This is a genomic window from Mesorhizobium sp. M3A.F.Ca.ET.175.01.1.1, from assembly GCF_004791945.1.
Lineage (GTDB): Bacteria > Pseudomonadota > Alphaproteobacteria > Rhizobiales > Rhizobiaceae > Mesorhizobium.
Genome location: NZ_SRTP01000007.1, coordinates 173,015 through 230,685 on the forward strand (window position 1 = coordinate 173,015; position 57,671 = coordinate 230,685).

Here is a 57,671-nt window from a genome sequence, read left to right on the forward strand (position 1 = left end):
AAGCTGATGGCCGGTGGAGGCAATTCCGGCAAGTCCTCGATCTATTCGCCGCATTTTTCACTCGAAGAGCAACGGGTCGCCGTACAGGAGGCTGCCGATTTCGGCACCTATGTGATGGCGCACTGCTATGGCGTTGACGTTATCCGCCGCGCGCTCGAGGCTGGCGTGCGTACTATCGAGCACGCCAACCTTATTGACGAGGATACCGCCCGCCTGGTTGCCGAAAAAGACGCGTATGTGGTGCCGACGCTTGCGACCTTTGAGGCCAGCATCTTCTACGCCGACCAACTTGGCACGCCCGCGCACATCGTCGAGCAGGTCAAGATGATGCGGCGCCGCGGCGTCGAAGCGGTTAAGATCTGCCGCGACGCCGGCGTCAAACTAGGATTTGGTACCGACCTGGAAGGCGTCATGCATCATTACCAACTGCATGAGTTCAAGATCCGCTCCGCGGTCGAAACGCCCGCCCAGACCTTGCATTCGGCCACAATCGTCAACGCCGAGATCGTGCGGCACGAGGGCAAGCTCGGAGAACTCATCCCGGGCGCCTTCGCCGATATCCTGATCGTCGACGGCAACCCCCTCGAAGACATTGGCGTCTTCCAGGAGGACGGCAGCGGCATCCGGGTCACGATCAAGGACGGCTACCTCCACAAGCGTGATCTCTGAGCGCGAAATGCCCTCATGAAGGTCGATAGGCAAGAGCCGCATCGCGAACCGCCCAAGGCACATGACGACCACTCGTCCCTCTTCGGCGCCCCTGTTTATTCCCGATGAAGCGAAGCTGTGCCTTCAAAGCGGCCCCGTGATGATTGTCGATCTGGAGGCCATCGGAGCGAATTATCGACTTCTGGCATCCAAAACTCGAGGAACGACGGCTGCCGTTGTGAAGGGCGACGGCTATGGCCACGGCATGCTGAGAAGCGCTCTTACGCTGCAAGAAGCAGGTGCCCGCCTGTTTTTCACCGCCCGTCTGGATGACGCGTTTTTTTTGCGTGATCGCCTCGAACCCGATTGCATCATTTCCGTCCTGGACGGTGCAAACAGTTCGACAATGGCCGAAGCAGTCGCGTCGGAAATCGTGCCGGTGATAAACAGTCATGAACAACTTTCAGCCGCTGTTTCAGTGGCTCACAAGACGATGCGGCCGCCCCGCGTCTTCGTCCATATCGATACAGGCATGAATCGGCTGGGATTTGCGCATGGCCGCATACCCGAAATCGTCAACTCGCTCAATTTGTTGGATGTCCGTGCCTACCTGACGCACTTCGCGGCCGCAGATGAAATGGACATCGCTTTTTGTGAACGACAGGTCGCGGCCATGAGGGCAGCAGTTGGCCCGTTGCCTGCTGCTCCGCTCTCGATCGCCAATTCGTGCGGTATCTTCCTGGACCCCTCGTTTCATGGCGATATCACACGGCCCGGAAAGTCGATGTTCGGCATCAATCCGCTGGCCCGTGGCGACAATCCAATGTCGGAGCCCGCGACAGTCCTGGCCCCCGTCGTCCAGGTCCGACAGCTCCGGCCAGGCGATCCCGTCGGCTATTCATCAACCTGGCATGCGCCGACGGATCGGCGCATTGCCGTGATCGCGTTCGGTTATTCGAATGGCTATAGTCGGGTTGCGTCCAATCGAGGTTCCGTTGCGTTCGACGGCAGGTCGGCTCCTATTGTGGGCCGGGTGTCCATGGACCTGATCGCCGTCGACATCACCGAACTATCTGAGACCACGATAGCCCCGGGGGATGTGGCAGAAATTGTCGGGCCGAGCATATCGTACCGTGAGCTGGCAGCGGCCATGGCGACCAACGAACACGAAGCGCTGATCTCGCTTGGCCGATCGTGCCCGAGGATTTATCTTGGGCACAAGGCGCCGCCAAACAAGGTTGCGGGCACCAGGCGACATCGGCTTTGTTCCTAGCGAACCTGCAGCGCCAAACCTCTGCGAAGTTGCTCGGCATCCTGCGATCGATGCATCGACATTGAGCGCTGGACCGCCCAAGCGATTTCCTTGTAGCTCTCGTTCATTCGAGAGGCGGTATGGCGCATGACCAGTTGCGACATTGTCGCGCAACCGGCTTTCACACTTGTTCGATCAACACGGTCTGACCTGTGGCGGCCGATTGCGCCACCGCCTTTGCCAACTTCACACTCCAAACACCGTCCTCGCCCGTCGAGGAGGGCCGGCCCTTCCCTTGCACAGCGGCCATGAAATCGGAAACACCGCGGTCATAAGTAACCTTGAGTTCAAGAGGTATGTCTTGCTCACCATCGGATGTTCGCAAAACGACGCTGCCGCCGGGGGCCTGTGACATGACGTCGATGCCAAGAATGCTGCCGGCCGAGCCATGGATTTCGACGCCGCGCGGGCCGTGACCGACGACAAAGCTGTCATGGCATTGCACCAAGATGTCGCCTGGGAATTCCCATACCGACATGACGCTATCCTCGATCCCGTTCGCCCCTTCGCCAGATGCACTCGCCAGCGCGGTGATCCTGGTGGGATTGCTGTCCAGATAGAATCGAAGGAGATCTCCATTGTGCACGGTGATGTCGTAAATAACCCCCGCGCCCGCGCTTTTGTCGAAAAGCCTCCAAGTCTTTAGGCTCTGGGGTAACGCTCCTGCGTGGAAGATACGAATGGAGTTGATTTTTCCTATAGCTCCCTCGCGCAGAAGCCGCTTTATCGCTCGGTGGCTCTCCATGTTGCGCAGATGATGGTTCGTAGCGAGTACGACGCCTTTGCGTTCAGCTGCCTCAACGATCGATTGCGCGTCTTTCGGCTCCAAAGCGAGCGGTTTTTCACAAAGCACGTGCTTGCCGGCTTCGATGGCGGCCAGCGCCTGCGACAGGTGCTGATCGTTTTTGGTGCTGATGTAGACCGCGTCGATTTCTCGATCGCTTAACATCGGCACAATCGAGTCATAGGCGTCAGGAATACCCATCTGGGCCGAGAATGCTTGGGCGCGACTCAACTCGCTGCTGACGATAGCTTTAACCCTGCCCAGCGGATGCTTGCGTATGGAATTGACCATCCACTCGCGTGCGATGGTGCTGGCGCCGATCACGCCCCAAGAGACCACTTTCTCGTTCATTGCGATGTACTCCTTCACTCCCGCAGAGCTGCGGGACCCTCGTTTGCCCGATAATTTGTCCGACCGGATTATTATTTGTCAACGTGCCGCCGAATGGTAAAGGTCGGGCAAATGCAATAATTTCCCGATTTTTCTGTGATTTGATGCGGACTTAGCTCCATTCTGTACGTGTATTGAATGCCTGTCTGACCTCCGGCTTAGGTGGCCTCTCCGATTTCGGATTGACATATATGTAATAAAAGCTAACGATAAGTCAGACATCTGAAGCCGGTGGCCTGAGACGGCAACTCTGAACACAGGGCGGCAGTGTCGGCGTCGGGAAAGGCGGCGCGCGTGTTGTCAAGAAGAGGCGAAAGAGACGCCCAAAAACCGCAACCAACATCCTTGTATCGCAACCGTAGTTTCACCAAGGGGAATGAGAAATGCTTAATCGGAATCTGGTTCTTGCGACGGCCTTGTTGCTGTCCGGTTCGACATCGATGGCGCTGGCGGGCGGTCCGAACGTGGAGGTTATGCACTACTGGACCAGTGGCAGCGAGGCAGCCGGACTGAATGTGCTCAAGAAACTTCTGGAGGAGCGTGGCGTCACCTGGAGCGACTCGCCGGTGGCCGGTGGCACCGGGATGAACATGGTGCAGGTGCTGCGCGCCCGCATCGCATCCGATACCGCGCCGGCCGCAGCGCAGATGCACGCTCAGCAGGTCCAGGCCTGGGCATCCGAGGGTGTGCTAACCGACCTGACGGACCTCGCCAAGAAGGACGACTGGGCCAAGGTGATTGCTCCGGAACTTGTTCCGCTGATTTCTCATGACGGTTCCTATGTCGCGGTTCCGGTGAACGTGCACCGTTCGAACTGGCTCTGGTACAACAAGAAAGTCTTCGATTCAGCCGGCCTGCAGCCGCCGACAACCTGGGACGAATTCAACGAAGTTTCCGAAAAGCTTCTCGCCAAAGGCGTGACGCCGCTGGCCCTGGGAGGTCAGCCCTGGCAGGAGTTGGATCTCTTCGAGAATGCTGTTCTTGGCATCGGCGGCGCCGACTTCTATCGCAAGGCTGTCATCGATGAGGACGAAGCCGCGCTTCGCAGCGACACGATGGTCAAGGTTTTCGACCAGCTGCGTAAGATGAACAAATATATCGATTCCAATTATCCAGGCCGCGACTGGAACCTTGCGACCCAGATGGTGATCAAGGGTGAAGCTGGAATGCAGATCATGGGAGACTGGGCGAAAGGCGAGCTGTCGCTTGCCAACCTGCAGCCCAACGTCGACTACGGCTGTGTGCCCGCCCCGGGGACCAAGGGAAGTTACGTCTGGCTGACCGACAATTTCGGCTTCTTCAAGACCAAGGACAGGGACAAACAGGCCGGCCAGCTCGCCATGGCGTCGGCGATACTGGACAAAGATTTCCAGGAGGCCTTCAACATCAAGAAGGGCTCGATCCCTTCGCGGATCGACGTTTCCATGGACAAGTTCGATTTCTGCGGCAAGGCCGCCTTTGCGGATCGGGCCGAAGCCCAAAAGAGCCAGAAATCGCTGCCGTCGCTCGCACACAATGCCGCGGCCGGCGCAACGAAAACGGGCGTCTTCACCGACGTGGTCTCAACTTTCTTCGAGACGCCCAGCGTGACCTCGCAACAGGCCATCGACCAACTCGTAACCGGCCTTAAATCCGCGCAGTAGCGGACCAGATCGAGGTCAGGCGACGATCGCGGCCGCCTCAACCAAGCTGCGATCGTCGGCCTTCGCGAGACGAAAGGATTCCTGGTGTCAACGACTTTCCCGGTCCAGCAAACCGCGAAGCGCGGGCAATGGCGTGAGGGCTCCGGCGCCAAGCTCTGGCTTGCCCGCAACGCATCCCAACTGGCGTTGGCTCCATCGGTCGCTATCATCCTTCTGGCGGTCTACGGCTTCATGGTGTGGACAGGGGTGGTGTCGTTCACAGCATCCAAGATGCTGCCATCCTATGAATTTGTCGGCTTCGACCAATACTGGCGCCTCTGGAGCAATCCGATATGGCGGATCGCGGTCGACAATATTTTCATTTTCGCGATCCTGTTTATCGCGATCGCGTCGATCATCGGAATGGCGCTGGCGATCCTGGTCGATCAGAAGATCCGCGCCGAGGGCCTCTTCCGAACGATATATCTCTACCCGATGGCGCTGTCGTTCATCGTGACAGGAACCGCCTGGAAGTGGATCCTCAATCCGGGCCTCGGCATTGAGCGAATGGTGCGGCTATGGGGCTGGGACAGCTTCCGGTTCGACTGGTTGGTGGACCCTCGGTTTGCAATCTACACGCTCGTCATTGCAGGGGTCTGGCAGTCATCCGGATTCGTTATGGCGCTGTTCCTGGCGGCGCTCCGAGGAATTGACGAAGATATCACCAAGGCCGCGAGGCTTGATGGGGCCGGCAGCTTTCAAATCTACCGGCGCATCATCATCCCGCAACTCGGGCCAGCCTTCTTGACTGTGTTCGTCATCCTGACGCAGCAGGCAGTGAAAAGCTTCGACTTGGTGGTGGCGCTGACCGCCGGCGGCCCTGGAAACAGCACACATCTTCCTGCGACGTTCATGTACATGCAGACATTTGGTCGAGACCAGATGGCAGTGGGCGCCGCCAGCGCAATGATGATTTTCATGACAGTTACCGCGGTCGTGGCACCATACCTTTATTCCGACGTGAGGAAACAACGCGATGACGCATGACAGCATCGTTCTCGAAAGGGGAGGGCGCTATCATCTCAGGCGCGTATTCATCTATTGCTGCCTGATGTTCATCGCGGCTGTCTATCTGCTGCCGCTCGTTGTCGTGGTATTTACGTCTCTCAAGAACATCGACGAGATACGCAACGGCTCCTTGCTTTCGCTGCCGAAGGCGCCGACCCTGGAGGCCTGGCAGGAAGCCTGGTCCGCCGCCTGCATTGGCCTTCAATGTTCAGGTTTGAAGGGCTTCTTTCTCAATTCAATGATCCTGATCGTCCCCGCTGTCGGGTTGTCAACCGCTATCGGAGCCATAAACGGTTTTGCGCTCACGCATTGGAGGTTTCGCGGGTCCAACGTTATATTCGCCTTGCTCCTTTTTGGCGTATTCATCCCATTTCAGATCATCCTCATTCCAATGGCTCGTTCGCTCGGCGCGGTTGGCCTGGCGAACACTATGCCCGGTCTCATATTGGTTCACGTGGTATATGGGATCCCTTTCACAACGCTTTTCTTCAGGAATTATTTCGTCTCTTTGCCTTCGGAATTGGTCAAGGCCGCAAAGGTAGATGGCGCGGGTTTTTATCAAACCTTCTTTAGGGTCATCCTGCCCATTTCAATCCCTTGTATCGTCGTTGCGGTGATCTGGCAGTTCACCAATATCTGGAATGACTTCCTTTTTGGCACGACATTTACATCCGGCGACAACGTGCCGGTCACCGTAGCTCTGAACAATATTGTCAATACGACCACCGGTGTGAAGCGCTACAACGTCGACATGGCGGCAGTCGTGCTGACCGCGCTGCCGACGATTGCCATCTACGTTCTCGCTGGGAAGTACTTCCTTCGCGGCCTAATGGCCGGTTCCGTGAAGGGATAGGGAGACCCGGCAAGTTTTTGGGTTCCTGGCTCCTGGCGCGTCAGTAACGGCGCCCAGGCGGCTCAATAGTTCTGCGCGCCAGACGGATGACCGACACATGGACGCTCCTACCACTTTGCAATTGCCATTTGGCTTCGCACTCGAGGCGCATTGGGAATATCACGCCTGGCTGATGTTCACGATCTGGATCGTTCTGGTGCCCGGCATTGTTCTCCTCACCCGGTACGGCAAGCCGCCGCCCTCTCGCGAAGGCATACCGAAGGGAAGCCCTAGACTTGGTCGCAAGCTCTATTGGTTTACCGTTCATCGCCTGGGACTTTCCTTGCTTGCCTTCAGCAGCCTTTGCGGAGGGTCGATCGCCTTGCTGGTGAACGGAGGCTTGAGTGCCACGATCCACGCAGTATTTGGCATTGCAACCGTAGTCCTCGGCATTCTCCAGCTTGTGAGCGCGCGCCTTCGCGGGACCCATGGCGGCCCCGATGCATTCACCCAGAGCGCCACGAACGCCACCGTCGGTCGGGGCGACCATTATGACATGAGCCCGCAACGCCGATGGTTCGAGGCCTACCATAAGATTGTCGGGTACTTCACCGTGGCCCTGGCGCTGGGCGCGGTCGTGACCGGCCTGTCTCAGTACTGGACCTCGAGCCTAGCTATCGGCCTCGGCCTCGCCCTTAGCATATGGGTGGTGACTATGATCGTCCTGGAGGCCAGGGGATTCCACCACGACACATATCTCTCGAACTTCGGCACCGGAGCTCGTCACCCGTTCAACAAGCTTCGGATCGATCAGATGAATGGTGACTAAGACCAGGGACCGCTGTGGGAGCATCGGCCGTTGGCTCTCGCCACAGTCAGAAAGGCGGCGGGCTGCGGAGGGAGGATCGCAGCCCGACAACCCGGCCTCGGGAGGAAGAGGCCGGTCTAGCGTCCTGCCTTCTTGCGCCAGACGTCATATTTTTCTTGGTTTTCCGGTTTGGTGCAGGGGTAGAGCCCGATGATCGACGCGCCACCACGGACCTCCTCCAGGACGAAATCCTCGAAGCTTTCCATCCCGGTGCATTCCTCTGCAATCTCGTCGGCGAGGTGAGCCGGGACCACCATCACGCCGTCCTTGTCCCCGACGAGGATATCGCCAGGGAAGATCGGCGCATCCCCGCACGAAATGGGCACGTTGATGTCCAGTGCTTCATGATGTGTCAGGTTGGTTGGCGCGGACGGCCTGGCGTAGTAGGCGGGCATGTCCAGCGCGCCTATGCCTTCAGCATCGCGGAAGCCGCCATCCGAGACCACGCCCGCCGCGCCGCGCAACGCCAGCCTCGTGATCAAAATAGAACCCGCGGTCGCAGCCCTGGCGTCCTTGCGCGCGTCCATCACGAGGACATGGCCGGGTGGGCAAGTCTCCATCGCCACGCGCTGCGGATGTTCCGGATTCCGAAAAACGGTGATCGGATTGCGATCTTCGCGCGCGGGAATGTAGCGCAGTGTGAATGCCGGGCCGACCATGTTGTCCTGTTTGGGCGCAACTGGAACGACGCCCTGAATGAACTGGTTGCGGAGCCCTCGCTTGTAGAGCGCCGTGGCGATCGACGCTGTGGATATCTTCTTCAGCTTCGCTCGCGTTTCGTCAGATAAGTTATGTTCGCTCATGCTTTCCTCGGGTTCACTGGGTTAGACCGTTTTGGCGATCGGCGGCGACGCTGCCGGCATCGCGCTCGGCGGCGGGGCCATAGCCGCCCCCACCGGGCGTTTCGACGACAAGCCTGTCGCCCGCGGGTACCAACTGCTTGCCTTTGCCCTTGAGGGATCTGCCAGACTTCAGCGCGACTTTCCCCGGAGCACCGTCTTCGCCGCCGAAGCGGCCGCGTGCGGGGTTCTCGATGCGGTCGAGGGCTGCGTAGATGTAGAACGGATGGTCTTCGCGATGACCGATCTCGATGCTTTGACCGAGACCGCCACGAAATTTGCCAGCTCCGCCCGAACCGGCACGCAATTCCTTGCGCCAGAAAATGAGTGGGGTCAGGGTCTCGAGGATCTCGACAGGAACACCAGAAACCCCCGACGGGAAGGCCGTCGCATTTAGCCCATCAAGCCGCGAGCGGGCTCCGGTGCCGCCGGTCTGAACCGACAGCGCCGAGAAGCGTCGCGTCCCTGCGATGCCTTGGGTGAGGCACGCGTCATGCGCGTCTTCAAGGATAAGATTCCACAGAGCTGACGCACCCTCGGCCAAAACGTGCGCGGGAACCAATTGCGCAAGACAGCCATAGACCACGTCGGGAAGCATCTGGCCGATGACGTGTCGCGACGATACCGGCGCAGGGCGCTGGGCGTTGACGATCGTCGCTTCGGGAGCCGTGACGGTCACGACGGAAAGCGAGCCCGAATTGTTCGGCACCTCAGGGAAGAGCGCGCAGGCGACGGCATAGGTCGAATAGGCCTGGGCATAGCTGATCGGCACGTTAATGCCGCGCGCTGAAAGTCCCGATGTGCCAGTAAAATCCACTGTGATGTGGTCTTCGGCAATCCGGGTCGTTGCCTTCAAGGTGACCGGCCGGTCATAACCGTCGATCACCATCTCGGCCTCGGCAGTGCCTTTCGGAATTGCGGCGATCGCCTTCAGGGCTGCGTCGCGTGAGCGCCTGACAATCTGGTCGCAGAGCGCAGTCAAATCGGTAAGATGAAACTCCTCCAGCATGTCCGCCAGCCGGCTTACTCCGATCTGATTGCAGGCAGCGAGGGACATCAGATCGCCTTCGAGTTCAGCCGGGTAACGCGAATTCGAGCGCGCGAGGGTTATCAGGGTCTGATCGATCTCGCCCGCGGTGATCATCGCAAGCGGGGGGACGTAAAAACCCTCCTCGAAGACATCGCGGCCGTCCGGGCCGAAGCCGATGCCTCCGACGTCCATGAAATGACAAGTCGATGCAAAAAGCCCAACCAGATGGCCTCTATGGAAGGCGGGCGTCACCGCGACGAAGTCATGCAGATGGCCCGTCCCCATCCAAGGGTCGTTTGTGACATAGACGTCACCCTCGCGCATCGTGCCTGTGGGATAGCGGCTCAGGAAGTGCAGCACCGAGGCGGCCATCGTATTGACATGCCCGGGCGTGCCTGTAACCGCCTGCGCGATCATGCGGCCGTCGGGGTGGAAGTAGCCGGCAGAAAGATCGCCCGATTCGCGGACGATCGGGCTGAACGCCGTGCGTCGCAACGCCTGGGCCTGTTCCTCGACGACGGCAATAAGGCGGTTCCACATGATCTGGAACTCGATCTCGCCGATCTGCTGGATTTCAGGGCTGACGGTCATTTGTCGCTCCCTTGCGATCGGACTGTCGGGCCGCTTGTGCGGCAAGATTGGTCAGGACCAGATGGCCGAATGTATTGCATTCGACACAAAAGTCCCTCGGAACGACTGTGTTGGTCTCCCGTTCGGTAATGACGAGCGGCCCAGTAAGGACGATGCCCGGGCCAAGCTCGGAGCGCTCATAGACAGGAGCGTGGACGGTGCTGCCATCGATTTCCGTGAAGGGGGTCTCGCCCGACGGTTCGATCTTCCGACAGCAGCCACTTGAGAGGTCATCTGCGGCGAGCACAGGTTGTTCGGCAGATGCGGTTACCGCCCATGTGAGAACCTCAATCTCGTGATTGGGCAGGAAGCGACCGAAGACCTCTTTGTATCGCCGATCGAATGCCTCCTTGAAAGCCGCGCCGTCGATCCTACCATCTGCCGCGAATGGCAGATCGATCTCGAGCTCGTGGCCCTGCCCGACATAGCGCAGGAACGCTGAGACATGCGCCTTGACGGGTTGGCCCCCAGCTGCCGGAGCAACTACGGCGCTGGCTTCCTGCTTCATCTGCGCGATGAGGTCGGCAGTGGCGGCATTATTGACGCGGTCCAGTCGGCTATGGCGGCTCCGCACGACCTCATAGGCCAAAGGCGCCTCCAGAAATCCGATGGCAGATCCGACGCCGGCGCCCTTGGGCACGATCACATTGACCAAGGACAATTTTCTTGCCAGTTGCGCTGCGTGCATCGGAGCGGCGCCGCCGAAGGCGATCATTGCACAGCGCCGCAGGTCCTTGCCGTGCTCGGCGGCATGGACGCGGCTGGCGTTTGACATGTTCTCCTCGACGATCGCGGTGACCGCGGCGGCGGCCTGGACGGGCGTCAACCGCAACTTATCCCCTACCTCGCTGGACAGCGCTTGCTCTGCCAGGTCGCGCCGCAAGACCATACGACCGTCCGCGAATTTTCGGGTATCGATCCGTCCCAAGACGAAATCACCGTCGGTGACAGTCGGCCGACGGCCGCCGATTCCGTAACAAGCCGGCCCCGGCTCCGAAGATGCACTCTCAGGACCAACCGTGAGACGCCCCATGCTGTCGACCTGGGCGATCGAGCCGCCCCCTGCGCCGATCTCGACCATTTCGATCACGGGTATCCGGACCGGCAGGCCCGAACCCTTGAGGAACCGCTCGGTCCGATCCACCTCGAAGCTGCGCGATTTCAGCGGCTGACCATGGTCGATCAGACAGATCTTGGCAGTCGTCCCCCCCATGTCGAATGAGACGATGGCGTCAAGATCGCATTCCTTTGCGATCTTGGCTGCAAGGATTGCTCCACCGGCGGGGCCGGATTCGACCAAGCGGATCGGGTAATCGGCGGCCTGGTCGACGGTCGTGAGCCCGCCGCCCGAGGTCATAAGCAGGATCGGCGCGTTAAGCCCCTTTTGCGCCAACTCAGCTTTGAGCCGGCCAAGATAACCGGCCATAATTGGACGGATATAGGCATTGGCAACTGTGGTCGAGGTGCGCTCGTACTCACGAATCTCGGGGCACGTCTCGGACGAGATACAAAAATAGACGCCGGGCAGCATAGCCGACAGAATTTCCCGCACGCGCAGCTCATGCGAGGGATTCGCATAGGCATGGATCAACGAGACGGCGATCGATTGAACGCCTTGCTCCTTCAACGAACGCGCAAGTGCGGCGACATGTGTGTCATCGAGCTCGAGCAGGACGCTTCCATCGGAGGCGACCCGCTCTGGAATGGTGAAGCGCAAGCCGCGGCCGACCAACGGCTGTGGCTTCTTGATGAAGATGTCGTACTGGTCATGCCGGCTTTCCGAGCCAATTTCGATGGTGTCGCGGAAGCCTTGCGTGGTGATCAGTGCTGTCTTGGCACCACGGCGTTCGATGATTGCGTTCGTTGCCAATGTGGTGCCGTGGAGGAAGACGTCAAGGTCATCGAATCCAAGCCCCTGCGTTTCCAGCAGGCCCTGCACGCCATCGATAACGGCGCGTTCGGGCGCCTGATGGGTCGTCAGGATTTTGGTCGAGGCGCGGACGCCGCCGATTTCGATGACGATATCGGTGAAAGTGCCGCCGATGTCGGCAGACGCTCTGTTGACGCGGGAAACCATCACCACTCCATTATCGGCAGGAAGTTTTCATATTTGTAATTTTTTCGATTAGTTGTCAATCAATGTTGCGTGCAGACTGACGGCCGGCCTCTTTGGCCGTGTTCGATCGGGCCAGCGCATAGCGATTTGGCTGCCGATGCAGCAAGTGCGAGCCCGTGAAATGTGCGGCCAACCATTTACAGTCAGCTAATTTTTAGAATATGTGACCAGCGAAAGGTGGTTGACAAATATGTAATTTTGCTGCCCGCTTTGCGCAGAGTTTAGAGGCGCTTCGACACCTTCGGGCAAGGCGGACGCACACTGGAATGCAGGGATCTGGGATGACTTCTGGTTTTACTCCGCCGAAAGCGGTCAGACAATTTGGAAACTGGATTGATGGCGCGTGGTCGTTCAGCCAAGGCGCGCAGAGTGTGTCGGTCAACCCGGCCAATGGCACGCCGGTTTCGCTGTTGCATGAGGCGGGGGAAGGCTTGGTCGATCAGGCCTGTGTGCGCGCTCACGCTGCCTTCGAGTCCGGATGGCGCCTGTCAAGTGGGGAGCAACGCTCCAACGTGTTGCTGCGAACCGCCGCTCTAATTCGCGAAAACGTCGATGAACTGGCCTGGTTCGAGATGGCCGAAAGCGGCAAGCCGCACAAGCAGGCGAGGCTTGAGATCGAGCGGTCGGCCATGCTGTGGGAATTTGCCGCCACGCAGGCCCGCTCTCTGACAGGCGACAGTTTTGGCGGCCTGGGTAAGGACTATTTGGCCTTGACACTGCGCGCGCCAGTCGGCGTGGCCGGCATCGTGACGCCCTGGAATTTTCCGTTCTTGATCATCAGCCAGAAGCTGCCGTTCGCCCTTGCAGCCGGATGTGCGGCTGTCGTGAAACCATCGGAGCTGACTTCCGCCACGACACTGCTCTTGGGTCCTATCCTCAAGCAGGCGGGCCTGCCCGATGGGGTGTGCAACATCGTGACCGGCAGCGGCAAGCTGACCGGGGAGGCTTTGCTTAAGCACCCGCTGGCTCGGATGATCTCCTTCACCGGATCGACGGCGGTGGGCAAACACGCCATGGAAATCGGCGCTCGGATGCTGAAGAAGGTTTCACTCGAGCTAGGCGGCAAGAACGCCCACATCGTGATGAACGATGCCGATCTGGGGGCCGCGCTCGACGCCACCTTGCATGGAGCCTTTCTCAACGCCGGCCAGTCGTGCAATCAAGGCAGTCGTATCCTGCTCCAGAACGGCATCGCCAAGGATTTCACGCGCAAGTTCATCGAGGCCGCGCGGTCCATTCCCGTCGGCGACACGCTGCGAGACGACGTGCTGATGGGTCCGATCATCAGCGAAGCACAATATCGCAAGATTCTAGGCTACATCGAGATCGGCAAAGCCGAAGGCGCGACGCTTGCCCTCGGCGGGACGTATCGGGAAGAAGCCGGGGGGCGTTACATCGACCCGACCGTTTTCACCGAGGTCGCATCCAGCATGCGGATTGCCCAGGAGGAAATATTCGGTCCAGTCTGCACCATCCAAACTTTCGAGATGCTGGACGAGGCCTTCGCCATCGCCAATGGCACCGACTACGGTTTGTCGGCCGGCATATGGACTGGCGATACAGCCGCGGCGCTGAGGGCTGCACGGGAGCTGGAGGCCGGAACCGTTTGGGTCAATACCTATCTCGACGGACCCGCTGAACTACCGTTTGGCGGCCTCGGCGCGAGCGGGATCGGGCGCGAGGTTGGTCGCGTCGGATGCGAAGAGTTCATGGACATCAAAACTGTCCAATTGCGCAGCGGCGGATATCAGCCGCGTTGGATCGGCAAGGCCATCTGAGGGGAGAGTGAGGATGGACAAGGAATATGACTTTATCGTTGTTGGCGGCGGCTCGGCCGGCTGCGTCGTGGCTTCGCGCCTGAGCGAGGATGCCGGCTCACGCGTGCTTCTTGTCGAGTTCGGCGAGAAGAACGACGGTCCTCTGGTTCGCTGGCCAGCGGGCTACGCCAAACTGCAAGGTCCGAGATTTCGCTACGAGTGGGAAACGGTTCCGCAGCCGGCTCTCAACAACAGGCGCATGCTTTTCCCGCAGGGCAAGGTTCTGGGGGGCGGCTCCTCGGTCAACTCTATGGTCTACATCCGAGGTAACCGGCGCGACTACGATCAGTGGCGCGACTTGGGCAACGAGGGATGGGGCTATGATGATCTGTTGCCCTATTTCCGTAAATCCGAGGACAATGAGCGATATCTTGACGATTACCATGGTCAGGGCGGGCCGCTTGGCGTATCCGACCAGCGTTCGCCGATCGACCTGACGCGCGTCTATATCCGCGCGGCGCAACAGGCTGGCTACCCCTACAACACCGATTTCAACGGCGCTCAACAATATGGGGTCGGTTATTATCAGGTCACTCAGCGCGCTGCCCGTCGCTCGAGCGCTGCGCAGGCTTTTATCTACCCCAATGCCAATCGCAAGAACCTGACCGTGCAAACCGAGGCCCGCGTGCTTCGGGTGTTCGTGGAGAACGGCCGCGCGAGAGGCATCGAGATCGCAATGAAGGGACAGACAAGCCGGATCGAGGCCAGGTCCGAGGTCATCCTGTGCGCGGGCGCAATCAATTCTCCGAAAATCCTGCTTCTTTCAGGCGTCGGACCAGCCGCCGAACTCAAGCGCGCGGGGGTGAGGGCGGTTCATGACCTGCCAGGCGTCGGCAAGAATTTGCAGGATCATCTTGACGTCTATTGCTGTGCCAGCCTCAAGGAGCCGGTATCCTATAACGGCCACGACAAGGGCTCTATGGCGGCTTGGCACACCCTGCAATTCCTAGCCTTCGGTACTGGCCCGCTCACGTCAAATGTCTGCGAGGGCGGCGGCTTCGTGTCGACTGAAGGGAACGCCGATTGGCCAGACATCCAGATGCACTTCCTGCCCGCCTACGTGATCGATCATGGCCGCGTGCAGGTCAAGGGCCACGGAATGACCCTCAACACCGCCTATCTTCGACCCGAAAGCCGCGGAGAGGTGATGCTGGCATCCGCTGATCCGGCGGTCGAGCCGATCATTGATCCGAAATACATGACGCATGAGCGCGATTGGGCGCATACCGTCAGCGGGTTCAAGATTGCTCGTGAAATCCTGTCACAGCCTGCATTCGCCAAGATCTACAAGGCCGAACACTTGCCCGGCGCGCAACGAACGAGCGAGGAGGATTTGCGTGCCTATGTGCGAGAATGGAGCAAGACCGACTTTCATCCTGCAGGGACCTGCAAGATGGGTTCCGACGAAATGGCCGTTGTGGACACCGACCTGAAGGTTCGCGGCATCGAAGGACTACGGGTCATCGATGCCTCGATCATGCCGACGCTGGTCTCAGGCAACACCAATGCGCCATCAATCATGATTGGCGAGCGTGGCGCCGATGCGGTGAAAGGGCGCAAGTTGCCTCAGCAGCACACGCTCGCCGGACAGATGCAGCAAAAGTACCCGGGCCGCACGGCTACCTGACGGCGGCGACAAGCTCGATTTCGACGCTGGAGTTGCGCGGCAGTTCGGCAACGCCAACGGCAGAGCGCGCGTGATTGCCGCGTTCGCCAAGCACCTCACGCAACAAGAGGGTTGCAGCGTCGGCCACGCGGGGCTGGAGATTGAATCCCGGCGCCGACGCGACGAATACTGTGATCTTCAGGATCTGGACGACATTGTCCAGACCGCCGACGGCATGCGCGAGAGAGGCAAGCGCATTGCGCATCGCAAGGTCAGCCGCTTCCTTTGCCTGTTCGAGCGTGACGTCCGATCCGACCTTGCCCGGGTGGAGATCCTCATCGCCGGTCTTGGGCACATTGCCGCTGACCCAGGCCTGGCGGTCGTGCACCAGAACTGAAGTGTAGCCATAAGCGGGCGGTTGGTAGGCCGGAATCTCGTATCCGTTGTAGGTGAAGGCACCTGTCATTGTTGTCGTTCCTCTTATGGGACGCCGCGGTGCGTCTGGCTTGCGAGCACCTGGATACACAAATGGGGCGGGTTGCTGGACGTATCCCCGAAATGTCGGACATGTGTCACAAAAATGGCTTGCTGTAAAACAAATTAGCTGACAGATTACAAATATGTGCAAATCCTGAGCCCCGGCGGAGCGATGAAGCTCAAACTTGCAGACCAAGTCTACGGCGCTCTTCGACAATTCGTCGAAGGCGGTGAGTGGCCAGAGGGCACGCGGATACCTCCGGAGACCGAGCTTGCGAAGAACTATGGCGTCTCGCGGCCCGTCGTCCGGGAGGCTCTGATCAGGCTCAGAATGGAGGGCTTGATCGGATCCCGCAAAGGATCCGGGAACTTTGTGATCGGCAAAAATGGCCTGGAGTCGGGTGGCTACAGGCCAATCGAGAACATAGCCGACCTCATCCAGGCGTTTGAATTTCGATTCTCCGTCGAATGCGATGTTGCTGCTTTCGCGGCGCTGAGGCGGACCGACGAGGAGTTGGAGCAAATTCGCGTTGCCTCCGTCGTCGTCAGGAATCAGTCGAACGAGGAGACCTTCGGGGATGCCGATTTCGGATTCCATCTGGCGCTGTCCCGAGCAAGTCGAAACGCAATGTATGAAACCACGCTCAGCATGCTACGCACGCAGATCGTCTTCGGGATGCGGCTCGTAGGAGAATTCTCTCAACAACAAGCTGCAACCCGGTCCGAGGCGATCTTCGAAGAACACGAGACGATCGTCGACGCCGTTGAGGCTCGACATGCCGACAAAGCCCAATTGGCAATGGGTCGGCATCTCATGAACTCACGACGCCGGATCCTCGGCTTCGAAATCGCGAGCGATTGGCAACCCACATTGGGCACCGGACCTTCGATCCGAAGGGGGCAGAATTGAAGCGACCTCTCCGTCCGCCGTGCCTGCGTTCTTGCCGACCGCGATCGCCCGGGCGCGGCGCTCCTTCGATCGCAAATCTGTGCACCCAGCCCGCGTTTCCCAGCGCGATTTCGGTCGCCGCCCAATCCTGCGGCCCTGTGAGAGGTTAGCTTATGTCTTCGTTGTCCATCGATAGCGTTTACAAATACTACGGCCCCAACCTATGCGTCTTGAAGAACATCAACATTGACGTCGCATCCGGCGAATTTCTCGTTCTTCTCGGACCATCGGGTTGCGGCAAGTCGACCTTGCTCCACGCAATCGCCGGCCTTCATAGGATCAACGCCGGCGAAATCCGGCTTGGCGAGCGCATCCTCAACGAAGTCCCCTGTCAGCACCGCGATATCGCGATGGTGTTCCAGTCCTATGCGCTCTATCCCTCGATGACCGTCAGGCAGAACATCGCTTTTCCGCTGGAGATGCGAAAACTGCCGAAACCGGAACGTGACAAGGCGGTTTCCGACGTCGCCAACCTGCTCCAAATCAGCCATTTGCTGGATCGAAAGCCGGGACAGCTGTCTGGCGGGCAGCGGCAGCGGGTAGCAATTGGCCGCGCTTTGGTACGAGAGCCAAGCCTTTTCCTTTTCGACGAGCCACTATCGAACCTGGATGCTCTCCTCCGTGTTGAAATGCGGACCGAGCTGAAGAAGCTGCACCATCGAATGGGTCGAACCACCGTCTACGTGACACATGACCAGATCGAGGCCATGACGCTGGCAAACCGGATTGCCATCCTGGACAAAGGAGTCGTTCAGCAACTTGGAACCCCGGGCGAAGTCTACAATCGACCTGCCAATCTCTTTGTCGCAACTTTCATCGGCAGCCCGCGCATCAACCTTTTGCAGGCGGTCAGCAAGGGGGGGAGGGTGGTGCTGGAGGGGTCTGGAACAATCCTTCCGGCCCCGCAGGAATTCGCCTCGGCTTTGCGCCAGGATGGCCGCAGGGTCACGGTCGGAATCCGCCCGGAGCACTATGGCCTGGCAGAGGGTAACGCCGCGAACGAGAAGACCGTCGACATCGAGGCCGACGTCAATCTGATCGAGCCGACGGGATCAGACGATGTCATTTTGTTTCAGCATTCCGGCGTGGAACAGCTGGCCCTGCTGCGGGCAGGGCATGTGAGCCAGAGCGGCAGGGCGCGGCTGCGTGTGGATACGTCACGGATTAGCGTCTTCGACAGCGGTTCCGGCGAGCGCCTTTAATGAGCCTGGCTGGAGATATCTGCATGGCAGCCTCCTCGCCTTTCACCCATGGTGGCAAATCAAGCGCGGCACGCATGCTGCTGACCGATCCTTCTTTTCCCCTTCCGGCGCCGTCGAGCCCGCATTGACGATAGCAGCCCATACCGTTCGCATAGGCGACCGGCTGACATCCATCCTCGTTCATCAGGAACCCGTGCAATGACAAAGCAAATTCGATGGGGACTTGTCGGCGCAAGCCGCATAGCCGCCGAGTGGATCATCCCCGCGATCAGGGCGACGCCAGGAAACGAAGTGGTTGCCGTCCAGGGCGGCAACGCGGCGCGTGTGAGCGAATATGCGCGGGCCAATGACATCCCGCTTACCTGCGAGTCGCTTGAGGAACTGCTCTCGGCCGGTGTCGATGCGGTCTACATTTCCAACACCAACGAAAAGCATGCCCCGTGCGCCATAGCGGCGCTCAATGCTGGCAAGCATGTGTTGGGTGAGAAGCCGATGGCCATGACCGAACAAGATGCCCGGGAAATGGTTTCGGTGGCAAAAGACAAAGATCTTGTCTTGGCGGTCAACCATCATTTGCGTGGAATGAACAGCCACCGCAAGCTGCGTGAACTTGTCGAAAGTGGCCTGCTCGGCGACCTTGTTGCGGTTCGCGCCATGTTCGGCGTTCTGCTGCCCCAGGACAATCGCGGATGGCGCACCGATAGTGCTTCGGCCGGAGCAGGCGTGTTCTTTGACCTGACCGTTCATGACGCAGATACCCTGCACTTCATATTGGGTGAGAAATTTGTGCGCGTTGCTGCTTTTACTTCCAACAACGGCATCTCTGCCAAAGGGATTGAAGACGGCGTCGCCACGATAGCCCAAACGACGTCTGGCCTCACAGTCCAGATCACGGAGAGCTTCGCGATCGAGCATGCGAGAACAACCCTTGAATTGCACGGCACCAAGGCTTCTGTCTTTGCCGATGACGTACTGTTGCAGCGGCCCGGCGGCAAGCTGGAGCTTAGCGTGCGAGGCAACCGTCAAGAAATTCCGATCGAGCATGAAAACGCCTACCCCCGTGCCATTTCGGCTTTTGCCGATGCCGTCAGGGGCGTCGGCCGCCCACTGGTCTCCGGCGAGGACGGTCTCGCATCGCTTCGATTTGCACTTGCCGCGCGAACCGCGGCCGCAACAGGTCGAGTGATCGAAATCTGACCGCTTCCCATGTGCGGGTCGCGCCACCGGATCGCGCCGGGAGCATCATCCAAAGGATCCAATCCGAATGACGATTGTTTCAAAGGCCGAATTGAGCTCTGCGCTCGCAGTGCTCCCGCGTGTGCGGCTGGCGCATCTTCCGACCCCCATCGATTACTGCCCCACGCTGACAAAACGGCTTGAAGGGCCAAAGATCTGGATCAAGAGGGATGACTGCACCGGTGTCGCCTTTGGCGGCAACAAGGTTCGGCAACATGAATTCATCCTGGGTGACGCGGTTAGTCGCGGGGTCGACGTGGTGATCCAGGGCGCCGCATCTCAATCAAATCAATCGCGCCAACTCGCCGCAGCTGCGGCACGGCTTGGTCTCGACTGTATCCTGATGCCTCGCAAGGACGCACACTACGATCATGTTCAAGGCAATCAGCTTATATCGCGGCTTTTCGGTGCGAAGATCGTGCCCGTGGACGCTACGGCTTCGGTGAAGCAGGCCAAGGAGGATATGGCGGCCAGGCTGAAAGGCGAAGGCCGAAACCCAGCTATCCTCGGCATGGGATCGCAGTCGGCGCTAAGCCTGGCGGCGGTTGCCTATGTCAACGCGTATCTGGAGATATCTGCTCAGTTCGAAGCGCTGGAGGAAGCGCTGCCCACTCACATCTATGCGACCTCTCAGGGAAGCACGCAGGCCGGCTTGCAGGCGGCGGTAATGCTGCTTGGGCACCCCACTCAAATTCGCGGCATCAACCCGATGGACAGCCGCAACGAAGCCTATGAATTTCCTTCCGCGATTGCCGGTCAGTGCGAAGCGGCGGCGCGTATCCTCGGGTTCGATTTATCGGTGCCAGAGGAGGAAATCAGCAACTCCACCGATTGGGTGGGCGCCGGCTACGGCCTCCCCTCGGCGGATGCTCAAGAGGCGTGTGCCCTGCTGGCCCGAACCGAGGGTATTCTTGTCGACCCGGTGTATTCGGGAAAAGGGCTCGCCGGCTTGCTTGGCGATATAAGGTCTGGCCTGCTGACGGCAAAGGACCGCGTGGTGTTCATCCATACAGGCGGTCTGCCGGCCATCTTTTCCTACGCCGACGCCATTCTGGCTTGCACCTAGAAATGTCCGTCACGAAGCTGACGAGCTGGTGTTGACCGGCCCAAGCCTTTGCCAATTCGGTGGGACATCAAATCCCAGGATACGGTGGCGCGACTGAAGCAGATGGCTCCTCATCGCGTCAAAAGCCGCTTGCGCGTCACCGGACTTGATTGCATCGACGATCAAGGCGTGCTCGCGATAAACGGTCTGAGCTCGAGTGCTGCTGCCGATCAGCGAGAATTCGCCCACCAGCCGCATACCCAAAAGTATCTGGGGATTGAGCATCGACAGCGTCGCTTCGAAGAGCTTGTTCCCAGTGCACTTGGCAATCGCGATGTGGAATGCCAGGTCAAGATCACCGAAATCACTCTCGCTCAGATCGCTTTTGAACTTCTCATGCGCCGAGATAATTTGAGCTAGATCCTGCGATTTGCCCCGCAACGCGGTGAATGCCGCAGCATCGCACTCAATGGTCAATCGGAACTCGAACGCGCTGATGAGGTCTGCGACATTCTCGATAGGGCTGTAACTTCGCCTTGGTGCCCCGTTGGCGGCAATGACCACGCTGCCTGAGCCGCGACGAGAGTCGATTATCCCCTCGCTGCGCAGTTGCACCAGGGCCTCGCGCACGACGGGGCGTGAAACACCAAAGCTTGCCGCCAGTTCGGTCTCGGTAGGCATGCGCGTGCCTTCGCGCCACTCACCCTCGTCGATCTGGCGACGCAAGCCGTCATAGACGCGCTTCGAGAGCTTGATGCGCTCATCATTTGGAGCACTCATTCGCAAAATCCGCGTGATTCCCCAGTTGTCTTACAAATCTAATCAAGCAAGCGCGGAAAATCCATAACTTGAGCACTGGCCCGAAAGCGGCCGAGCTGATGATCGGATTCTGACGGGGACTAGTGCTGCTTCCCCATGTCAAACATGGCCAGCAATTTGTCGGTTACCGCTCTTCCGAAGACAGCATGATGTTCGACATCCAGGTGGATACCGTCTACCGGGCTGACGCTAATGAACTGCGCGGCGTTCAGATACTCCGCGCCGAAATGGGCTGCGACGTCCTTGTATTTTTCAGCAAGCTGGCCCGATTTGATCCCTCCGCCAGAAAAGATCTCGCCGAGGAATCCGACTTCCTCGATGGGAGCGGGAGCGATGACCAAGATGCGGGGATCGGCTCCTGCGGGACCCGATTTGGCGGACAATATCAGCTCGATCAACGCGACCAATCCCCGAGCGATGTCTTCTGAAGTAAGGCTGAAGCGTGTTTTCAGATCGTTGGTGCCGAGCATCAACACAATTGCGTCCAGCGGGCGGTGGGTATCGATGCACGGCTTGAGGTAGGTAAGTCCGTTGCGTGAGGCGCCTTCAATAGGATCATCGAGAGTTGTAGTTCGACCGGGAAGGCCCTCCTCGATTATGCGGAAGCCCTTTCCCAAGGCTTCCGCCAGTACGCCTGTCCAGCGTGCCGTCTCATCAAATCGCTGACTATCGAACCAACTCCTGGCTGGAGCAGAGCCATGGGTGTTGCTGTCGCCGTAGCACAGAATGCGCCTCAATTTTGTCATCGATCTCGGACCGTTTGCTGCTGCTGCAGTTTTCAAATGAGGAGCAGGGGCGCATCACACGATGCGACCAGCCGATGTCATGGCGTCGCCTTGACTTGGTTCCAAAGGTCAGTGCGCTTGGTGGGATCTTCGTCCGGCTGCATCCAGAAGATCTTGGTGCCCGCCGGTATGGTATCAGTGGATGTGACCGAATTCGCGTAGCCGGATTTTTCGGTCAGCTCTGCAGCGATCTTCTTGCTGATTACGAAGTTGATCCACTTCAAAGCCAGGTCATAGGAGTCGCCCTTGGCCCCGCTGGTGACCGCCCATGTATCTACCCAGGCGATAACGCCTTCCTTTGGATAGGCTTGCTTATAGTTCAGGCCGCCGGCCGCTAGGGCCTTGATCTGCTGATCGGCGTAAGCGCCGAAAATGATCGGTGCATCATTGTTCTGCGCCAACTGAACCGAATCCTGCACGAACGTGTAGAAGCTCGCGGAGTTGTGCTTCAGGTCTACCAGCTTCGGCATGGCATCCTTGAACTGTTGATCAGTCAGATGAAAAGGCGTCTGCACGCCGTTCAGGATTGCCGCTGTGGCGAAAGCACTTTCGCCGTCGTCATAGAGCAGCACCTTGCCTTTATACTGAGGACCCCACATCACCGACCACGAGGTGGGCGCCGGATTCACCTTTGCGGGGTCATAGATCAGCGTCATCGGGCTGAAGGCATATGGAATAAGATAGGTCTTGCCGTCGTGAACTGCGCCGGCGATTTTGGAAAGATCCTGGAACTGAGGCAACTGGCCAGCATGATTCGGGATCTTCGACAGATCGATCGGCTGGAGCAGTCCCGCTTCGTAGTATCTCTGCATGCCAGCTGCAGCTGTCGCAAAGATGTCAAAATCCTTGCCTTGGCTACCCTGGATCTTGGCCCACATCTCGTCATTCGACCCTGCAAAAACCACTTCAACGGTCGCGTTGTTGTCTTTCTCGAACTGCGCGACCCAATCCTTGTCGGCGTAACCGTCCCACGTCAGGATGCGCAGCTTGCCCCCGGCGTTTGCCGGTCCGGCAATGGCAAGTGCAAGCACGGACGATACCGCCAGCAGCTTCCCGATTTCGCCGAACAACTTTTTGTACATTCTCATCTCCTCTGGAAGGTGTTCCCACATCGTTGATCACTTCAGATCAGCCCCATTTCGGTCCGAGCGCAGTCTGGTTATTCTCGGTAAAGACGTTCGTATCAAAGGTGCTCCCGATCAGCGGTTTGCTTTGCTCCGGCAGTCTAGCTCCCACGGGTTCCTAACGGATCGCAGGAAGATCAATCATCTAGTGCATGCAGCGTGCAGTCTGCAATCTATAGAGTCAAGGGGGTGGCAGCGGTTTTTGAGCAAGGCCTTCATTAGCTGGTTTTGCAATTTTTCGTGAACGGCCGCCGCCTACTGCGATCAAATCGGGCTTCTTCGGAAAGCGCCGAAAAAAGCTGTATCCAGGCTGAAACCTGACGTTGCTGAAGCCTGGATTAGCAAGCCGGTTTCGAGGCCCTAGCGGGGTGGGGGCGTTGGAAATTTAACGATACGATCCGGAGTGCCTAAGCGAATTTGCGGTATTGCGTTCTGCATGCAATTCAGTATAGGTGCGGTTAAAGATTGGCGATGGCGGCATCGCTGACGCCACCCGACGGAATAACGAGTTGGAGGCGAGCCTAACCGGCTAATTGGAAAATGCTTATGAGCGACCAGTCTCTGATCGAAATGAGAGATATCGGCAAGACCTATGGCAGCCACACGGTCTTGCGCAATGTCAACCTTGACATCGGCCAAAACGAGTTTCTTGTGGTAGTGGGACCCTCGGGCTCCGGCAAAACCACAATCCTTCGCATGATTGGCGGATTTGTCGAACCAACGAGCGGGGACATCCTTCTGAACGGATCGCGGATCAACGGCATCCCAGTCAATCGCAGGCCGTTCAACACTGTCTTCCAGGACTATGCCCTTTTCCCGCACATGACGGTTGCTGCCAATGTCGGCTATGGGCTCCGGGTCAAAGGGCTCCCCGCCGACGAGATCAAGAAGCTGGTTGCGCAGACGCTTGATCTGGTAGGGCTGGGCCAGCTCGGGTCACGCTACCCTGCGCAGATGTCTGGCGGACAGCGGCAACGAGTGGCACTGGCGCGTGCCCTTATTTGCAAGCCGCGACTGGTCCTGCTGGACGAGCCGCTCGCCGCGTTGGACGCCGGCCTTCGCCACCAGATGCAGACGTTCCTGAAATCCATTCAGCGCGAGATCCAAACCTCATTCCTGTTCATCACCCACGACCAGGAAGAGGCCATCAGTCTGGCCGATCGCATTTGCGTCATGGATCACGGGGAGGTTGTGCAGGTGGGCCGGCCGGAAGAGGTCTACTATCGACCTTGCAATCGCTATGTCGCGGATTTCTTCGGCGACAACAATCTCGTTGACGCGCAGGTGAGGACAGTCAACGGCGATGGCATCGCGGTGGAGACGCCATTTGGGATGGCGGTGGCTCGGGGCGATCAAGGGATTCATTTCAACGCCGGCGAGGCGGTGACGCTTGCGGTGAGACCCGAGAACGTTGAGCTTCTCGGAGCAAACGGATCCGCACCGGCCGGGCACGTCAAATCAGTCTCCTTCGTGGGGCCGTTGTCGCTTGTAGAAGTTGAATCGACCAAGTCGCCCGGTGCGACCCTGCACGTTAAACAACTCAGCAGCCAATTGGCTGCGCCGTTCAAAATAGGCGCCGGTGTGACAGTCTCATGGAAGGGTAAAGAGACGTGGGTCATCCGCAAGTGAACTCAAGGAAAACCCCAGGGCTGGGATCCGCCGGAGAGGCCCGGCTAATCAATAGCCTCGTTATCATCGCCTATGTCTTGCCGATCGCTTTGATCCTAGGGCCATTTTGTATTTTCTTTGTCGTAAGCTTCGGACGCGTTGAGGCCTCCGCCGTCGTTATCGACTTCAACCTGTCGAACTACGTTCGGATTTTGGCGGACTCTACCGTCCGCATGGTCATTGGGCGGACCCTCGTAATAGGCGTTGCGACAGCCTTTGTGTGCACTCTGGTGGGTTTTCCGGCCGCCTATCTGATGAAGATTCTTAGCCCGACGCGGCGCTCTCTTTTGATGGTGGCGTTTGCCGTGCCTTTGTTGATGAGCTACGTCATCAAGATCTACACAGTCCGCAATCTGCTTGGCACAAATGGCGTCGTCAACCATTTCCTGATGGCCTCGGGCCTTGTCTCGCAACCGCTCGAATTCTTCACGCTAAGCTACTACGGGGTCTTCTTGACCTTGACATCGGTGTTACTGCCGTTTGCCGTTTTTCCGATTTTCCTGTCCCTTGATCGCATTCCGGCAAGCTTGGTTGAAGCGGCCGCCGACCTGGGCGCCAGTCGCACGCGCATTTTCTGGACGGTGATATTTCCGTTGAGCCTGTCGGGGGTGGCAGTTTCGCTGACATTCACCTTTGTGCTGGCGATCGGTGATTTCATCACCCCGGAACTGGTTGGCGGGCCTAACGGATTCACACTTGGCCGCATCATCTTCAGTCAGTTCGGTCTTGGCTTCAACTGGCCGTTCGGTGCCGCGCTCTCAATTTTCATGATGATGATTGTCACGGTGGCTCTGGCATTGGCTACCCGCATCCGTCCACCTGGAAAGGTGACATTTTGAAGTCCGCACGCTCCACGGTCGTCGTCCTTTGCGCGGGGACGGCGCTGATCTTGGCTGTCCTTTACGGGCCGATTCTCATGGCCATCGTTACCGCCTTCGTGCCGATCCGCGGCGGCGTGTTCCAATGGGATCAGGTCTCCATCGTGGCGTTTGAGAGCATCAATGGCGACATTGTCGATGCCCTGAAATTGACCCTGATCGTCGGGTTTGTCGCTTCCACGATCGCGCTGGCGATCAGCACCGGAATTGCTCTTTACTGCGCACCAGGAACTGGGTTGGGCAGAAAGTTCATTGAGTTCCTGATCTTCCTCCCATTTGTAATGCCTCCTATCATTACAGGGCTCGCTCTGCTGATTTCCTTCCGAGAGGCCGACGTCCCGAGGTCGCTTTTGACTGTCTTGGTTGGCCATATAACGATCTTGCTGGCGATCGCCTATCGGACCATCGTGACGAGGCTACGCGAAATGGGCGCTTCCCTGGTCGAGGCGTCGCTCGATCTGGGTGCCAGCCGGCTTCAGACTTTCTGGTGGGTTGTGCTACCCAATCTCAAACCGGCTCTGATGGCGTCATTCGTCCTATGCTTTGCGCTATCGTTCGACGAGACCATGGTCACTCTGCTTCTGACCGGTGGCCAAAGCACTTTCCCAGTTCGGCTTTGGGGCATGATGCGCCTTGGCTTCTCGCCCTCGATCAGCGCCCTGGTCGTCTACATCCTCGCCATTAGCACGGTATTGAGCCTCTTCCTCATCAGGCTTTTTATCCCCGCACGCTCCAATGCAGCCGCCTAAAAACGAACTTGGCCGTTGAGCCCGGTGGCCATTATAAAGACACCCGGCCCGAAGGCCTCGGCGGCGAGGAGGAGCCCTTCGGTCCGCTCGCACCATTCTTTCGCTTCAAGGACGAGGCGGACGTTATCGCTCAAGCCAACGATATCAGATTCGGACTTCCCTCCGAAGTCTATGCCAAAGATCTTCGCGGCTGGTTGGCGCGGCCTTAGGCCGCGCTCGCTATCCTGGCCGCAACGTCGCGATAGGTGTGCAGGGGGCGGCCCAAAATACTGGTCAGCCGTACAACGTCACAGGCCTCCGGGAACATGCCGTCGCTGACATAGCGCTCGGCCATCAGGCGCATCTCGTAGGCCGTCCATTTTGGCATGAAGCTCGCCATGTTCTGCTCGAACGCGCCGGGATCGTCGCCGCCATAGACCACCGGGCGATCCAGAAGGTCCGACCAGATCCTGGCCACGTCGGGGCCGGTTAGCGTGTCGGGCCCCACCACGTTGATGGTCTCGACCGGCAGCTTGCCGGGCGCGGAGTCGCGGCGGATCAGCTCGATCTCGGCTACTTCGGCGATGTCAAGGGCGTCGACCATGGCTACGCCCTTGCTGCCAATCGGCATCGGATAGAGTCACGATCGGTGTCGACCAAACGAGGTCGTACAGTTCTTGTCTGGTGAAGGTGCGTTGCATTTTTGGATATAACGGGGATTTGGTGGGGTTGCGAAGACACCCCAGTCGCAACGCTGCTCAAAGTCAAGCAAGGGTGCACAGTTCTGGCCCCACGACGCCAGCACTGTTCCCTGTTAGGCTGAGTTCATTTCCCTGATATGCCGGTAGGGAATTCTCCGCCAAAGCATTGAAACTGCGCCAGGATTTCAGGTTCGAATTCCCGCGCGAGGCGAAAATGACCGAAAATTCGCTGTTTTTCGGCACCTAACAGGGAAAATGGGACAGAGACCGGTTCGCAGGTGACTGCCAGCACCACCATTATCGTTATTTATCAATGATTTATAGGGTGGTTCGCCACGAGGTTCGCCAATAGGTTCGCCAAGCATCGGCTTGCGGGTGACCAGACGCGCACGACTCGATCCATCCCCTGGACCGCCAGCCGAACCTGCGATGCCTCGCGCGAATAGAGCTCGGCATGATCGATATCATCGTGACCGAGCACGTCCATGAGCTGTCTGGTCGAGGCTTCTGCTTCGGCCAGATAAACGCCGAGCGACTTTCTCAGCCCGTGCAAAGTCAGGCGCCCGCGGCATCCTCAATATTGCTGAAATTGGGCTTTGGGTTCCCCAAATGCGCCACGACCCAGCCATAATCGCCGCCAAACTCTTTGCCGTAGCGGCGGATCGCATCGGCATAGTCCTTTTCGATGCGCGCGGCGGCACGTTTCGCAAAGGGAGCATAACCAAGGCGCGTATGGCATTGCTGATATTGCCCGAGGCCCTTCTTCGCCTCAACGATCTCATGCGCGACGTAGCGCTCGGCGAGCGCTTCGCCGCCATCGTCCAGGAGCATCGCAACGCAGGCAACTTCGTGAAGCGTGCGCCACCGGGCCATTGCGCCGTCAGCATAGCCGTTCTCCATCTCGGACGCGATCTGGATCGCGCGGACATGGAGGTGAGAGAGCGCCTTGTTCAGATGCGCGCGACGCATGGGCCGGCCTTGCCGCTACGCTGCTCCCGCCGCACGACGAACTTTGGAACTTCGGTGGCGAAACTTATGTGGGGTTCAAGGACGGCAGCGTCCGTTACCAAGATGCGTTCGGTCGGACCGAGAAGGAACGCGAAACTCTTAAGAAGGTCCCGCCGACGAAGGAGTTCGCGTCGGGCGCGCCCTGCGGTTGCGGGTCAGGACATCCCTACCGCGTCTGTTGCAAGTCCAGGCCATCGGCGCTGCGGCCAAGCTGAACTGAACAAAGCATCCGCGAGCGCAATCTCGTGTTTCATCGCGGCATCCTCTCGATCCTGGGTTTAGACGCGGGCAAGGACTGGACAGTGGTCAGACGGGAGCTGACCGATGACCAGATCAGGGAAGTCTATTTTCTCTACGAGGCGCTCTGGCCGCTCGAAACCGATCTTCTATCGCTCCTGCCAAAACCCGACGGGCGGCCGCGCGCGGTATACACCGGATCGCTCCATCCGCAGTCCATCGTAGAGTTTGCCCTGGGCGCGTCGCTCTACTTCGGCGAGCTGATCGTCGAAACGCCGTTCGTCCACTCCGGCACCATCGCCGAGAAGTACCGGCCGACCGAGAATCCGCGCAGCTACCATCTCGAATTCCTGAAGGCTGTGGCATTCTTCCTCAACGTCATGCCGCTGGTAGACGCCGGATTGATCAACCTCATTTCGGACCCGTGGACCTTCGACTACCATCTCCGCCGCGAAACCATGGCGATGGGGGAGGACCGTGCCGCTGGGATCGACATAAGCCTCCGCGGAGAGCCGCGCCTGGAGGAGTTGGTGCGTGTCGACTTCATGCGCGACATGCTGATGTGGCCCCGGAACGCGCACGAGGCCGGATGCGTGAGAAGTTTCCCGATCTGGATGCGGCCGGCATCGCGGAAATATTGTCCGAGCTGGAGCGGCTGAAAGAGGAGGACCCGCTTGCGGCCTTGCAGGACGGCATCTTCAATGGCGGCAAGGAAGGCGGCCAGATGCGCCTGATGCAGATGGGCCGAACTTCGAAATCGCTATGTATCTGGCGCAGGCGACCGGGGCCACTATCGTGACTGACAGCGCCTTCCGCTGGCAGGAGATCATCCGCGCGGCGCGACCGAGGTTGGGAGCGCCTTCGGCGCGCTTCAGGCAGCTCGCTGGAAATCTTGCTCGACGCCGAGTTCCTGTTTCCCGACAATCCCGACCGCATTATCCGGATGGCGCGCGAGGGCATATTGGCAGGCTACCCCGCACTTTTCGGCGAGATGTTCCGGTACCTGGCTGGTGTGGTGGAGCGCGGTCCCAGGCCTCAGCGCCGCGTCAATTCGAACCTGACTACATCTCTACGCAGCGCCTATCGACATAGGTCTCCAGTATTCTGCCACGGCCGTTCCGCCATGTCTGGAATTGCGCCAGTCCGACACGAGCGGCCGGTTTCCCTTTGACTTCACTGGGGAGGAGGGGGCGGAAATTCGAATGCCGCATGTTCGTGGGGAACCACCATGGGATGGGCCGGATTGGCGAACGCGATATTGCGGGACGATCTTGAGGCCCGGCATGCCGCGCGCGGCACGCACCGCCATGCCACTCGGCTTCAGCTAGTTGAGTTCAACCGAGCCAGCCGCAGCAAAGAGTTGCGCGCGCAGCCATTGATGGCCCGGATCTTCCTGATGCCTGGGATGCCAGTAGGCGCTGATCCCGATAGTTTTCAGTGAAATCGGGGGTGCGAAGAGATCGAGCGATGCATCGAAATGCCGAAGCATTCTTGTCGGCAGGGTGCAGAGGAGATCGCTTCCCGCGACGATCGTCGGCGCCACTGCATAACTTTGCACTGACATCGCGACCAGGCGCGAGCGGCCGATCGCGCCTAAGGCCCTGTCGATGAATCCGGAAAACGGATTCCCCTCGGATGAAACGAGCAGATGCGCGGCACCGCAAAACGCATCGAGATCGAGCGGCCCCCTCCCACGAGGGTGGCCTTTGCGCTGGGCAGTGGCGAAATCGTCGTCAAACAGCCTCCGCCCAATCCAGGCATTCTCCGCCCCCGTTGCAATGCCCACAAAGATATCGACGTCGCCACTTTCGAGCAGGGTCGGGATTTGCTTCCGGTTCGGCACAGCAAGTCGTAGTCGAAGGTTGGGCGCGCCTGCTCGAGCACGCTGGACTAGGCTCGGACCAAGCATGATTGCCGGGTTCTCTTCCAGTGCTAGCGTGAACACCCGGTCGCTGCTCACCGGGTCAAACGTCGCCGGTTCCAATATAGCTCTGATCTGGCGTAGCACGCCCGCAACCAACGGAATGAGTGCTTCTGCCCGGGGCGTGGGAAGTACACCGCGCCCGTTAGGCGCAGGGATGAAAAGGCGATCATCGAGCAGGGTGCGCAGCCGGGTCAATCGGGCAGACAGTGCGGGTTGGCTGATTCCCAACCGAGCCGCAGCATGGGTGATGTTGCGATCTTGCAGCAATGCGTCAAGCGCTAGCAGCAGATCGACATCCATGCTGGCAATCAAATTCATGTCCACCCTCCCTTCGTGATTGGGTCAATATCCCACCCCAATAGTGCATCGCTCCAACATTGAACAAAGGATGCACAAGGAAAATCGCCGGCGGAGATTCCGACCGGCGATTTTGCCGTGCTTGCGCTGCTTGAAATCAATGCGCGTCTCGATTCGTGTAGGTCACGGGTACCCAGTCATAGCCGCCTTTGCCATCGGCGCGGATATGGCCGATGCCCGGGAAAGGCAGATGCGGTACCGCGATGAGGTCGCCGTGCGCGGCGAACGAGGCGAACGCCTGTTTGCGGACCAGGGCGGCACCTTTGTCATCCTGGTCATAGGCGATGGTCACGTCCGGGTCGGGAAACTGAACCGCCGCGACGTGGATCGTGTCGCCGATGAAAATGATGTGCTCGCCCTTGCTGGTCAGCGTGTAGAAAGCGGCTCCCGGCGTATGACCGGGATATCCCTATCCCTTCGTCTACGGGCAGCTTGACCTGTCGCTGTTCCCGATCGTGGCCTGGCGCGATTGCGTCCGGCAGGCAATGAGCAAGAAATGGTTCAATGCCTGGACCGACGATCTCTATCTGGCCGATGATGCTTTGTTGATAGAGCAGATCCGGACCAAGGTTCTGACCAAGCGCGGCATCTTTGCACGGCCCGAGGAAATCCTGATCACGCTCGGATCGCAAAATGCGCTTTATCTGCTCGGTGCCGTGCTGATTAGACCCGGCACTCAGATCGCGATGGAGAACCCCGGTTACTATGCCGCGAGGGACATCTTTGCGATGGCTGGGGCCAACATCCAGGCCGTCCCGGTGGACCATGAAGGTTTGGACCTCGATCAGCTCGGCTCGGCGGAACTTGTTTTCGCCACACCCAGCCATCAGTTCCCGACCAATGCGACCCTCAGCCTCGAGCGGCGCTATCGCTTGCTTGCATGGGCCGAAAACACCGACGCCCTCATTATTGAGGACGACTATGAGGTCGAGACCGATTTCAGCGGCGATGCCACGATGCCGATGAAGGCGCTCGACCGCAGTTCCCGGGTGATCTATGTCGGCAGCTTTTCCAAGTCGCTGATGCCAGGGCTGCGACTTGGCTTTGTGGTTGCGGACAGCCGTTTGATTGCCGAGCTGCGGCGCTTGCGCGGACTGATGATGCGCCATCCTCCCAGCAACAATCAGCGCACCGTCGCTCTCTTTCTCGCGCTCGGGCATCACGATGCCTATCTCTCGCGCATGAAGCGCGTCTATGCGGAGCGCTGGCATGAACTGTCGTCAGGTTTGGACGCCGACTTCCCTGGATGGAAGCGCCAGACCAAGTTTGGCGGTTCATCCTTCTGGCTCGAGGGACCGAAAGGTTTTTCCGCCAGCCAGCTGGCGCAGAAAGCGCTCGGCGCCGGGGTCGTGATCGAACCGGGCAACGCTCTTTTTCACGGCGGCTCGTCCAACGATCGCTTCTTCCGCATGGCCTTTTCCTCCATCCCGAAGGAACGAATCCGGCCCGGAATAGCCCGGCTGAGGGAGATCGCGGAGACCCTCGTCTGAGCAGCAAGCCAAGCCCGCCCATCGAGCCGATCGCAAGAAGATCGTAGACTGACATCGCGGTTTGAGGGCTCCAGCCATGCGGACGTGCTCGGCGTGTCCGATCTGGCATCATCTGCGCGGGTGTTTGCTGGAATCTGTCCATAGCTCTTGGACAGCCGTTTCGCGCAACTAGTCCTCAGCGGGACCAAGTTCGGCATGACGCCGCCGTGACCTTCGCGGTCATGACGCGTTCGCATTTCAGGCCGCCAAGCGTGCGGCCACAGATCAGACAGAGGGGGTTCTCACATGACGACGATTGGCCATTTCGTGAGTGGCAAGCGGGTGGATGGCAAGGGCGAGCGCATGTCCCAGGTGTTCAATCCCGCTACCGGCGAGCAGATCGCGACCGTACAGCTGGCCAGCAAGGCCGAGGTCAACGCCATTGTGAAGGTGGCGTGGGAAGCCCAGTCGGCCTGGGGCGCCACGCCACCGGCAAAACGTGCGCAGGTGATGTTTCGTTTCCGCGACCTGCTCAACCAGCATATCGACGAGCTGGCAAAAATGCTTTCGGCCGAACATGGCAAGACCATTCCCGACGCGAAGGGCGAGATCGCGCGCGGGATCGAAGTCGTCGAATTTGTCTGCGGCATCCCACAGCTGTTGAAGGGCGAGTACTCCGAGCAGGTCGCAAGCGGAGTGGACACTTTTGCGATCCGTCAGCCGGTTGGGGTCGTTGCCGGCATCACGCCATTCAATTTCCCTGCCATGGTGCCGCTTTGGATGTATCCGGTGTCGATCGCGTGTGGAAACACGTTCGTGCTGAAACCTTCAGAGCGCGACCCTTCCGTCCCTCTTCGAATTGCCGAACTGTTCCATGAAGCCGGTCTTCCGGCAGGCGTGTTCAACGTCGTCAATGGCGACAAGGAAGCCGTTGATGCTCTGCTTGACCATCCACTTGTCGACGCGGTCAGCTTCGTAGGTTCGACCGCTATCGGCCAGTACATCTATTCCCGCGGCACCGCGAACGGGAAGCGCGTTCAGGCGCTGTGCGGTGCTAAGAACCACATGGTCATCATGCCCGATGCGGACATGGATCAGGCGGTCGACGCGCTCATGGGTGCCGGCTACGGCTCGGCCGGCGAACGTTGCATGGCGATCTCGGTCGCGGTCCCGGTGGGCGCGGAGACCGCCGATCGGCTTATCGCCAAGCTGACCCCCAAGGTGCAGTCGCTCAATGTCGCCCCTTACACCGATCCCAATTCAGACATGGGACCCGTCATCAGCCGAGAAGCTCTCGACCGGATCAAGGGATACATTGCCGAGGGCGAAGCCGCGGGCGCGAAGCTGGTGGTCGATGGCCGCAATCTCAAGCTTCAGGGGTACGAGGGCGGATATTTCCTCGGAGGCTGCCTGTTCGACAACGTCACCACCGACATGTCGATCTACAAGAACGAGATTTTCGGGCCGGTCGTGTCGGTCGTGCGCGCCAAGGGTTATGCGGAGGCCGTCGATATGATCAATTCCCATGAATATGGAAACGGCACCGCAATCTTCACCCGCGACGGCGATACGGCGCGTGACTTCTTCAGCCGCGTGAAGATCGGCATGGTGGGCGTGAACGTTCCGATTCCGGTGCCGGTGGCCTATCACTCCTTCGGCGGCTGGAAGAGATCGCTCTTCGGCGATCACCACATCCATGGCATGGAGGGCGTGCGCTTCAACACCCGTCTCAAAACGATGACCACGCGCTGGCCTTCCGGCATCCGCGAAGGCGCGGTCTTCAACTTCCATTCCGGTTCCGACACCAAGGCTTGAGAGGCGGCCGAGGCAATGAGACCTAACGATCTCGATCAGTTCTGGATGCCGTTTACGGCAAATCGCGACTTCAAGGCGGATCCCAGGCTGATCGCCTCGGCGAAGGGGATGTACTACACGTCGTCGGACGGCAGGAAGATCCTCGATGGCACGGCCGGGCTGTGGTGCGCCCGAGGCTATGAGGCGATGAAGCGCGCCTGGGCAGAGGGCTGATGATCCGCGTCACCGGGGACACGATCGCGCTGTCACCGCCATTGATGCTGAGCGAGGCCGAAATCGACCAAATGTCCGATACGCTGCGCAGAGTGCTGGCGGAAACGGCCTGAAGCCGCTGGACGCGGAACGCCTCGACCGTCTTCGCCTCAGGTCACGAAGAGCCTGTTACACCGCTCAGGCGTAAAGAAACGCCGGCATTCCCGCACGAACTCCTTAAGCGCCGGCGAGGGGTAATCGTTCGGCCGCAAGCCGACCCCGATGGAGGGCATCGGCAGCGCTTCCGCAAACGGCACGCAAGCGACCTGCTTTCCTGTGTAGGCATGGTCGATCTGAGGTCGCAGGTTCAGGATCGAAAAGCCCAGGCCTGCGGATACGAAGCTTCGCACCGTCTCATAGCTTCCCGTCCGATAGATGATGTTCGGGGACATCTCGGCTATCTTGAACAAAAGGTCGAAATAGGTGCGCGACTCCGGCAGATCGAGAAGGATCATGGGTTCCGACCCGAGGTCCCGCAGCGAGATCCGATCTTGAGAGGCCAGCGGATGATCGCTGGCAAAAATGGCATGTGGCCTGGCCTGGCCCAGCTTCTCGAAGAGGACACCGCTGGGCAAGCCGAGGTCATAGCTGAGGATCACGTCCACAGTCCCGGCATCAAGCAGTGAATTCACGAAGGGCAGATCTCCCTCGAGAACCTGGATCCTCAGATCCGGGTAGCGCACTGTCATCCCCTGAAGGATCGAAGGCAGGGTAAGCGGCGCTATGGGAGCAAAGCATCCGATATGCAATTCGCCACGAACCTGTGCCGAAATGCCGAGAAGCTCGGCATCGAGTGTCTCGGCCTGCTGCAAAAGGTACTCGATCCGCTCAAGCAAGGTCTTGCCGGTGGGAGTCAGCACGAGCCCCTTGCTGGGCTGGCGAACAAACAATCGAATCGAAAAGGACGATTCGAAACTGTCGATCGCCGCCCAGATCGAACTCTGGGAAATGCTCAGCTGTTTTGCGGCGGTTGCAATAGAGCGATGTCTGGCAGCTGCCCGCACGTAACTGAGCTGCCGGAGGCTGAATTTCATCCCCGCCCTTCATCGTAGAAACCGGTGAATGCAATCTCAAAAAAACATTATTCATATCGAGCCTGTGAAGGCAAGCTGCCTCTGGTGGTAAGACGCAGGTAGGGTGCACTGTCGGATCCGAGCAGTGCCGGATCGGGACTTCGACGCCTTGCCGGGAGGATTGTCCTGTTCGATCGCGACCGGCCTATGTCGGCTGATCGCCTCAGCGGGCACACGAAAGCAAACTGGAGGACAACATGCGCCAGGATTGGCTCGGAAACACCGTCACGACCAGCTCGGATGCGACGGTTGCCGGCATCAACGACTTTGTCGAAGGCTTCCTGGCCTATGAGAACAAGGCCGCCAGCATCCTCAAGGCGGTCGAGGAAGAGCCCGACAGCTGCCTCGCAAACGCCTATGCGGCGATGTTCTACATGTTTCTTGAAAGCAAGGACGCTCCCGGCCTTGCCCGCCCCTTCATCGAGAAGGCGCAAGCCGCGGCAGCCGGCGCCAGCCGGCGCGAGCAGATGACGACCGCCATCGTCCGCGCCTGGGTCGACGGCGATGTCGCAAAAACCATCAAGCTATCGCATCAGGCGTTGGAGGAGTTTCCCCGCGACCTCGCCATCGTCAAGCAGGCGCAGTACCATCATTTCAATCTCGGCAATTGCGCGGGAATGCTGGCGGTGGCCGAGCAGGTGATCGACCACAATGCCGACATCCCCTACATGCACGGCCTCGCCGCCTTCGGCTATGAGCAGTGCCATCTGCTGAAGGACGCGGAAGCCTCGGCCTGGAAAGCCGTCGAGATGAAGCGCAAGGAGCCTTGGGCTCACCATGCGCTGGCGCATGTGATGATCACGCAGGGGCGCATAAACGAGGGCGTCGAGTTCCTGACCGATGTCAGCAAGACCTGGGTCGACCTCAACTCCTTCATGCTGACCCACAATTGGTGGCACCTGTCGCTCAACTACATCAATCTCGGCCGCTACCAGGACGCGCTCAGGCTCTATGACGAGCGTATCTGGGGCGTGTGGAAGGAATATTCCCAGGATCAGATCGGCGCGGTCTCGCTGCTGATGCGGCTGGAGCTGGTGGGCGCCGACGTCGGCAATCGCTGGCAGGAGCTCGGTACCTATCTCAAGCCGCGTGTCGACGACTTCGTGCAGCCGTTCCTGACCATGCAGTATGTCTACGGGCTGGCCCGGGCCGGGTTGCCCGAGGCCGACCAGCTGATGCAGAACCTGCGTGCCTTCTCGGCCAAGACCCCGGCGCTCACCCGCGAGGCGTGGGGCGATGTCTGCATCGTCGCCTGCGAGGGCCTGCTTGCCCATGCCCGTGGTGACTTCGAGACTGCCTTCCGCAAGATGACCCTGGCCATCCCGCGCATCCTCGAGATCGGCGGCAGCCACGCGCAAAGGGCGCTGTTCCACCAGATACTGCTCGACAGCACGATCAAGACCGGTCGCTACTCCCAAGCCCAGCAGATGCTGGAAGCCGAGCGCGCATACGACCCCAACTCGGTGCCGGCCAACACAGCCCTGGTCAACGTCTACCAGAACCTCGGCCTCAACCGCGAAGCCGCAAAAGCCCAGGCCCGGATCTCTACGATAAATTAGAACTTTCGTCACGGACGCCCGTCAGTCCGAGCCAAAAGTCCGCATTCAAATAGCAGAGCCAATGACCAGTATAGCTGTTCAACAGACCGGCACGCAGCCGGATGCCCAAGCATTGACCGCCGGTTTTGAGAGTGGCGCGGTAAGTCCGGTTGACGCGTGTGCGGCTGCTCTCGATCGCATTGAGCGCATCAATCCATCAATCAATGCGTTCTCCCAGGTGCTGCCAGGGCCGGCCCTTTCCGCGGCCGAGGCATCCGCGAAGCGCTGGAAGGCAGGCAAGCCGCTCTCCTGCATTGACGGCGTCCCTTGCACCGTCAAGGATTTGCTATTGTCCAAGGATTGGGCCGCCAGTTTTGGCAGCCACGTCTTTGACAGCCGGGCACCTGCAGATTTCGACGCTCCGGCCGTGGCCCGGCTGAAAGAGGCCGGCGCGGTTATCCTCGGCCTGACCACTTCGCCGGAAATGGGCTGGAAGGCGGTGACGGATTCCCCCCGCTTCGGTGTCACCCGCAATCCGTGGGACACGACCAAGACCGCCGGTGGCAGCAGCGGCGGTGCCGCCGCGGCCGCGGCCGCCGATCTCGGCAGCCTGCACGTCGGTACCGATGGCGGCGGATCGATCAGGATTCCGGCCGCCTTCTGCGGGATCGTTGGCCTGAAGCCGAGCTTTGGGCGTGTGCCTGCCTATCCGGCAAGCCCCTTCGGTACCGTCGCTCATACTGGCCCAATGACCCGCACGGTGCGTGACGCCGCGCTTATGTTGAGCATCCTATCCAAGTCCGACAGTCGCGATTGGCACGCCCTGAAGCCGGATGGGCTGAATTACCACGATAATCTCACCGCAGACCTCGCAGGCAAACGCATTGCTTTCAGCGCCAATCTTGGCCACCTCGATGTCGACCCCGAAATTGTCGCCATCTTTCGCGAGACGATCGATGTGTTCCGCGAATTGGGCGCGATTCTCGAAGAAGTCGATCCGCCTCTCGGACCGTGCCAAGCCATTTTCAACACGTTGTGGTTTGCAGGTGCAGCCTACCGCATGCGTTCAGTGCCCGACGAAGAGCGCGACAGGATCGATCCCGGTCTTCGCGAGGTTGCCGTCGAAGGGGCTCGCATCTCCCTGCACGAGTTCCAGAAGGCTACCCTGGATCGATCGGAGATGGGAGCCAGAATGCGTGCCTTCCATCAGCGCTACAGCCTGTTGTTGACGCCGGCAACCACGGTGGTCGCTTTCGATGCTGGGCAAGAAGTTCCCAATCCGGCCGAAGGCGCACGTTGGACAGACTGGGCAGGCTTCAGCTATCCGTTTAACCTTACACAGCAGCCTGCCTGCTCAGTGCCTTGCGGGTGGTCATCATCGGGACTGCCGATCGGCTTGCAAATCGTCGGTCCGAATTTCGCCGATCTCGAGGTGCTGCAGGCCGCCTATTCGCTCGAGCAGGCTCGACCTGGAAGGCAAACGGAATTAAATGCCGCATAAGTGCAAAATTGTTGCTCTCACAGGCGATCCGGTGGACTTCATCGCGCCCGCGCATTCCCTTCAATGTCGTTCGGGCAGCGACTCGAAGGCTGCTCGCTTTCATGTACGCAGACAGCTGTGAGCGCGCACATCACCACGTCGGGGGAGTCTCCAACGTCAATAACCGACCAGAGCGCAGCTGACGCTGCAATTATTTGCGTCGACAACTTCCCAATCGAGGCAAGGCGCGCCGGAATTCATCTATTCCGGGGCATACAGGGCGTGAGGGCGAGGATCGACGGGACCTTTGTCTACTCGCCTTCACAGCCTCGATAGTCGAGTTCTCAGGCGGCCGACGGCCCGGGGTCGTCGAACCCGGTGTCGAAGGCCGCCGCAACCTTGTTCTGAGCTCCACCATCGGGCTCATCGGAACGATGGACAATGCGCAGACCCGGCCCGCCCAGTCGGTGCGAGCCGGGCGCGGTAACTCCCGCCAGCTTCAGCCTCTCGCGCCTTGCGGCTTCTGGCTGATAAACCACTTCATGCACCGTCAGCGTTTCAAGGCTGCCGTCCACTGTCGGAATAGACATCGACTGGCCCTCGGCCAGACCGAGCAACGCCAAGCCTCGCGGATTGGTGATAGGCAAAAGCATGCCAACCAGACCGCGCATCTGGTCATGTGCGACGATGCGGGTTTCGGCAGGGCCGTCGTTCACCCGATAGGCCACCCGGCTGCTGAGTGTCACGACGTTTGCCGGGATGTCATCGCGAAACATCACAATTGCGCTCGAAATCTTCCGCTGGAGAATGGCCGAGAAGGTTTCATCGCGGATTGGATGGCGCTCCCGGATCACCTCAAGAATGGTGTAGTCCTTGGTGGTCAGCTGGCAAGTGTCGATATTGGGCATGGTGCGTCTCCAGTCTCCAGCCGGGCCTCTCCAAGGGTATCCGGCAACAAGCAATTGATCGGCGGGTGGAAGGCTACCCCTGCGCCGGACCAGAACAGGCCGGCTCAGGGGTCAGACTCCCGCGATCAGACTGCCTGCGTGATTGAGGAGACGGACCGAGACGCCCATGTTTAGAGGCTCGCCGCGATCGCAGACGAAGGTGCGAGGCGGTCGGGGCTATCGTCTTCCGGGGTGGGATGGTTCACACCAAGCACCAACAGTTCGTGCCGGCGTCCGTCTCGGGCGGTCCACATGATCGACTGTCCAGCCGAGAGGCCGATCAGGGCCGTGCCGATAGGCGTCAGGATTGAAACCTTCCCCTCAGAAATGTTCGCTTCGCCCGGATAAACGAGCGTGACCGTTTTCCGATCGCCTGTGTCGGGCTTGAACGTCACAGTCGAGCCCATCCGGACAGTGCCGGCAGAGACCCAGCCATCGGCGACGACGCGCGCACGCTCGAGTTCGGCAAGCAGTTCATCGGACGCAACTGGGTTTCGTGCGGCCACAGTGGTCGCCAGCGCCGACAGACGTGCGTAATCCGACTGCGAGATGCGGATGTTCGGCTTACGCCGAGTTTTTGTATTGTGCAGCATTTGAATTCTCATAATTTCTGGTGGGTCAGCCGCTATCGAGGTAGCGGAAACGGGCCAATTCGAAGAAATTTTTTGCTCGAAGCGGCGATGCCCGGGGACGTGCAGCCCTGCGGATCATCCCATATCGATGGAAATCTAGCCCCTCGGCTCGGGGCACATGCCAGCCGAGCCGGGGGTTAAGATCCCGCGATGGGGCAAACCCGGAAAAGAAAATCGCAAAGAATTTTAGCAGCGGCGTTCATAAGAGCATAGTTGGGGAAGCAATTCCGGAAGTCAAGGCAGCCGCCTCAGCGGTGTCACTCTTGAGCTATTCGCGGCGACCGCCGAGCAGCGTCTTTATCACCAGTTCTCTTCCAGTCCTGTTTATGCCGGTCCCGTGCGGTCTCTTTTGCGCCAGCCCGAAGACAAGCCGTTCGGCCAATTCTTTCGATAGAGCCGGGAGGGTCCGCGATTCATGAGCTTAGGCGCTGTCTGCTCCTCCTCGGTGAGATCACCCCCACAGAACCTTCATGACGATCTCCTTGCTTGCACCCGGTCAGCAAACGCGGGATTCTGAAATTGCCCATTGACGGGGCTGAGATCTGAATTCGTCGATCCCTGGCAAACCTGAGCCTATGGAACGGCGTCGGTTCCGACGATGCCACCCTCATTCTCCAGAATGCCGATTCGCCGGACCTCGGAGCGATTGAGCTTCAGGCGAACGCCAATACCGCCGCCGTTTTCGGCAATGAAAACAGCGCCGGCCTTTTCGAGCGCGGTTTGCAGTGCGTCGCAGATGTCCCGGTCGGGGAGGGTGATCCGACGCTCGAATTCTTCGATGACCAACTCATCCACGCCTGAATTGCTGGCGAGCTTTTCGCGGGTCCATTCGACCAGCGCGCGAGCGGCGCGGCATTGGGCACCAGTGATCATCGTAAGATTCCTTTTCAGATGCCGTCGTGAGCGAAATCACCCCTCTAGTGAAAATGAGTACGCTTCCGGCGCGATCGCTCGACCTGTCAAAATGGGTATCGCGTCCGAAAAGGGAAGGGCCGATCCCGCTCGCTGGTGTCCCCATGCGAAGCTGCCGTTCCGCTTGCCGCTATTTGCATCCGTTTTCGGCGATGGTCGTCTTCCAGTCGGCCGCGATCCCGTCGAAGCGTCTCCTTTGCCGATCCGCCATCCTTGAGCACATAAGGTGCCAGACGTGCGTTCATCTGCTCGATGAGCTTGGCGTAATAGGGTTCTGCCCAGAAGTCCTTCACCACGAATAGGCTCTGGTAGAACGCTTCATTGTACGGTGTAGCGTTGCGGAACGTCTCCGACTGCAGAATGCGGGCGTCGGCGGTATAGCCTCCAAGGTCCGCCCATTTTCGTTGGGTGTCATCGCGAACGAGCCATGCGAGGAACTTCCTGGCTTCCGCTTGCTTGCGCGAATAAGACACGATCGAGATACCTTGGCCACCCAGAGCCGTGAATCGATCTCCGTCCGGTCCAGCCGGGCTGGCGAAGAATCCCGTGACGGAGGCGTTCGGATTTGTCGCTGGGTTCACCAGTGCCGGAAAGAAGGCGAAGAAGTTCATACTCATTGCCGCCAGACCGCCGGTGATCGCCAGGTCTTCCTCTCGATTGGTGGTATTGCCCCAGTCCGGCGGCGTGAAGGAGTAGAGCTTCTTGTAAGCCTCAAGCGCCCTGATGGCCTGCGGCGAGTTAACGATGCCTTCGATCGCACAAGTGCTGTAGTTCCCGAGTTCGCCGCCATAGCTGAACAACTCGGACATGAAGCCCATGATCAGACCGTCGCCGTGCTGCTCTGTGTAGATCGCCACGCCATAGCGCGGCGGATTGGCGTGTGGTCGGTAGAAGAACTCGGCGATGTCGCGCAACTGCATCCAGGTTTTCGGCGGGGCGAGATTGTAGCCGTACCTCTCTTTGAAGGCCTTCATTTCGGCAGGATTCTCGAACCAGTCCTTGCGGTAGGCCCAGCCGACCGCGTCGGCCTCGAGCGGAATGGCCCAGTAGCGTCCGCTGCCCTTTGGATATTCTGAATAGTAAGTCATCGACGCCGGCGTCATGACCTTGGTCAGATCGGTCTCCTTGACGAGGTCGGTCAGCTCGACATAGTGACCCTCCGTGGCACCAGCTCCAAGCCATTGCGAATCGCCGACGACCATGTCGTAGGCGTCGGCGTGGGCATTGAACTCCATGAATGCCTTATCTTGGAAGTCGGGCCAGTTCACGGTCTCGACCGTGACCTTGACCCCTGTCTCCTTCTCATACTCGTTGGCGAGTTCCTGCAGATAGTTGGCCGGATCCCATTCCGCCCACAGGATCGTGAGTTCGGTCGCAACAGCCCGGCCACCAGGCGGCAGCAGTGCAATGACCGCCAACAGGCCGATCCACATTCGGTTGAGCATGCCCCAATCCTCCTTAGGGTTGCGCAGTCGCTCCTTGCGAAAGCCGTTGCAGCAGGAGTCCGGCCTCCAATAAGTCAGGCGTGTCGAGGCCTTCGTTGAAAGTCGTATAGACCGGTGCGAGTAACGATCGCGCCTCCTTGTCGCGGCCGCGATTGACCCAAAGTCCCGCGAGGCGAAAAGCGGCTCTCAACTCGGCCAACACCGCGCCCTGCTCGCGGGCGGCGGCCAGAGACTGCCGCAAAAGGTCTTCGGCGGCGTCGCCAGGCGGGTCCACCCGTGACAGCAACTCTGCTTTCGCATTCAACAGCTCGGGCAGCTGATATGTAGAGCCTGATTTAGCGAGCGTGTCGAACGCCTGCTCCAGAACGGCCAGTCCCTCGCTTGTCTCGCCGCGCTCGCCGCAAGCCCGCGCTAGCGCACACAGATAAGCGGCCATCCCCATGTCGGCGCCGGTCGCGGCCATCGCTGCGATCCCACCGCGCATCTCGCCAATCCCATCATCCAACTCTCCCAGGCCGGCAAGCGCCCAGCCGAAGAAAGCGCGAGCCTGTCCTAGCAGAAGCGGGAGGGCAAACTCGGTGCACACAGCAATGGCTTTTTCAGTCCAGAATCGCGCCTCGCCGGGCTCTCGCCGGAGGAGGTGGACAACGCCAAGCGCCATCTGTGCCTGCGCCAAACTAAGGGGGTGCGAGTCACGCTGGGCCAGAGCGACGGCTTCCCTTGCCTGCTGGATCGCCCCATCAGGCTTACCGCATATGCATAGCATCTGCGCATGAAAGGACCTGCAGCAAACGCCGGGATCGTGCCCCGTATAACCCCACGCAAGGTGCCGATGCCGCTCGTAGTCGTAGGTTCTGAGACCATATCTGACAAAGGATTCAGCCGGTCCGTACTTGCCCAGATAAAAATTGACGCCCCAGAGCTGATGATGTCCCTCCAGCAAGTACTCCGAATCGGCGGATGCCTCGGCGAGCTCCATCCCAAGCGTCCTGCACTGGTGAGCGAGCGCTTCGGCGGCGCGCAGGTCGCCCGAGATCGTTCGGCAGGCGCTCTCGCCGCGTACCGCGGCAAATAGCTGGATCTTGTCGCCGAGCCGCGCGGCAAGCTCCCGCGCGGTCGAAAATGCCTGCAGAGGCTCCGGGGCGGCCCAACCTTTGGCCGGAACGAGAGCCGAACCCATCGCAGTCCACAGCGCAACTTCCTGCCTGAGGCGGGTTTCGGAAGCGGGCAGCGACACTATAAGCTCAAGCCCTTTGGAGAAGTGGGCGGCGGCCTCGCGGTTGGCAGATCTTGCCATCGCGCGTTGCCCCGCCCGCAGCCACCATGGCACGGCCTCAGCCGCCAATCCGGCCAGCGTGTAATGCTGCGCCACGGTCTCGGGTTCGGCCTCGGCGATTTCGGCGAACTCGCCTTCGAGCGCTGCTGCGATCCGGCCATGGATTTGCTGGCGCCGGCTCTTCAACAGGCTCTGGTAGGCAGTGTCGCGCACCAGCGCATGCTTGAACGTGTAAGTCGTCTCCGGCGCGGTGCCGCTGCGAAACACCAGCTCGGCCCGTTCGAGCTGGTGGAGTGCATCGTCGAGCCGCGCATGGTCCGTTCCGCTCACCGCAGCGAGCAGCCGGCGGCCGAAGATGCGCCCGATGCAGGCGCCGATCTGAGCCGTCTCCTTGACCGGCGACAGCCGGTCGAGGCGCGCCATCAGCGAGTCTTGCAGGGTCGATGGAATTGCCAGGTCGGGCAGCGGCTCGATCGCGAGATACTGCCCCTCGGCCTCTCGCAGCAGCCCGGAGTCGAGGACCGTCCGGGTTAGCTCCTCGACGAACAGCGGTACACCTTCCGTATTGGCCAGGATCCGATCGGCAATCTCGCGAGGCAGCTTTTTGTTGCCTGCAACGCGCTCTATGATCGCTATGCCGTGTTCGCGTTCGAGTCGTTCGAGCTGCACCATCTCTATCGATGATAGAGTCTTCCAGCGCGGCTCGAATTCCGGTCGTGCCGTCACCACCAACAAGGCGCGCAGGCCAGCGAGCCGCTCAACCAGCATCGCGAGCCACTCCGCCGTCGTCGGATCTATCCAGTGCGCGTCTTCGACCAGCACAAGCACCGGCTTGTTCGCTGCCGACACCTCGACAAGCCGTATCAACGCCGCCAACGTGCGCGCCCTGAGCGTCGGCGCCGGCAATCTGGGCGGCTGGTAGCGTTCGCCTGCTTCGACCGACAACAGGACAGCCAGCAGCGGCAGCACCTCGCCCGCCTCCAACTGCAGCCTGGCGCACAGTGCCCTGAGTTTGTCGAACCTGCTATCGGCACTGTCGTCACTGACAAAACCCGCCGCTCGCTCGAGATGCATTATGAGAGGATGCAGCGCGCTGTTCGTGTGATGGGCCGAGCAGAAGAAGCGCAGCTCGGCGTGCGGTTTGGTACCCACCCGCTCCGCCAGGGCCGCAATCAGGCGCGACTTGCCAATGCCCGCTTCGCCGCTGAGCAGTACGACCCGAGCCTCCGCCGTTGCCGAGCGGTGCCAGCTTTCGAGCAGGAGTGCCAGCTCACGGTCCCGCCCGACCAGAGGTGCAAGCACGGAGTGCCGTGCTTCGAACCGGCTTTCAGTGGCTGTTTCACCGACAACGCGCTGGCATCGCATCGGAGTGGCAAAGCCCTTCAAAAGACGCTCACCGAGGTCAGCTGTCGCGAACAGCCCGGCGATCAGCCTTTGCGTTGTGTCGGCGATGATGACTGCGCCAGGTTCTGCGAGTGCCTGCAGCCGGGCAGCAAGGTTGGGCGTGTCTCCAACAACGGCTTCCTCTTGTGCAGCACCTTCGCCGACCAGGTCGCCGACGACGACCAGTCCCGTGGCGATGCCAACTCGCGCCGCTAGTGACTTGCCGCCGGGTGCGTTCAGCCGACCGGTGGCCGAAACAGCGGCAAGGCCGGCTCGTACGGCGCGCTCGGCGTCATCCTCGTGCGCCTGTGGCCAGCCGAAATAGGCGAGCACGCCGTCGCCCATCAGCTTGGCGACGCGCCCGTCGTAGCGAGCGATCTCGCGCGCAACCGCCTGCTGATACGCGAGAATGATTTCGCGCATGTCTTCCGGGTCGAGCGCCTGCGTAAGCTGGGTCGAGCCGACGAGGTCGACGAACATCACAGTGAGTTGCCGCCGCTCTGCGCGAGATTCCGAGGCGGCAGGCGAAGGCTGAGCCGCGGTGGGCCGGATCTGATCCTCGGCAAGGGCTGCAATGGCGCTGAGTAACTTGCGCCGATGGCCAATCGACGTGATCCCGAGCGCCGTCAGATCGTCGGCGGTCAGGCTTGGGAGCACCTCTTCATCGATGTCGTGGGCACCGAAGGCCTCGGCATACTCGCCGAGACCGAGGCTCACCAGCCATGCCCGAACATCCACGTGCCTACCTCCCAGGCGGCGGAGGCTTTGCCCGAGCAATATATCGCAAACGCTAAGTTGGGTCGCGCCTCTTATGCGAGGAGCAGTGCCAGCTTAGGGCCGTGCGCGATCCTATCGCACGCACCGACCGCATGACGTCCGCGCGGGGCGGATCCTGAGACTTGAATTCGATGAACTCGGTCCCGAATGGGACGAGTACATCAAATGGAGGTGGTCTTACCTGCACTACAAAGCGAACAATCCGCAAACGGCTCCAATCACGACATCCGCGCGCATGAAATGATAGCGCGTTCCCGGCGTTATAGCCTGCAGTGCGGCAACCGTGATCCAGCGCTCCTCCTGCCTCAGCCTTGGGGCTGATGCGGGCGGGGCGGAGGCAGCGGTGGTGCTCATTGCTTCCGACAAACGATTGTCGTGTGTGCCTTTCCGATCTCTTTGATTCGTAGGGCGTCCTCCGTAGGGCCGCAAGCGCACGTTCGCTTCGATGATCAATCGCGCTTCGAAGACCTCGGCGGGAGCGCCTGCGGTCGCGCAGTACTCGGCGGCGAAGTGCACGCCCCGGATGACGAAGAAGGCGCTCGTCTTGCTCCGTCTCGGCGATCATGCCGCGGGGCGGGGCGAGGCAAACCGAACTCGACCGCGAGATCGCGCTCAGAACGCAGTCGATCGCCTGGCTCAAAACAACCGTCACACGGCCGCTTCCGCTGAAGTGCAGCAGATTTCTTGCGCAACCAATTTGATCTATCTTGACACCGGTTGCGATACCAATGTCATATTGGTTCGAGCAATCCAAAGATTGGTTGCGCCTAATTGCTGGAGGCAGGGAGCTGATGAGTGTGACTGACAGCAAGGGATATCGATCCGGCGCCGCCGCCGAGGGCAGCGGTAGCGATGGTCACAGTCGCCAAGCCGCAATTAACGAACTCGCGCAAATGTCGGACAACTGGGCCGCGCCCGCTGTCGAGAAGATGCAAGCTGAATGGGACTCCAGGCGCCATGACATGCGCCCGGTTCTCAAGGTTGATGAACTCAGCAAGGCCTTCGGCGCAGTCAGGGTCCTCAACGACGTCACTTTCCAGATGCCCGAAGGGGAGGTCATTTCCCTTATCGGCGCGTCTGGCTCGGGAAAGAGTACGTTATTGCGCTGCATAAACTTTCTGGAGACGCCGACCTGGGGGAAGATCGAGGTGATGGGCGATGCGATCTCCATCTCCTCCAATCGACAGGGCAAGAGCGAAATCACCAACCGCGCGAAGATCCGACTCTTTCGCCAGCGGACTGGCATGGTGTTCCAGAGCTTCAATCTCTGGCCGCACCGCACTGTGATCGGCAACGTGACGGAGGCGCTCGTCTACGTGCTCGGGAAAGGAAGGCGGGAGGCCGAGGATCTGGCGCTTTCGGCGCTTTCCAAGGTCGGGATGGCCGAGTTCCGCGATCGCTATCCCAGTCAGCTTTCGGGCGGTCAACAGCAGCGCGTGGCGATCGCGCGGGTGCTGGCGATGCGACCAAAGATCATGCTTTTTGACGAGCCCACATCCGCGCTCGATCCTGAACTCGTAGGCGAGGTGCTGAAGGTGATCCGCACGCTTGCCGAGGAGGGTGCGACCATCCTTCTCGTCACCCATGAAATGCGGTTTGCACGCGACGTGTCGAACCGAATGATATTCCTGCGCAAAGGTATCCTTGAGCAGGACGATGCGCCGGAAGAGTTGTTTCGCAACCCCGCCTCGGAGGCGGTGAAACGTTTTCTCTCCAGCGTCATGCCAGCCGCCGCCTGAACGCGGTTTTCTTCACTAGAACAAAGAAAAAGGGGTAACACTCATGCTTTCAGTGCAAGCGTTTCGCTCGATTTTCCTGTCGGGGTTGATGCTCGCCGCCGCAGCCGGTGCCGCGCGCGCCGAGGAAGGCGTCCTACGCGTCGGTACGGAAGGCGACGCGCCGTTGTTCAGCATGGCGGACGCCAACGGAAACGTCACCGGCTTCGACGCCGATGTCGCCAACGGCATCTGCGCCGAACTCAAGATGAAGTGCAAATTCGTGGTGCAGGCTTTCAGCTCGCTGGTTCCCTCCATGGATAGCGACCGCTTCGACGTGATCATTTCCGGCCTTGGAATCACTGCCGAGCGCCAGAAGAAGATCGACTACTCCATCCCGTACGCCACCACGCCGCTCTACTTCGTGGTCCCCAAAGACTCGCCCCTTGCCGGGCTCAAGAATCTCGAGGAGATCGAAAAGGCTCTCGCCGGAAAGAGTGTCGGCGTCGTGACAGGCACGACCTATGCCAAATTCATCGGCAAGCGGGCGACCAGCGCCGATCTCAAGACTTACGATGCCACCACGCAGCAGACCGCGGACCTTGCGGCTGGCCGCCTGGATGCTGCTTTCGGCGACTCCCCGACCTGGATGGATTTCCTCGCTACGCCTGACGGCGCCAACTTCACGAAGATCGACGTGAAGATTACGGCGATGAACGATCCTGAAACCCTCGGCCACGGCATGGGCGTCGGCATGCGCAAGGGCAATGCCGAACTCAAGGCCAAGGTAGATGCTGCGCTCTGCAACATGATCAATGGAGGTAAGATCAAGGAGTCTTCCCTCAAGTGGTTCAAGGACGACTACACCATTGCCTGCAAGAAGTGATCCTCTCGCAACAACCGGCCGTCGCAGTCCGCGACGGCCTGACGGGTGTCGTCCATGTTTGAAACTTTCTGGTCGCTGATTGTGGAGCAGGGCTGGGGGCTCGCTTTGCTGCGCGGCGCCTTCGTCACGATCTGCATCGGTCTGGTCGGCATGGTGATCGGGTTGATCGCAGCCGTCCCGTTTGCCATCGCCCGCTGGCAGCGAGTCCCGGTGCTGTCCCAGGTGATCGACGTTTACAGCATCGTCGTGCGGGGCGTGCCGGGCCTTCTCGTGATCTATCTCCTGTTCTTCGGCTCCGTCGACTGGGTGCAGAAGGTCGCCGTCGCCTTCGGCTACCGGGACATGGCTGAAAGTGCCTATCCTTCCATCATCGGCATCCTCGCCATCGCGACGATTTCCTGCGCCTATTCAGTCGAGGTGATGCGCGGTGCTTTGGAAGCCGTTCCCAAAGGCCTTCTTGAAGCCGCGAAGTCTCTGGCGCTACCGCCACAGGTCGCCTTTTTCAGGATCACGCTGCCACTCGCGTTGAGACTTGCTCTCGGCGGGGTCAACAATGTCTGGCAGATGACGATCAAGGATACTTCGCTCGTTTCCATCGTCGGCATGCAGGAACTGATGCGCATGGCGGCCATAGCGGCCGGCATCACGCGCTCGCCACTTCTCTTCTACTGCATCGCCGCTTCTCTGTTCTTCGCCATGACAGCGGTCAGCCAGACCCTGTTCGGCCTGGCTGAGCGCCATATCAACCGCGGCTTCAGCGGAGGTTAGAATGGATTTCACCATTGTTGCCTATGCGATCCCGTTCCTTCTCACCGGCGCAAAGACCACGCTTCTGATCTCGGTGTTCGGCGTGGGCTTGGGACTGCCCTTCGGCATCCTGCTGGCGCTCGCCCGCACTTCGCGCAATCGCTTGGTTTGCAAGGCGGCCGACGCCTATTGCGCTGTCTTTCGCGGCACGCCCATGCTGGTGCAGATATTCGTGATCTACTACGGATTAGGGCAGGTCGGGTTCCTTCGCGCCAACCCGCTGATTTGGTGGCTTATCGGCGACGGCTTGCACGCAGCCATTCTCGCGGTCCTGTTGAACACCGGCGCCTACACAGCCGAAATCTTTCGCACCGCCTTCCTGTCGCTGCCGCGCGGGCTAATCGAGGCGGCGGAAGCGTGCGGCATGTCGCCCTGGATTGTCTTGCGCCGGATCACGTTCCCGTTGGCCTTGCGACAAGCGCTGCCATCCTACAGCGGCGAGGTTGCCATCATCGTCAAGGAATCCAGCCTCGCCTCAACCATCGCTGTGCTGGAAATCACGGGTTGGGCCAAACGCCTGATGAGCGAAACCTTCGCCATTATGGACATCTTCATCATCACTTCCGTCTTCTATCTCACCCTCAATGTCGTCGGACTGACCGCCTTGAAGCTTCTGGAACGGCAACTTTGGTTCGAACGGCGTTTGACCCGCAGAAAGGCCACATCCCCATGTCCAAGTTGACGTTCATCGACCAGGATGCTCTTCCGTGCCCCCGCAAGGGGCAACCTCTGCCTGACCGCCTTGTGGAGGGCGATCCACGTTTTCTGAGCTGGGATATCGCCCAGACCGCCGACGGCGGCGTGAAGGCAGGAGTCTGGGAGGTCACGCCCGGCGCCTATCGTTCGATTAAGGGCGAGACTTTCGAGTTCTGCTACATCCTTTCAGGTGTCTCCGAACTCATTGAGGATGGCTGCGAGCCGCGCCGCATCGCGGCTGGCGATGCCTTCGTCATGCATCCGGGGTTCACCGGTGTATGGCGCGCCATCGAAACTACGCGCAAACTCTGGGTCTCACGTGATTGACCGGTTTTGCTTGCCCGCGCTTGTCCGACCAAAAGCTGGTTTTTCCAATGACCGCAGATTCGGCTGACCCCTTCAAATCCACGCCCTATTGGTGGGACGATTGCACCTTCGCTCCTCTCACAGTCCACCCCGTCGTCCCCAAATGCGACGTGGCGATCGTTGGGGGAGGCTATGCAGGACTTTCGGCGGCCATCGAGCTTGCTCGTGCCGGTCGCAGTATCCAGCTTTTTGATCGCCAGGCGCTGGGGCAGGCGGCTTCCAGCCGTAACGGCGGCATGGCGAGCGGGAGCATTCGACCCGGGCGCAAGGAGTTGATCAGACGATTCGGCGAGGCCCGCGCCACTGAGATCCTGATGGAGGGAAAGGCCGCGCGGGAAGACCTATGGGCGTTTGTGAGGGAGGAGAAGGTGGACTGTGACTTCCATCTCTCCGGCCTCTTCGTCGGCGCGATCAATGCGGACGAATATGACGAACTCAGTCGCTCCGCCGATCTACTGCGGCGTTTGCTTGGCATCGAGGCTTATCCCGTCGCCCGGTTGGACGTGCCGAGCTACATCGGGACGGATTTCTACACGGGTGGATTCGTGCGGATGGATACCGGTGGCCTGCATCCGGCCAAGCTGCTTGCTGGTATTCTGCGGGTGGCAACCGCATCCGGGGCGGTGATCCATGAGAACACAGCCGTTACCGGAACAATCGCCGAGGCCGGCGGGGTCCGCGTGAGAACATCGCGCGGCGACGTCTTCGCCAGGAAGGTGCTGATCTGCACGGATGCCTATACTGACGGCTTCGATCCTTGGCTGCGCCGCCGTATTGTGCCGGTGCGTAGCCGCATCATCGCTACCGAGCCATTGGCAGAAGGAGCGATGGACCGGTTGATGCCGAGGCGCATGATGTGTGGCGACATGCGCCAGCTCAGCTATTACTATCGCCCTTCGGCGGACGGATCGCGCATCCTCTTCGGCGGCCGGGACGGCACCACGGCGGGTGACGCGCTGGCGCCGACCACCCATTTGCGCAGCGAACTTGGCCGGATTTTCCCCGAGCTGGAGGGCGTTGGCCTGACGCATAGTTGGTTTGGCCAGGTCGCCATGCATCGCGACATGTTGCCCCGGATTTTCACCTCGGGCGATACGGTTTACGCCACCGGGTTCTGCGGCTCCGGAGTGGTCTGGGCCCGCTGGCTGGGCAAGAAGGCTGCCTTCAAGATCCTCGGTGAAGCCGAAAAGGCGCAGTCCGCCTTCGATTTCGACCCCGCGCCGAAGGCCGTACCATTCTACCGCGGCAAGCCGTGGTTCATCCCGCTTGTCTATTCCCTGTATGAATGGCGGGATAAGCGTGCCATGCGCCGCCGGCAGCGCGAAGAAAAGCGGCCATGACCTTGCTCTTCCTTGCGGTCAGGCCCGGGTGCACATCGCCGCAACCTTTCGCATTGCATCTGCCTGGCACTCATTGTCCAGGACTGACGGGCGGTCAATCCGCGCGCCGTGGATCCGTTAAAGTGTGTAAGGTGCCCCGCCTTGAATAGGGCGACAAGCGAGCAGAGTTCGAAGGGCCGCCATCCCGCTCATACGGCAGTCTGACAGTATTGTTGGCGATACCTTCCTAGGCCATTGTCTCTGATCCGAGGATGTTGGCTCTCGCGGTCAAGATATGGTTATGCATTCTTTGTTCGGCCTGCCCGCCATCCCGGTCAATGATCGCCTGCAGGATCGCGCGATGATGAGCCGTATACTCCTGCATACGCTCTTTCGTCAGAGACTGCTCTTTCATGCGCCCCCACAGCCGCCCCGCCCGAAGCGAGTGAATACCTTCGTAGAGCGAGGCCAGCAATCCGTTGCGGGCCGCCGCCACTACCAATTGATGGAACGCGGCGTCCCAGCGCTCGAACTCCGCCAGCGTCGCGGCGGTGCTGCCATGCTGGATGACTTTCTGCATCTCTTCGGTTTCGTAGGGCGTCGCCCGCAACGCGGCGAGCGCGGCCACCTTCGGCTCGATGATTAATCGTGCTTCGAAGACCTCAGCGGGATAAGTCCACAGTTCCTTCCGGGAGGCATTCTGTGCGCGGTACGGAGCACTTGCGGTCGCGCCGCGCTCGGCGACGAAAGTGCCACGCCCTACATGCCGAAGAAGGCGCCCCTCTTGCTCCATCTCGGCCAGCATGCGCCGCAGGGCCGTGCGCGGCAAACCGAGTTTGACCGCTAGATCGCGCTCAGGGGGCAGCCGGTCGCCTGGCTGCAATCCTTCCGCCTCAATGAAATCTCTCAGAACGACCGTCATAGGCCCACTCCTGGACGAATCGGCAATTTTCTCCGCAACCAATTTGATTTATCTTGACACCGGTTTCAATACCAATTTCATATTGGTCCCGGCAATCACAGATTGGTTGCACGGGTTTTCTAAACCGCGAGAGGTCGAGTGTGACTCAGCCAGCAAGGGACATCGAGCCTTTTAGGGCGGATGCTGGGGCTATCATTGCAGGCGCTCCTGTGGAGCTGCTGGTGGGCGGCAAATGGACAAGTGCAACCGGCGGCAATCGGTTTTATGTCGCCGATCCATCCAATGGGCGCACGATTGCATCTGTCGCAGACGGCGCAGTCACCGACGGCATCCGGGCAATCGATGCTGCGGAGGCCTCTGCGACGATGTGGAGGCAAACACCCTCACGCCAGCGATCGGACATCCTGATGCGCTGCCATCAGCTCATGCTCGATCGTGCCGAAAGGCTGGCGCAACTGATATCGCTGGAGAACGGCAAGGCACTCCCGGACGCTCGCGGCGAGGTGACCTATGCCGCAGAGTTCTTCCGTTGGTATGCTGAGGAAGGGGTGCGCACTTTCGGCGACATAGGCTATGCGCCGGGCGGCGCTAATCGAATCCTGGTTCAATACCAGCCGATTGGCATTGCCGTGCTCGTCACGCCCTGGAATTTTCCTGCTGCCATGGCGACCCGCAAGATCGCCCCGGCGCTCGCGGCCGGTTGCACGTGCGTCCTGAAGCCGGCGGCTGAGACGCCGCTGACCGCGTTGACGATCGGCGCGATCCTCATGGAAGCCGGTCTGCCCGAAGGTGTCGTCAACATCGTGACGACCACGGCCGCAGGGCCTGTGGTGAGCGCGATGCTGCACGACAGTCGGGTGCGTAAACTGTCATTCACGGGTTCGACCGCCGTTGGCCGCATCCTGCTGCGCGAGGCCGCCAACCGGGTCATCAGTTGCTCGATGGAACTCGGTGGCAACGCTCCTTTCATCGTGTTCGATGATGCGAATCTCGAGGATGCCGTCGCCGGCGCCATGGTCGCCAAAATGCGCAACGGCGGAGAAGCCTGCACCGCGGCAAACCGCTTCTATGTGCAGCGCGGCATCTACGATGCTTTTGTCCGCCGGCTTACCGAGGAAATGTCGTCACTTTCAGTGGGGCCGGGTCTTCACGCGACGACCCAACTCGGGCCGCTTATTACAGCGACCGCGGTGGAGAAGGTCGATCGCTTGCTGAAGGATGCCGTTGCCCGCGGGGCGCGTATCGAAACGGGCGGTAAACCGCGGTCTGGCGTGGGCTTCTTCTATCCTCCTACAGTGCTTGCTGACGTATCTCACGATTCCGATATTGCGAGGGAGGAGATCTTTGGACCGGTCGCAGCGGTATCGCCCTTCGATACGGAAGACGAGGCTGTACGGCTAGCGAACGAAACCGAGTATGGCCTCGTATCCTACGTCTTCAGTGGTGATCTCAGGCGCGCCCTGAGTGTCGCCGAACGTATCGAAAGTGGGATGGTCGGCATCAATCGCGGCGTAGTCTCAGACCCGGCAGCGCCGTTTGGAGGGATGAAGCAGAGCGGGCTCGGCCGGGAGGGAGGGCATCATGGCCTGCTTGAATATCTCCAACCAAAATACATCGCGACCAACTGGTAACGACATGACCAGACCCGGCAACCGGGATCGAAAGCGGCCGGCACTGCGCTCACGTATGGCAAGTTTGCGAGCAAAACGGCCCCAAAATTCCGCCGCCTGACAGAAAAACTGCAAGTAGGAGAAAATTGTCCAGGCGACGGCTCAGACATGGGAACTGCCAAGTCGGGAGCTATATATGGATTTGGCGAACCGGCGATCGAGGTAGCTCTTGCACGATCGGCCAGTCGGGCTGGAGTAAGTCGTGTTGATCTAAACCGGCTTCTACACTGAGCGAACGGGCGCTGCCCAAGACGAAGTAAAAGTGCCACCGATTTTCCAATTGGAGCATCGATGGGAAAGGTTATCGAAAGCGGCATCACCGCCATAAAAAGCAAGGGAGGATTTGCAAAATGGCTCCAATCGATCGTTCTTTCTCGCGCCGTCGGTTCCTTGGCGGCAGCGCCATGGCCGTCACGGCCGGTGCTCTCGGCATGCCGTTCGTGCGAACGGCGCGCGCCCAAGCGGCGACCTTCAAGGCGGGCGTGATCACCTCGCTCTCGGGCGAGAACATCCTCGGCGGCAACCTGACCAAACAGGGCTATGACCTTTGGGCGGATGCGATCAACGCCAAGGGCGGCGTGGAGGTAGCTGGTGACCGCTTCAAGGTCGAGATGTTCTACGGCGACGACCAGAGCAGCCCGGCGACGGGTGCAGACGCCGCCGAGCGGCTGATCGTGCAAAACGGGGTCGACGTGCTGTTCGGTCCCTATACCAGCGGCTCGACCATTGCCGTACAGCCGATCTGTCAGAAGTACCAGGTGCCGATGATCTCCGGTTCGGCCGAATCGCCCAACGTCTGGAAGGCGAAGCCTGAGTTCAATTTCGGCATTATCCCGGCGGTCGATACGACTTCGGGCCTGTCGCTGGGCGTGCTGGCGAAGCTTTCCAAACCGGCCGCGAAGACTGTTGCTGTGATCAGCGTCAACGAGCCGTTCTCGAAGGAGACGGGCGAAGGTTTTCGCGACGGCGCCAAGGCCGCCGGCCTCGAACTGGCCACCTACGAGCTGGTGCCGCCGGAAGGGGACCTCACGCCGATCATCTCCAAGATCGCGGCGCTCAACCCCGACATCGTCGCTGTCGGTGGCCATGAGGAGGTTCTGATCAATGTGGTCAAGACCTCGAAGTCGCTGAACTACCGGCCGAAGGCGCTGATCATGCACTACGGTATCACCAATCCGGCCTTCGCCCAGGCGCTCGGCGCCGATGCCGACGGCACGACGGGCGTGGTGGTCTGGCTGCCTACAGTGGCCTACAAGGACGACGTATTCGGCACGGCCAAGGACTTCGCCCAGATGGCGCAGAAGAAACTGGGAGGCGAGCCGGACTACACGGCCGCCGCCTGCGCGGCCAGCGGTCTGGTGCTGGGCGATGCGCTGAAGCGCTTGGGCAAGAAGCCGGCGCTGACGCCCGAGAACCGAGTGGCGTTGAAGGATGCCATCGCCGAAACCGACATCCAAACTTTCTACGGGCCGATCAAGTTCGAGAAGGACGGCCCGCATTACCACGACAACATCCAGCCCGTGCCGGTCCTGGTCCAGATCCAGGGCGGCAAGACTGTCGCGGTCGGGCCGAAGGAGGCCGCGGCAGCCGACTACATCTACCCACTGCCGGCCTGGAAATAGGCGTGCACGGGCAGATGCGGACGGTTTTGCCGCCCGCATCTGCCGATGGGTGCGGCACCGGTGCGCATAGCTGTAGAACGATGGACCGTTCCGCTTTGCCCATCCGGGCTTGCCGGAATATCCGCCTTCCCGTTGCTTGACGAAAAACGGATGTCGCCTTGGATCTTTTTCTCCAGACCTTGCTGAATGGCCTCCTGATCGGCGGTGTCATCGCCACCTTTACCATCGCCTTCCAGCTCGCCTTCGGGGTGTTGCACGTCATCGACTTCGCGGTCGGCGGCTGGGTCGTGCTGGGCGGCTATCTCGGCTACTACATCACCGCGTGGCTCGGGCTCGACGGCTTCCTCGCGATCCCGCTGGCGTTCGTTCTTTTCGGCGCCCTCGGTTATCTGATCGGCCCGGTGCTTTACAATGTTCGTAACAGCCGCACGGCGCGGCCGGAGTTGATGGCCCTGGCGCTCAGCTTCGGCTTGTTCACGCTACTGCGCGGCGGCATGCTGACCGCGTGGGGCTTCAACACCCGCAACGTCACAACCGCGCTGAGCGGCGAAAGTCTGGCGATCGGCCCGGTCACGGTTCCGTTGATCCGGGTTGTGGCAGCGGTGTTCGCCGCGGCGATCGCCGGCGGGCTCTTCCTGTTTCTTTATCGCACCCGCTACGGACTGGCGATCCGCGCAACTGCCGAGAACCGGCACAATGCCGCACTGATGGGTGTCAACATCGGACGACTGAGCGCCAATGTCTATGGCCTCTATGCCGGCATCACCGCCATGGCCGGGGTCTTGATGGGGGCGATCTACTCGGTCAATCCGGAGGTCGGCTTGCGCTACACGCTGTTTGCCTTCTTCGTAGCCGTTCTTGCCGGTCTGGGTTCTGTCGAGGGCGCGCTGGTGGCGGCCCTTTTGCTAGGCGTCATCGAAGCTTTCGTCTCGACCTATGTCGGCGCCAGCTATTCGCTGCTGGCGATCTTTACCACGCTGTTTCTAGTTCTTTTGATATCCCCGCGTGGGATCCTGCGGCGGGGGCTCTGACATGGCGCTGCTACCGACAAACGCGCAATGGCGAGGCCTCGTTCTCCTCGCCATCATCATCGTCGTGCTAGGCGCCCTGCCATGGACGGTGAACAATTACTGGCTGCGCATCGCCACAGGCGCGCTGATGTGGGCGGGGCTCGCTTGCTCATGGAATATGCTGGGCGGATATGCCGGCTACATCAATTTCGGCCAGTCGGCCTTTTTCGGTCTTGGCGCCTATGTAACCGCGTTCCTGATGGGCGATCCTTTCGGGTTGCCTTTCTCAGCTACCATTCCCGCCGGCATGGTGGTGACCGCATTGTGCGCGGTCATCATCGGCGCACCGACACTGAGGCTGCGTGGCGCCTACTTCGCCATCGCCACCTGGGCTTTTGCCGAGGTGCTGATCCAGTTCGCTTCGGCAATGGATTTCACCGGCGGCATCGGTGGTATCGGACTGCCTCCATATCTCAACGAACGCTTCTTCTATTTCGCTATGGTCGGGACCGCCGTGCTGACGTACTTCCTCACCTGGGCGCTGTTCGAGCGTTCGCGCTTCGGGCTGAAGGTGAAGGCGCTACGCGACCACGAGCCAGCGGCAGAGGCGATGGGCATCAACACGGCCCTGGTCAAGCTGCAGACTTTCGTGCTCAGCGCTGTCACGGCGTCCGTCTTCGGCGCCATCTTTGCTTACTGGGTTACCTTCATCAATCCGAAGTCCGTTTTCGGCGGCGACATCACCGACCAGATGGTAGTGATGGTGCTGCTGGGCGGCCTGGGCACGCTGTGGGGACCGGCCATCGGCGGCGTCGCATTGTTCGTCGTCAACCGGCTGATTTGGATGTATTGGGGCGACACCGCCTTCTACATCGCCATCCTCGGCACCGCCATCGTCTTGGTGGTGCTGTTTCTGCCCAACGGCATCGCCGGGCTGTTCGCAAGGCGCAAGAACGACG

General features: G+C 60.0%; 46 protein-coding genes and 6 pseudogenes (2 of these 52 running past the window's edge). 32 read left to right on the forward strand and 20 right to left on the reverse strand.

Features of this window, described 5'->3' with window-relative positions; translation table 11 throughout:
* Together EN818_RS18190 and alr are read left to right on the forward strand one after the other, a co-directional pair.
* Positions 1-669, forward strand: the 3' portion of a protein-coding gene (locus EN818_RS18190) for an amidohydrolase family protein (RefSeq protein ID WP_135904867.1). Its footprint begins 561 nt before the window's first position; only the last 669 of its 1,230 coding nucleotides appear in the window; its start codon lies beyond the left edge, outside the window; its stop codon occupies positions 667-669.
* A gap of 61 nt (positions 670-730) precedes the next feature.
* Positions 731-1,921: an alanine racemase gene (gene alr, locus EN818_RS18195; RefSeq protein WP_135904865.1), complete on the forward strand. Its 1,191-nt coding sequence runs from the start codon at positions 731-733 to the stop codon at positions 1,919-1,921.
* 160 nt (positions 1,922-2,081) lie between these two features.
* Here the strand turns inward: alr and EN818_RS18200 are convergent, their stop codons facing one another.
* The gene (locus EN818_RS18200) at positions 2,082-3,095 is read right to left on the reverse strand and encodes a Gfo/Idh/MocA family oxidoreductase (RefSeq protein WP_135904863.1); all 1,014 of its coding nucleotides are present in this window, start codon (positions 3,093-3,095) and stop codon (positions 2,082-2,084) included.
* 422 nt (positions 3,096-3,517) lie between these two features.
* On the opposite strand from EN818_RS18200, the gene EN818_RS18205 reads away from it, so the two are divergent.
* From EN818_RS18205 to EN818_RS18220, 4 genes are all read left to right on the forward strand, one after another.
* Positions 3,518-4,777: an ABC transporter substrate-binding protein gene (locus EN818_RS18205; RefSeq protein ID WP_135904861.1), complete on the forward strand. Its 1,260-nt coding sequence runs from the start codon at positions 3,518-3,520 to the stop codon at positions 4,775-4,777.
* Between the two features lie 180 nt (positions 4,778-4,957).
* Entirely contained in the window at positions 4,958-5,803 is an 846-nt protein-coding gene (locus tag EN818_RS18210) for a sugar ABC transporter permease (protein WP_245499246.1), read from the forward strand.
* On the forward strand, positions 5,793-6,677 hold the full coding sequence (locus EN818_RS18215) for a carbohydrate ABC transporter permease (protein ID WP_128371786.1): 885 nt from the start codon (positions 5,793-5,795) through the stop codon (positions 6,675-6,677). The genes EN818_RS18210 and EN818_RS18215 overlap by 11 nt, the downstream gene beginning before the upstream one ends.
* 97 nt (positions 6,678-6,774) lie before the next feature.
* A complete protein-coding gene (locus EN818_RS18220; RefSeq protein WP_135904859.1) occupies positions 6,775-7,485 on the forward strand; it encodes a cytochrome b561 domain-containing protein in 711 nt (236 codons plus the stop codon).
* A gap of 116 nt (positions 7,486-7,601) precedes the next feature.
* Here the strand turns inward: EN818_RS18220 and EN818_RS18225 are convergent, their stop codons facing one another.
* From EN818_RS18225 to EN818_RS18235, 3 genes are read right to left on the reverse strand one after another with little or no spacing between them, the layout of a single operon-like run.
* Positions 7,602-8,327 carry a ribonuclease activity regulator RraA gene (locus EN818_RS18225; protein WP_128314664.1) on the reverse strand — a complete coding sequence of 242 codons (726 nt, stop codon included), beginning with the start codon at positions 8,325-8,327 and terminating at the stop codon, positions 7,602-7,604.
* 13 nt (positions 8,328-8,340) lie between these two features.
* A complete protein-coding gene (locus EN818_RS18230; protein WP_135904857.1) occupies positions 8,341-9,984 on the reverse strand; it encodes a hydantoinase B/oxoprolinase family protein in 1,644 nt (547 codons plus the stop codon).
* The gene (locus EN818_RS18235) at positions 9,968-12,100 is read right to left on the reverse strand and encodes a hydantoinase/oxoprolinase family protein (protein WP_135904854.1); all 2,133 of its coding nucleotides are present in this window, start codon (positions 12,098-12,100) and stop codon (positions 9,968-9,970) included. The genes EN818_RS18230 and EN818_RS18235 overlap by 17 nt, the downstream gene beginning before the upstream one ends.
* A gap of 320 nt (positions 12,101-12,420) precedes the next feature.
* Between EN818_RS18235 and EN818_RS18240 the strand changes: the two genes are divergently transcribed.
* Positions 12,421-13,917, forward strand: a complete 1,497-nt coding sequence (locus tag EN818_RS18240; RefSeq protein ID WP_135904853.1) for an aldehyde dehydrogenase family protein — start codon at positions 12,421-12,423, stop codon at positions 13,915-13,917.
* A gap of 13 nt (positions 13,918-13,930) precedes the next feature.
* Positions 13,931-15,583, forward strand: a complete 1,653-nt coding sequence (locus EN818_RS18245; RefSeq protein WP_135904851.1) for a choline dehydrogenase — start codon at positions 13,931-13,933, stop codon at positions 15,581-15,583.
* Here EN818_RS18245 and EN818_RS18250 read toward each other — a convergent pair.
* Positions 15,576-16,028, reverse strand: coding sequence for a RidA family protein (locus EN818_RS18250; protein ID WP_135904849.1), 453 nt, complete (start codon positions 16,026-16,028; stop codon positions 15,576-15,578). The two genes, EN818_RS18245 and EN818_RS18250, sit on opposite strands and share 8 nt — an antisense overlap.
* A gap of 183 nt (positions 16,029-16,211) precedes the next feature.
* Here EN818_RS18250 and EN818_RS18255 point away from each other — a divergent pair, with 183 nt between their 5' ends.
* From EN818_RS18255 to EN818_RS18270, 4 genes are all read left to right on the forward strand, one after another.
* Positions 16,212-16,949 carry a FadR/GntR family transcriptional regulator gene (locus tag EN818_RS18255; protein WP_135904847.1) on the forward strand — a complete coding sequence of 246 codons (738 nt, stop codon included), beginning with the start codon at positions 16,212-16,214 and terminating at the stop codon, positions 16,947-16,949.
* Positions 16,950-17,101: 152 nt separating this feature from the next.
* Positions 17,102-18,190, forward strand: a complete 1,089-nt coding sequence (locus EN818_RS18260; protein ID WP_135904845.1) for an ABC transporter ATP-binding protein — start codon at positions 17,102-17,104, stop codon at positions 18,188-18,190.
* A gap of 198 nt (positions 18,191-18,388) precedes the next feature.
* Entirely contained in the window at positions 18,389-19,387 is a 999-nt protein-coding gene (locus tag EN818_RS18265; protein WP_135904843.1) for a Gfo/Idh/MocA family oxidoreductase, read from the forward strand.
* A 67-nt stretch (positions 19,388-19,454) separates the two neighbouring features.
* Positions 19,455-20,492 carry a pyridoxal-phosphate dependent enzyme gene (locus tag EN818_RS18270; RefSeq protein WP_135904840.1) on the forward strand — a complete coding sequence of 346 codons (1,038 nt, stop codon included), beginning with the start codon at positions 19,455-19,457 and terminating at the stop codon, positions 20,490-20,492.
* A gap of 9 nt (positions 20,493-20,501) precedes the next feature.
* Here EN818_RS18270 and EN818_RS18275 read toward each other — a convergent pair whose 3' ends face one another.
* The 3 genes from EN818_RS18275 to EN818_RS18285 form a co-directional block, all read right to left on the reverse strand.
* A complete protein-coding gene (locus tag EN818_RS18275; RefSeq protein ID WP_135904838.1) occupies positions 20,502-21,251 on the reverse strand; it encodes a FadR/GntR family transcriptional regulator in 750 nt (249 codons plus the stop codon).
* Positions 21,252-21,370: 119 nt separating this feature from the next.
* Positions 21,371-22,027, reverse strand: a complete 657-nt coding sequence (locus tag EN818_RS18280) for an SGNH/GDSL hydrolase family protein (protein ID WP_210236481.1) — start codon at positions 22,025-22,027, stop codon at positions 21,371-21,373.
* A gap of 86 nt (positions 22,028-22,113) precedes the next feature.
* The gene (locus EN818_RS18285; protein WP_189523799.1) at positions 22,114-23,157 is read right to left on the reverse strand and encodes an extracellular solute-binding protein; all 1,044 of its coding nucleotides are present in this window, start codon (positions 23,155-23,157) and stop codon (positions 22,114-22,116) included.
* A 588-nt stretch (positions 23,158-23,745) separates the two neighbouring features.
* On the opposite strand from EN818_RS18285, the gene EN818_RS18290 reads away from it, so the two are divergent.
* From EN818_RS18290 to EN818_RS33650, 4 genes and pseudogenes are all read left to right on the forward strand, one after another.
* On the forward strand, positions 23,746-24,828 hold the full coding sequence (locus EN818_RS18290; RefSeq protein ID WP_245518831.1) for an ABC transporter ATP-binding protein: 1,083 nt from the start codon (positions 23,746-23,748) through the stop codon (positions 24,826-24,828).
* Positions 24,810-25,706 carry an ABC transporter permease gene (locus EN818_RS18295; protein WP_135904830.1) on the forward strand — a complete coding sequence of 299 codons (897 nt, stop codon included), beginning with the start codon at positions 24,810-24,812 and terminating at the stop codon, positions 25,704-25,706. The genes EN818_RS18290 and EN818_RS18295 overlap by 19 nt, the downstream gene beginning before the upstream one ends.
* Positions 25,703-26,494, forward strand: a complete 792-nt coding sequence (locus EN818_RS18300) for an ABC transporter permease (protein ID WP_245518830.1) — start codon at positions 25,703-25,705, stop codon at positions 26,492-26,494. Before EN818_RS18295 ends, EN818_RS18300 begins: the two co-directional genes overlap by 4 nt.
* A gap of 68 nt (positions 26,495-26,562) precedes the next feature.
* Positions 26,563-26,679, forward strand: a pseudogene (locus tag EN818_RS33650) (aldehyde dehydrogenase family protein); the annotation flags it as partial.
* Positions 26,680-26,699: 20 nt separating this feature from the next.
* Here the strand turns inward: EN818_RS33650 and EN818_RS18310 are convergent.
* From EN818_RS18310 to EN818_RS18320, 3 pseudogenes are all read right to left on the reverse strand, one after another.
* A pseudogene (locus EN818_RS18310) lies at positions 26,700-27,113 on the reverse strand (NmrA/HSCARG family protein); the annotation flags it as partial.
* A 443-nt stretch (positions 27,114-27,556) separates the two neighbouring features.
* Positions 27,557-27,761: pseudogene (locus EN818_RS18315) on the reverse strand (tyrosine-type recombinase/integrase); the annotation flags it as partial.
* A 34-nt stretch (positions 27,762-27,795) separates the two neighbouring features.
* Positions 27,796-28,143, reverse strand: a pseudogene (locus tag EN818_RS18320) (DUF5677 domain-containing protein); the annotation flags it as partial.
* 284 nt (positions 28,144-28,427) lie between these two features.
* Here EN818_RS18320 and EN818_RS33245 point away from each other — a divergent pair.
* A complete protein-coding gene (locus EN818_RS33245; RefSeq protein WP_207210052.1) occupies positions 28,428-29,078 on the forward strand; it encodes a hypothetical protein in 651 nt (216 codons plus the stop codon).
* A gap of 665 nt (positions 29,079-29,743) precedes the next feature.
* Here EN818_RS33245 and EN818_RS18330 read toward each other — a convergent pair.
* Positions 29,744-30,661 (reverse strand): LysR family transcriptional regulator, encoded by a 918-nt coding sequence (locus tag EN818_RS18330; RefSeq protein ID WP_095806871.1) that lies wholly within the window; start codon positions 30,659-30,661, stop codon positions 29,744-29,746.
* 136 nt (positions 30,662-30,797) lie between these two features.
* Positions 30,798-30,992, reverse strand: coding sequence for a hypothetical protein (locus EN818_RS33250; protein ID WP_207210054.1), 195 nt, complete (start codon positions 30,990-30,992; stop codon positions 30,798-30,800).
* 193 nt (positions 30,993-31,185) lie between these two features.
* Between EN818_RS33250 and EN818_RS18340 the strand changes: the two genes are divergently transcribed.
* From EN818_RS18340 to EN818_RS18350, 3 genes and pseudogenes are all read left to right on the forward strand, one after another.
* Positions 31,186-32,190, forward strand: a complete 1,005-nt coding sequence (locus EN818_RS18340) for a PLP-dependent aminotransferase family protein (RefSeq protein WP_095806870.1) — start codon at positions 31,186-31,188, stop codon at positions 32,188-32,190.
* Positions 32,191-32,475: 285 nt separating this feature from the next.
* Positions 32,476-33,984 carry a CoA-acylating methylmalonate-semialdehyde dehydrogenase gene (locus tag EN818_RS18345; RefSeq protein ID WP_135904828.1) on the forward strand — a complete coding sequence of 503 codons (1,509 nt, stop codon included), beginning with the start codon at positions 32,476-32,478 and terminating at the stop codon, positions 33,982-33,984.
* A gap of 15 nt (positions 33,985-33,999) precedes the next feature.
* Positions 34,000-34,152 (forward strand): annotated as a pseudogene (locus tag EN818_RS18350) (aspartate aminotransferase family protein); the annotation flags it as partial.
* 194 nt (positions 34,153-34,346) lie between these two features.
* Here EN818_RS18350 and EN818_RS18355 read toward each other — a convergent pair.
* Positions 34,347-35,270: a LysR substrate-binding domain-containing protein gene (locus EN818_RS18355; RefSeq protein WP_095806868.1), complete on the reverse strand. Its 924-nt coding sequence runs from the start codon at positions 35,268-35,270 to the stop codon at positions 34,347-34,349.
* A gap of 236 nt (positions 35,271-35,506) precedes the next feature.
* Here EN818_RS18355 and EN818_RS18360 point away from each other — a divergent pair, with 236 nt between their 5' ends.
* Together EN818_RS18360 and EN818_RS18365 are read left to right on the forward strand one after the other, a co-directional pair.
* Complete coding sequence (locus tag EN818_RS18360) at positions 35,507-36,868, forward strand: tetratricopeptide repeat protein (RefSeq protein ID WP_095806867.1); 1,362 nt, start codon at positions 35,507-35,509, stop codon at positions 36,866-36,868.
* 61 nt (positions 36,869-36,929) lie between these two features.
* Entirely contained in the window at positions 36,930-38,348 is a 1,419-nt protein-coding gene (locus EN818_RS18365) for an amidase (RefSeq protein WP_095806866.1), read from the forward strand.
* A 323-nt stretch (positions 38,349-38,671) separates the two neighbouring features.
* Here EN818_RS18365 and EN818_RS18370 read toward each other — a convergent pair whose 3' ends face one another.
* The 5 genes and pseudogenes from EN818_RS18370 to EN818_RS18390 all read right to left on the reverse strand — a co-directional run bounded on the left by EN818_RS18370 (position 38,672) and on the right by EN818_RS18390 (position 45,660).
* Positions 38,672-39,235, reverse strand: coding sequence for a nucleoside-diphosphate kinase (locus EN818_RS18370; protein ID WP_095806865.1), 564 nt, complete (start codon positions 39,233-39,235; stop codon positions 38,672-38,674).
* 170 nt (positions 39,236-39,405) lie between these two features.
* Positions 39,406-39,867 (reverse strand): nucleoside diphosphate kinase regulator, encoded by a 462-nt coding sequence (rnk, locus tag EN818_RS18375; protein WP_095806864.1) that lies wholly within the window; start codon positions 39,865-39,867, stop codon positions 39,406-39,408.
* A gap of 612 nt (positions 39,868-40,479) precedes the next feature.
* The gene (locus EN818_RS18380) at positions 40,480-40,779 is read right to left on the reverse strand and encodes a hypothetical protein (protein ID WP_095806863.1); all 300 of its coding nucleotides are present in this window, start codon (positions 40,777-40,779) and stop codon (positions 40,480-40,482) included.
* Positions 40,780-40,948: 169 nt separating this feature from the next.
* Positions 40,949-42,251: pseudogene (locus EN818_RS18385) on the reverse strand (extracellular solute-binding protein).
* A gap of 25 nt (positions 42,252-42,276) precedes the next feature.
* Complete coding sequence (locus EN818_RS18390) at positions 42,277-45,660, reverse strand: adenylate/guanylate cyclase domain-containing protein (RefSeq protein ID WP_095806862.1); 3,384 nt, start codon at positions 45,658-45,660, stop codon at positions 42,277-42,279.
* Positions 45,661-46,661: 1,001 nt separating this feature from the next.
* Here EN818_RS18390 and EN818_RS18395 point away from each other — a divergent pair.
* The 6 genes from EN818_RS18395 to EN818_RS18420 are packed head-to-tail and all read left to right on the forward strand — an operon-like array spanning position 46,662 to position 51,509.
* A complete protein-coding gene (locus tag EN818_RS18395) occupies positions 46,662-47,438 on the forward strand; it encodes an amino acid ABC transporter ATP-binding protein (protein ID WP_095807029.1) in 777 nt (258 codons plus the stop codon).
* A gap of 43 nt (positions 47,439-47,481) precedes the next feature.
* Entirely contained in the window at positions 47,482-48,300 is an 819-nt protein-coding gene (locus EN818_RS18400) for a transporter substrate-binding domain-containing protein (RefSeq protein ID WP_095806861.1), read from the forward strand.
* 54 nt (positions 48,301-48,354) lie between these two features.
* Positions 48,355-49,068: an ABC transporter permease subunit gene (locus EN818_RS18405; protein WP_095806860.1), complete on the forward strand. Its 714-nt coding sequence runs from the start codon at positions 48,355-48,357 to the stop codon at positions 49,066-49,068.
* 1 nt (position 49,069) lies between these two features.
* Positions 49,070-49,789 carry an ABC transporter permease subunit gene (locus EN818_RS18410; RefSeq protein ID WP_095806859.1) on the forward strand — a complete coding sequence of 240 codons (720 nt, stop codon included), beginning with the start codon at positions 49,070-49,072 and terminating at the stop codon, positions 49,787-49,789.
* Complete coding sequence (locus tag EN818_RS18415) at positions 49,777-50,130, forward strand: cupin domain-containing protein (RefSeq protein ID WP_095806858.1); 354 nt, start codon at positions 49,777-49,779, stop codon at positions 50,128-50,130. The genes EN818_RS18410 and EN818_RS18415 overlap by 13 nt, the downstream gene beginning before the upstream one ends.
* Positions 50,131-50,177: 47 nt before the next feature.
* Positions 50,178-51,509 (forward strand): FAD-binding oxidoreductase, encoded by a 1,332-nt coding sequence (locus EN818_RS18420; RefSeq protein WP_095806857.1) that lies wholly within the window; start codon positions 50,178-50,180, stop codon positions 51,507-51,509.
* Positions 51,510-51,735: 226 nt separating this feature from the next.
* Here EN818_RS18420 and EN818_RS18425 read toward each other — a convergent pair whose 3' ends face one another.
* Complete coding sequence (locus EN818_RS18425) at positions 51,736-52,410, reverse strand: FCD domain-containing protein (protein ID WP_095806856.1); 675 nt, start codon at positions 52,408-52,410, stop codon at positions 51,736-51,738.
* Between the two features lie 161 nt (positions 52,411-52,571).
* On the opposite strand from EN818_RS18425, the gene EN818_RS18430 reads away from it, so the two are divergent.
* The 4 genes from EN818_RS18430 to EN818_RS18445 all read left to right on the forward strand — a co-directional run.
* On the forward strand, positions 52,572-54,041 hold the full coding sequence (locus EN818_RS18430) for an NAD-dependent succinate-semialdehyde dehydrogenase (protein WP_165350113.1): 1,470 nt from the start codon (positions 52,572-52,574) through the stop codon (positions 54,039-54,041).
* Between the two features lie 389 nt (positions 54,042-54,430).
* On the forward strand, positions 54,431-55,702 hold the full coding sequence (locus tag EN818_RS18435; protein ID WP_095806854.1) for an ABC transporter substrate-binding protein: 1,272 nt from the start codon (positions 54,431-54,433) through the stop codon (positions 55,700-55,702).
* A 158-nt stretch (positions 55,703-55,860) separates the two neighbouring features.
* On the forward strand, positions 55,861-56,733 hold the full coding sequence (locus EN818_RS18440) for a branched-chain amino acid ABC transporter permease (protein WP_095806853.1): 873 nt from the start codon (positions 55,861-55,863) through the stop codon (positions 56,731-56,733).
* A gap of 1 nt (position 56,734) precedes the next feature.
* Positions 56,735-57,671, forward strand: the 5' portion of a protein-coding gene (locus EN818_RS18445) for a branched-chain amino acid ABC transporter permease (RefSeq protein WP_095806852.1). It continues 56 nt past the right edge of the window; only the first 937 of its 993 coding nucleotides appear in the window; it begins with the start codon at positions 56,735-56,737; its stop codon lies off the right edge, out of view.

Bases quoted from the DNA above. Each gene is read 5' to 3' on its own strand.
- EN818_RS18255 (WP_135904847.1), top strand. From the start codon at position 16,212: ATGAAGCTCAAACTTGCAGACCAAGTCTACGGCGCTCTTCGACAATTC.
- EN818_RS18435 (WP_095806854.1), top strand. From the start codon at position 54,431: ATGGCTCCAATCGATCGTTCTTTCTCGCGCCGTCGGTTCCTTGGCGGC.
- EN818_RS18410 (WP_095806859.1), top strand. From the start codon at position 49,070: ATGGATTTCACCATTGTTGCCTATGCGATCCCGTTCCTTCTCACCGGC.
- EN818_RS18200 (WP_135904863.1), bottom strand. From the start codon at position 3,095: ATGAACGAGAAAGTGGTCTCTTGGGGCGTGATCGGCGCCAGCACCATC.
- EN818_RS18285 (WP_189523799.1), bottom strand. From the start codon at position 23,157: ATGTACAAAAAGTTGTTCGGCGAAATCGGGAAGCTGCTGGCGGTATCG.
- EN818_RS18340 (WP_095806870.1), top strand. From the start codon at position 31,186: ATGAGCAAGAAATGGTTCAATGCCTGGACCGACGATCTCTATCTGGCC.
- EN818_RS18425 (WP_095806856.1), bottom strand. From the start codon at position 52,410: ATGACGGTCGTTCTGAGAGATTTCATTGAGGCGGAAGGATTGCAGCCA.
- rnk (WP_095806864.1), bottom strand. From the start codon at position 39,867: ATGCTGCACAATACAAAAACTCGGCGTAAGCCGAACATCCGCATCTCG.
- EN818_RS18415 (WP_095806858.1), top strand. From the start codon at position 49,777: ATGTCCAAGTTGACGTTCATCGACCAGGATGCTCTTCCGTGCCCCCGC.
- EN818_RS18355 (WP_095806868.1), bottom strand. From the start codon at position 35,270: ATGAAATTCAGCCTCCGGCAGCTCAGTTACGTGCGGGCAGCTGCCAGA.
- EN818_RS18265 (WP_135904843.1), top strand. From the start codon at position 18,389: ATGACAAAGCAAATTCGATGGGGACTTGTCGGCGCAAGCCGCATAGCC.
- EN818_RS18420 (WP_095806857.1), top strand. From the start codon at position 50,178: ATGACCGCAGATTCGGCTGACCCCTTCAAATCCACGCCCTATTGGTGG.
- EN818_RS18360 (WP_095806867.1), top strand. From the start codon at position 35,507: ATGCGCCAGGATTGGCTCGGAAACACCGTCACGACCAGCTCGGATGCG.
- EN818_RS18270 (WP_135904840.1), top strand. From the start codon at position 19,455: ATGACGATTGTTTCAAAGGCCGAATTGAGCTCTGCGCTCGCAGTGCTC.
- EN818_RS18240 (WP_135904853.1), top strand. From the start codon at position 12,421: ATGACTTCTGGTTTTACTCCGCCGAAAGCGGTCAGACAATTTGGAAAC.
- EN818_RS18405 (WP_095806860.1), top strand. From the start codon at position 48,355: ATGTTTGAAACTTTCTGGTCGCTGATTGTGGAGCAGGGCTGGGGGCTC.
- EN818_RS18205 (WP_135904861.1), top strand. From the start codon at position 3,518: ATGCTTAATCGGAATCTGGTTCTTGCGACGGCCTTGTTGCTGTCCGGT.
- EN818_RS18220 (WP_135904859.1), top strand. From the start codon at position 6,775: ATGGACGCTCCTACCACTTTGCAATTGCCATTTGGCTTCGCACTCGAG.
- EN818_RS18275 (WP_135904838.1), bottom strand. From the start codon at position 21,251: ATGAGTGCTCCAAATGATGAGCGCATCAAGCTCTCGAAGCGCGTCTAT.
- EN818_RS18330 (WP_095806871.1), bottom strand. From the start codon at position 30,661: ATGAATTTGATTGCCAGCATGGATGTCGATCTGCTGCTAGCGCTTGAC.
- EN818_RS18290 (WP_245518831.1), top strand. From the start codon at position 23,746: ATGAGCGACCAGTCTCTGATCGAAATGAGAGATATCGGCAAGACCTAT.
- EN818_RS18380 (WP_095806863.1), bottom strand. From the start codon at position 40,779: ATGATCACTGGTGCCCAATGCCGCGCCGCTCGCGCGCTGGTCGAATGG.
- EN818_RS18225 (WP_128314664.1), bottom strand. From the start codon at position 8,327: ATGAGCGAACATAACTTATCTGACGAAACGCGAGCGAAGCTGAAGAAG.
- alr (WP_135904865.1), top strand. From the start codon at position 731: ATGACGACCACTCGTCCCTCTTCGGCGCCCCTGTTTATTCCCGATGAA.
- EN818_RS18235 (WP_135904854.1), bottom strand. From the start codon at position 12,100: ATGGTTTCCCGCGTCAACAGAGCGTCTGCCGACATCGGCGGCACTTTC.
- EN818_RS18245 (WP_135904851.1), top strand. From the start codon at position 13,931: ATGGACAAGGAATATGACTTTATCGTTGTTGGCGGCGGCTCGGCCGGC.
- EN818_RS18250 (WP_135904849.1), bottom strand. From the start codon at position 16,028: ATGACAGGTGCCTTCACCTACAACGGATACGAGATTCCGGCCTACCAA.
- EN818_RS18345 (WP_135904828.1), top strand. From the start codon at position 32,476: ATGACGACGATTGGCCATTTCGTGAGTGGCAAGCGGGTGGATGGCAAG.
- EN818_RS18215 (WP_128371786.1), top strand. From the start codon at position 5,793: ATGACGCATGACAGCATCGTTCTCGAAAGGGGAGGGCGCTATCATCTC.
- EN818_RS18395 (WP_095807029.1), top strand. From the start codon at position 46,662: ATGCGCCCGGTTCTCAAGGTTGATGAACTCAGCAAGGCCTTCGGCGCA.
- EN818_RS18365 (WP_095806866.1), top strand. From the start codon at position 36,930: ATGACCAGTATAGCTGTTCAACAGACCGGCACGCAGCCGGATGCCCAA.
- EN818_RS18230 (WP_135904857.1), bottom strand. From the start codon at position 9,984: ATGACCGTCAGCCCTGAAATCCAGCAGATCGGCGAGATCGAGTTCCAG.
- EN818_RS18260 (WP_135904845.1), top strand. From the start codon at position 17,102: ATGTCTTCGTTGTCCATCGATAGCGTTTACAAATACTACGGCCCCAAC.
- EN818_RS18370 (WP_095806865.1), bottom strand. From the start codon at position 39,235: ATGCCCAATATCGACACTTGCCAGCTGACCACCAAGGACTACACCATT.
- EN818_RS18400 (WP_095806861.1), top strand. From the start codon at position 47,482: ATGCTTTCAGTGCAAGCGTTTCGCTCGATTTTCCTGTCGGGGTTGATG.